Source organism: Streptomyces sp. NPDC002265 (assembly GCF_040296125.1).
GTDB lineage: Bacteria > Actinomycetota > Actinomycetes > Streptomycetales > Streptomycetaceae > Streptomyces.
Genome location: NZ_JBEOWS010000026.1, coordinates 1 through 50,469, shown reverse-complemented (window position 1 = coordinate 50,469; position 50,469 = coordinate 1). Strand labels below are relative to the sequence as shown.

The window sequence follows — 50,469 nt, the reverse complement described above, 5'->3', positions numbered from 1 at the left end:
ACACCCCCCCACCCCTCCACCCACCCCCCCACCCACCCCCCATCCTAGAGTACGCCGAGCCCGCGCCGCCCCCCCCCCCGACGTCTTCAGCCGCCCCACGACCCCTCCCCCTCACCGGGGAACCTCCCGCAACACCTCGTTATGTCGCAACTTTCCCATCGCGCGCATCAATTGATGCCTTCCGAGCCCTCCCAAAAACGTTCACGCTTCACCTAAACTCCGCACATCGCTGATCAGCGCCTTTCGTCCGTGACTGCTGATCAACACGCTTGAGGTCTTGGGGGGCCGGAGTCATGGCAGGAAAGAGGCGTGCCGAAATCGGCCGGAGACGGTTCATCCGGCTGGCCGGCGGCGGCGCCGCGGGGGTGGCGGTCGGGGGCGGCGGGGCCGTCACCGCGATGGCAACGGGAGTCTTCGAGTCACCCGCGCCCGTCGACCCGTTCGCCAACATGCCGCGGTCGATCGCACTGAGCCTGCCGTCCGGCTCGGGCGAGGAGACCATACCCGTGCCGGAACTGCCGGACCCGCTGGCGGGCGGCACCGTCAGCGCGCCGAGCGCGACCACTCGTATGCCGTACGCGATCGGCACGCCGACCGAGACGGACGTCCCGACCACGCTGCCGTTCGAGTTCCAGAAGGCCGGCTACCAGATCGTCCCCGACCTGCCGGAGGCCATGCGGCCGTGGCGCAACCGGCCCACGACCTGGGCCAATGTGAACCTCGCGTCCGGCGACTACCACCTGAACGCCGACGGCGTGTACATGAAGTACATGGCCGACGGGACGTCCTACGATCACCCCGTGGGCCAGATCCAGTTCGGCCTCGGCTGCATCGCCGCCTACCGCGTCGAGACCGACCCGGCCCGCAAGGCGGTGTTCCTCGATCGCGCCAGGGCACAGGCCGACCGGCTGATCTCCAAGCGGGTCGAGACCCGTGGCGCCTGGTACTTCCCGTACCCGTTCGATTTCACCCACGCCGAGCACAGCGGAGTCGTCTACAAGGCGCCCTGGTACTCCGGGATGGCTCAGGGTGAGGCGATCAGCCTGTTCGCCCAGCTCGCCGCTCTGGAGGACGGGCTCGACGCGGAGCAGCGGGCCCTGTACCGCACGGCCGCCGACGGCGCCTTCGCCTCGCTGCTGCGCGCCGACAACGCCAGCCCGTGGGTGGTGAACAAGGACAGGGCGGGATACCTCTGGATCCAGGAGTACCCGTTCAAGGCGGCCGGGACCGGCGACTACACGTACAACGGCATGATCTTCGCCCTGTTCGGCGTCTGGGACTACCACCAGCTGACCGGGAACGAGCTCGCCGCCCAGTTGTACGACGGCGCCTGCACGACGATCGCCCGGTACTTCAGCCTGGTGCGCAACCCGCGCTGGTTCTCGTACTACTGCCAGACGCATCGGATTCCGGCGAACACCTATCACCACCACCACATCACGCTCTGGCAGCAGTTGAACTGGCAGACGAACAGCTCGGTCTTCGCCCACCAGCTGGACATGCTCATCGAGGACGTCCCGCCGGGCGTGAAGTCCGGCTCGGTGATCGCCATAGCCGCCGGCACGCACACCCTGTACAAGCCGGACACCAAGCCCGACGGCAGCTGGACCAAGGCCAAGGCGGACAAGATCCTCGGCACCAAGAAGGTCACCTTCACGCGGGCCACCCAGGCACCGACCGACATGCGTCGGCGCATCCAGGGCGCGGGCGTCTGGTACCGGATCAGTGCCGGGGCGTACAAGGGCTACTGGATCGGGGAGGCGTACCCGAAGGTGTTCCTGCGCGGTGAACACGTCGGCGTCACCTACAAGGTGCCGCGCACGCTCACGGTCGCCGCGAACGCCTCCGCCGAGGCGATCAGCTTCGGCACCAACGGCCTGGCAGGCACACTCAAGACCCTGAAGTACGCGGCGTCGCACACCCTGCAGTTCGACCGCCGGGCGGTCGTGAACGGCCGGTCGATGGTGCGGATCACCTCGCCGGAGCTCGCCGGGTACTGGATCCCGGCCAACCAGGTGATCACCGACGGGCATTGAGCGGTCCTCGTCGTACGCCACGGAGCCGCCGTCCTCAAGTGAACGTGCGCGGCGGCCCGGACGGACCGCGGCCCGGGCACGCGTGTCGCGTGTCCGGGCCGTGCGGTTCGGCCGACGTCACGGCGGTGCGCGGGTCGGCTCCGGGTCAGGCGGACAGTGCCTGGTGAAGGGCTTCGAGGCCGTCGCGGTAGATGCCCGTGAACAGGTCCTCGGCCTCGGCGTCGGTGATGCCGTCGGGGGTGAAGCGGCCGGACCACTGGACCTCGGCGACGTCGTCCCGGCCGGCGACCGGGTGGACGCGGAGGGTGGAGAGGTATCCCGTGACCGGGAACGGAGCCTCCAGGATGGCGTAGCTGTAGTGACGCCCGGCCTCGTCGAAGGCGACCAGACGCTCGACGATGACATCGCCGTCCGGGTTGGTCAGGCGGCGGACCCGGCCGCCTTCGAGCGCGGTGCTCTCGGGGATGTAGGGGAGCCAGTCGGGGAGGGCGTCGAAACCGCCGATGAGGTCCCAGACCCGCTGGGGGGAGGCAGGGACGACGCGGGAGACGGAGGTGGAGGCCATGGTCTTCTTTCCTGGGGGCGGAGCGTGGGGGGCGGGGTCAGGCGTTGTTCGGGAGTGGGGCGGCCGGGCTGACCAGGCCTGCGGCGCGCAGTTCGGTCCAGAACGCGGCCGGCACGGTCTCGTTCAGGGCCGCGGTGTCCTCGGCGATGCGGCTGGGGCGGGTGGCGCCCGGGATGACGGCCGCGGCCGCCGGGTGGGCGAGGGAGAACTGCAGGGCGGCGGCCTTGATGCTCACGCCGTGCTTCTCGGCCAGGGCTTTCAGCGCGCCGACCCGCTCGACGATCTCGGCCGGGGCCTGCTGGTACTCGAAGTGAGTGCCGCCGGCGAGGACGCCGGAGCTGTAGGGGCCGCCGACGACCATGTCGACGCCCTGCTCCTGGGCCATGGGCAGCAGGCGCTGGAGGGCGTGCTCGTGGTCGAGGAGGGTGTAACGGCCCGCGAGGAGGAAGCCGTCGGGGCGGGGCTCGTCGAGGGCGAGCGTCAGCTCGATGGGCTCGGTGCGGTTGACGCCCAGGCCCCAGGCCTTGATGACGCCCTCGTCGCGCAGCCGGGTCAGGACGCGGAAGGCGCCGGTGCGGGCCTCCTCGAACTTCTGGAGCCACAGGTCGCCATGGAAGTCCTGGGCGATGTCGTGGACCCAGACGATGTCGAGGCGGTCGGTGCCGAGGCGCCGGAGGCTGTCCTCTACGGAGCGCTCGGTGGCCTCGGCGGTCCATTCGTGGACGATCTTGTTCGGGTTGCCGTGCTCGAACAGGCCGCCCTTCTCGCCGAGATCGCGAGTGGCGCTTTCGTGCTCGTCGAGGATGACGCGGCCGACCTTGCTGGACAGGACGTAGGAGTCGCGGGGCTTGGCCGACAGGACCTCGCCGAGGCGGGTCTCGGCGAGGCCGGCGCCGTAGAAGGGGGCGGTGTCGTAGAAGCGGATGCCGTGGTCCCAGGCCGCTTCGACGGTGGCGCGGGCCTCGTCGTCGGAGATCGCGCGGAACATGTTGCCGAGCGGGGCGGTGCCGAAGCCGAGACGGCCGGGAAGGATCTTCTTGAGCGACATGACGGTGCCTTTGCCTGTGTGGGGGTGGTGCGGTGCAGGGCGGGCGCGAGCTGGCATTTACATGCATACGCGCCTTACACGTGAAAACAATACTTGCATTCGCGGGCTATTGCAAACGACGGGTGTTTGCTGGGCGTGTCCACGCCTCCAGCGTGGGGGCATGTGGACCACGTCCCCCGCAAGCTCGTGCGGCACGTCCCCCGCATGACTCGTCGCAGCACTTCACGGCGCAGAACTCGTGCAGCACTTCGCGGCGAGGCAGACGGACGCAGAACGGGGCTCCGCTCCGGGGCGTCTGCCCGGAGTGGAGCCCCGCGGGGAGGGACGACGGGTCGGCTCAGTCGAGTTCGTCGGGGTGCGGGCCGGTGCGCAGACCGCGGTCGAGCGCGGCCACGGCGTACATCTCCTCGTCCGTGAGGGCGAAGTCGAGGACGTCGAAGTTCTCGCGGATCCGGGCCGGGGTCACCGACTTGGGGATGACGATGTTGCCGAGCTGGAGGTGCCAGCGCAGGACGACCTGGGCGGGCGACTTGCCGTGGCGGGCGGCCAGGTCGCCGACGGTGCGGTCGTCGAGGACGGCGCCCTGGGCCAGCGGGCTCCACGCCTCGGTCGCGATTCCGTGCTCGGCGTGGAAGGCGCGCAGCTCGGCCTGCTGAAGGCCGGGGTGCAGCTCGATCTGGTTGACGGCCGGGACCAGCGTGGAGTCGCCCATCAGCCGCAGCAGATGGCCGGGCTGGAAGTTGGAGACGCCGGCCGCGCGGATGCGTCCCTCCCCGGCGAGCCGTTCGAGGGCACGCCAGGAGTCCCGGTACAGGTCACGGGCGGGTGCCGGCCAGTGGATCAGGTACAGGTCCACATGGTCGAGGCCGAGCTTGGCGAGGCTCGCGTCGAAGGCGCGCAGGGTGGCGTCGTACCCCTGGTCGGCGTTCCACAGCTTCGTGGTGACGAACAGCTCGTCGCGGGGCAGCCCGGAGGCGGCCAGCGCGCGGCCGACACCGGCTTCGTTGCCGTAGACGGCGGCGATGTCGATACTGCGGTAGCCGGTTTCGAGGGCGGCGGTGACGGCGGCGGCGGTCGCGTCGTCGGGGACCTGGAAGACGCCGAAGCCGAGCTGGGGGATCTCGACGCCGTTGTTCAGGGTCACGGTGGGGACGGTGGCGGGTGCCATGGTGTGCGGTTCTTCCTTCACGGGTTGCGCGGGGTGAGGGTGTAGCGGACGGTCTGGGCGCTGATGAGGCCGTCGCGGAAGACGAAGGTGTCGACGCCGTCGGCGACCTGATGGGTGGCGCCGGTCGCGGACCACTCGAGGAACAGGACGTCCGCGGCGAAGCGGGGGGTCAGCTGCCACTCGGCGTCGGGAAGGTCGGCCAGCAGCCGGCCGATGCCCTCCTGGACGCCCCGGCGGCCGGTCAGCACGCCGTCGGGCGTCACGAAGACCGCGTCCTCGGTGTAATTGCGGCTGATCAGGTCGAGGTCGCCGGTGCCGAGGCGGGTGCCGTGGTCGGCGAAGACCTCCTGCGGGGTGCGGGTCATCGGGCGAGCTCCTCGAGTGCGGTGGTGGCGAAGGCGTGGTCCTGCTCGGGCGCGCCGCCGCCCACGCCCACGGCGCCGACGAGCCGGCCGTCGCGGTGGACGGGGATGCCGCCGGCGATGAACAGCAGCGGCCGGTCGAGCGCGGTCGGCAGGGAGTGGAAGGGTCCGTCGGGCTTGACGAGCTCGACCAGGTCGGCGGTCGGGGCGTCGAGCTGCAGGGCCGTGTACGCCTTGCGGGTGCTGGTCTCGCCGGAGATCAGGACCGCCCGGTCGTCGCGGCGGAAGGCGAGCAGGTGACCACCGGCGTCCAGGACGGTGACGCTGACGGCGACCCCTGCCGCCTCGGCGGCCCGGCGGGCGGCGTCGATCAGGATCTCGGCGTCGGCGGTCGTCAGCGGGGTGACGGTGACGGTGACGGGGGCGGTGGTGCTCATGGCGCTTCTCCTTGGTGATGTGCGGCGCTGGAAGGGGAGGGAGGTCGGTGAGGTCAGTGGTGTACGGGGGTACGGGCCGGGACGTCGCCGGTGGCGGCCGGTCCGGCCGCGGGGGCACGGCGCTCCAGGGCCGCGGACCACAGGGCCAGGCCCAGCGCGGCGGCGGCGAGGACGGCGCCGACCCAGTTCGGGGACGTGTAGCCGAAGCCTGCGGAGATCACGAGTCCCCCGAGCCAGGCGGCCAGCGCGTTGCCCAGGTTGAAGGCGCCGATGTTGACGGCGGAGGCCAGCGTGGGGGCGCCGTGCGCCTGGTCGAGCACCCGCTTCTGCAGCGGCGGCACGGTGGCGAAGCCGAGCGCACCGACGAGCAGGATGGCGAGCGCGGCCAGGATCTTGTCGTGCGCGAACACCGTGAACAGCGCCAGCACGACCGCGAGGCCGCCGAGCGTGACGTACAGCATCGGCATCAGGGCCCGGTCGGCGTACCGGCCGCCCAGCAGATTGCCGAGGAACATGCCGATACCGAAGAGGACCAGGAGCCAGGTGACGGAGCCGTCGGAGTAGCCGGCGACATGGGTCATCATCGGCGCGATGTAGGTGATCGCGGCGAAGACACCGCCGAAGCCGAGCACGGTCATCGCCATGGCGAACAGGACCTGCGGGTTGCGGAAGGCGGTGAGTTCCCGACGCAGGTGGGCGCCCTCGGGGCGGGGTGTCGCGGGTACGAGCTTGAGGATGCCGAGCAGTCCGATCACGCCGAGCGCGGCGACGATCGCGAAGGTGATGCGCCAGCCGACCGCCTGCCCGACGAAGGTGCCCAGCGGCACGCCCACGATGTTGGCGACCGTCAGACCGGTGAACATGGTGGCGATGGCGCCGGCCTTCTTGTCCGGGGCGACGAGGTCGGCGGCGACGACGGACCCGAGGCCGAAGAAGGAACCGTGGGCGAGCGAGGTGATCACGCGACCGGCCAGCATCATCCCGAAGCTGGGGGCGAGCGCGGACAGTATGTTGCCGAGCACGAACAGGCCCATCAGCAGCATGAGCATCCGCTTGCGGCTCACCTTGTTGCCGAGCACCGTCAGCAGCGGCGCGCCGACGACGACGCCGAGGGCGTAGCCGGTGACCAGCAGGCCCGCCGTGGGGATCGAGACGTCGTAGGTGGCGGCGATGTCGGGCAGCAGCCCCATGATCACGAATTCGGTGGTGCCGATTCCGAAGGCGCCGATGGCCAGGGCGAGGAGTGCGAGGGGCATGGTCTCGGCCTTCCAGATGTTGCTTGAGGGAGCTCTTTAGACGCTTAGACAATAGTTGCATGCGCGCTATAAGTGCAAGCGCGGCTAACCCTCGCACGGCATGACCGGCGTCTCGGAGGGAGCTCGCGGGCCGCACCCGGCGCACGAGTGCAGGCGGCAGCACCGGCGGGGCCGGGGCGCGACGCGCCGGGATACTTGCGTCCGCCCCCTATGGGCCCTGGCCGGTAATTTTTTTCGCGCCTATCCTGGACCCTGTCCCCCGGAAGGAGATACGGACCCATGACCGCCACAGACCCCGCCCTCACCGCCCTCGCCAGCGGATGGGGCGCGCTCTCCCTCCTGCACGGCAAGATCGAGACACGTATCGAGCGCGCTCTGCAGTCCGGGCACGAGCTCAGCGTCCGCGAGTACTCGCTCCTCGACGTGCTCAGCCGTCAGCACGACCGCGAGGGCGGACACCTCCAGATGAAGCAGGTCGCCGACGCCGTCGTGCTCAGCCAGAGCGCCACCACCCGCCTCGTCTCCCGGCTCGAGGACCGGGGCCTGCTGTCCCGGTACCTGTGCCCGACCGACCGCCGCGGCATCTACACCGACGTCACCGCGTCCGGCCTGGCGCTCCTCGAACAGGCCCGGCCGACCAACGACGCGGCCCTGCGGGAGGCGCTCGACGAGGCGGCGAAGAACCCGGAACTGGCCTCGCTCGTCGAAGCCGTCGAGGCCGCGGACGCCCCGGCGGCCCGCCCGTAACCGTCGGAACACGGGCGGGCCGACCTCGTTCCACCGCAGGGTGCCCGCAGCGCATCTCCCGGCATAGAGTCTCGGGGACCGGCCGGCCGAGGGCTCCGGAGATCCGGAGCGACCGGTCGACCGAATGCTCCGGAGATCCGGAGATCCGGAGATCCGGAGATCCGGCACGGGTCCGGCACGACTCGCCCCGGCGCCGCACCTGCTCGCCGGGCGATCGTCACGGGCCGAGTGCCGGTCTCGGCGTAGCCGGGTGGGGCTCCGCGCAATGTGGACCGAGGGGGAACCGCGTGGGCGTGCTGCGATTTCACTTCACCGCCGCCGACCTGGGCAGGACCCGTGTCGCAGCCCGTCCGGATCCGTTATGGGAACTGGTGCTGAGCGCGAATCTGCTCGGCAACCGCGAGGGCCGTGCGGTGTTCGACCGTTGGCGTGGCGATGCCCGCGCCCGGATACGGACCCTCCCGCCCTGGCTCGGCACCATGGTCCGCACCCTCGCGCCCCCGAGGGGTGACTTCCCGGATCTGCTCACCCCCCTCGCCGGCCAGGACGGCATCGAGGCAGGCCTGGACGCGGTCCTGTCGACACCGCGGGACCGTCTGACGCGCGAACTCACGGCGCTGGGTCCGTTGCCCCGATGGGCGGGTCCGCTCGTCCGGGGCGAGCGTGCGGGCCTGGCCCTGCTCGGCCAGGCCCTGGACGGTTACCACACGCACGTGCTCGGGCCGTACTGGCCGCGCGTCGAGGCACTGGTGGCCGCCGACCAGGCGCTGCGGGCCCGGGCGTTCATGCGGGGAGGTGTCGCCGCCGTGCTCGACAGCCTCCGGCCGTGCCTGCGCTGGCAGGATCCAGTGCTGGAGGCCGACTATCCGCAGGACCGAGACGTGCATCTCGACGGCCGCGGGCTGCTGCTGATCCCCTCCGCGTTCTGCTGGCGCCTGCCCGTCACCTGGATCGATCCCGAGCTGCCCCCTGTCGTGGTCTACCCCGTCCACCGCACCCCCCAGTGGTGGGGCACTCCGCAGGAGGGAACCGGCCGCGACGCTCTCGCCGCCCTGCTGGGCGCCACCCGGGCAGCCGTGCTGCGGGCGGCGGCCGCCGGTGACTCGTGCGGGGAACTGGCCCGTCGCGCCGGCAAGCCGGTCAGCATCACCAGCTACCACCTGAACGTGCTCTGCGAGGCCGGGCTGGCGACCTCGGTGCCGGACGGACCGCGCACCCTGTACACCGCGACCGGGCTGGGACTGCGCCTGCTGGAACACAACGGCACCTCCTGCACGCGCTCCGGCACGTACTGACCGGCCGCCCAACCTCCCCTGTGGGCAGGCCTTTCGCATCAGGATTGGACAGTGTTGTGACCCGCACTCCGCCCCGCGACGCTGGGCGCGTGCAGTTCCCGAGCGCGGAGAGACCGCGTACCTGCATCAACACGGGGAGAATCATGAACAGACGAAAGATGATCGCGGTCACCGCGGCGGCCTCCGCCGTGGCCGGGGTCCTGCTGCTCGCCCCCGCGTCACCCGCCTCGGCGGCCACATCCTGCTACGACAGTGCCAAGACCATCACCGGCACCGACGACAACTGGCACTGGCCCGCAGGTGACCCCAACTACCGCTACACGACGTCGTACTGCAACGACATCAACGTGAAGATCACCACGACGGTGAAGGTGCAGACCTGCTTCGAGCCGTCCAGCGGCGGCTACTACTGCAACAGCATGCGCACCGTCTACGCCAACACCTGGGGGCTCGCGGCCACGGACGTGAAGGACGGCACCAAGTTCTGGCTCGTCTTCAACACCTCTCAAGTCCGGGGCCTCGTCGCCTACTGACCCCAGGTGCCCTCGCGGCAGCCGAGGATGCCCGGCCGCGCTGCAGAGGCGGCCGGGCACCGCAGGACCGGACCCGGGTGAAACCGGCGTCGCCGGCGATGAATCCGGCTGCCGAACACGGTCTCAGCACTGCAACCGAGCGCTGGGAGTGGAGATGGGCAAGCTCAAGCAGGTGGCCGACGGCGTCTGGGTCCGGCAGAGCGAGTGGGTCTGGGCCAATTCCGTCGTGGTGCGCGGGGCGGACGGGCTGGTCCTGATCGATCCCGGCATCCACGGCGCCGAGTTGGACGGACTCGCCGATGATGTGGACCGCCTCGGCATCCCGGTGGTCGCCGGGTTCTGCACTCATCCCCACTGGGACCATCTGCTCTGGCATCCCCGGTTCGGCGACGTGCCGCGCTACGCCGCCCCGGCCGCCGCCCGGCTCGCCGGCCAAGCCCGGGAGCGGGCGCGGGCGATGGCGGCCGAGAGCGCGTCCGACGTCCCTCTCGACCTGGTCGCGCTCGTCACCCCGCTGCCCGCGGACGGCGGACCGGTGCCGGGCGAGATCATCGAACATCGGGCACACGCTGTCGGCCACACCGCGGTCCTCCTCGCGGACCGTGGCGTCCTGCTCGCCGGCGACATGCTCTCCGACGTCCTGATCCCGCTCCTCGACGTCCGCCAGGACGATCAGGTGGAGGCCTACGCGAAGGCGCTCGACCGGCTCGGCGAGGCCGCCCGGCACGTCGATGTCGTGATCCCCGGCCACGGGACCGTTGCCGAGGGGCCGGAGGTGGCGGCGCGCCTCGCAGCCGATCAGGCGTACGTCGACGCGCTGCGGCGGGCAGCGGAACCGGTCGACTCGCGGCTCGACCAGGACTGGCTCGTCGGCCCCCACCGGTCCAACCTGGAGCAGGCCCGGCTCTCGTCCGGATGAAGGATGAACGACGGACTCCGGCGTCATCGCCTCCTACACGGCCGCAAGGGCCGCCCGGGCCAGCCAGTTGTCGATCAGCCCTGCCAGGATCCCCGGCTGCTCGTGCGGAAGCGCGTGGCCGGCACCGTCCAGCACGGCCAGGGTGGCCCGCGGGTACCGGTCGAGCAGGTCCGCGGCCGCCACGTACCCGACGACGGAGTCCTGCCTGCCGGCCACGACGAGTGCCGGACCCTGGTACGCCCGCCCCTCGGTCGCCTCGAGTTCCCATCGCCCGCCGATCCGTTCCATGGCGGCCTCGTCGACCAGGGGGATCGCCGGGGCGACGAACCGCTCGTAGCGGTCGAGCATCGCCGGCGACTGGACCACGAAATAGCGGCGGAACTCCTCGGTGCCCAAATCGCCGGCCGCGACCACCGCGTGATGCGCCGGGATGTCCCGAACCCCGGTGAGCAGTGGACACACGAGGGCCAGCCCGGCGACCCGGTCGGGCCGTCGAGCTGCGATCCCCTGGGCGTAGTAGGCGCCGGCCGAGTGGCCGACGACGAGAAGGCCGTCCGCACCCGCGACCTCGTCGGCGAAGCCGAGCAGCACGTCGAGAACGTCCTCGGCGCTGCGCACAGACGCAGGTGCGGGGGTGCGCCCCATTCCGGGGAGGTCAGGATAGATCCGCCGGTAGCCGTCACGCGTGCCCAGAGCCGGTTCGAAGCAGGCAACGGCCTCGCGGTGGTCGACCCCCGCCCCGTGCAGCACCAGCACCGGCCTGCCCTCGCCGTACTCCACGTAGTGCACCGGCACGTCCCCTACCGCACGCTCCATCGAGCCAACCTATCAACACCTCTACGGTGCTCCGGTCCGTCGGCCCACCGCAGACCCGTGCTGGAGCACCGACGCCGCCCGGCACCCGGGCATGACCCGCTGACCTGGGAGAAGCCCGCCCGCTGAGCCCGGTGTCCTGGGCCGGGCGGTCGCATAGGGTCGGGCCATGACGTCGACCGGAACAGAGCCCCAAGAGTCCTACACCGCACCGCACTTCGCGACCTCCGCGCTCATCACGATCGATGTGCAGCGCGACTTCCTCTCCGAAGCCCCGTACGGGGTGCCGGGGACCACGGAGATCCTGCCCGCGCTGCGGCGGACCGTGTCCGCCTTCCGCGCTGCCGGGCGCCCTGTGGTGCACGTGGTGCGCTTGTACGAGGAGGGCGGGGGCAACGCCGATCTGGTGCGGCGCGGGCTGCTGGAGTCCGGGGTGCGGATCGCCGCGCCCGGCACTCCGGGCAGCGAGCCGGCCGACGGGCTCCTGCCGCAGGACGCGCCCGCCCTGGACCCGGCGCTGCTGCTGTCCGGGCGGCCTCAGCGGTTGGGGCCGTACGACCATGCGGTCTTCAAGCCGCGCTGGGGTGCCTTCTACCGCACCTGCCTGGAGGAGCTGCTGCGTGAACTCGGAGTCGACACGCTGGTGTTCGCCGGGTGCAACCTGCCCAACTGCCCGCGGGCCAGCATCGTGCAGGCGTCGGAACGGGACTTCCGGGTCGCGCTGGTGCGGGACGCGGTCTCCCGGGTGACGGACTCGGCCCTGACGGAACTCGCGGGCATCGGCGTCCGGATGCTCGACACCGCCGCACTCGAAGGGCTGCTGGCGGGGCACACCGCAGACGCGGGCTGACATCGATCGGCACGCCGGCCTTCAGGAGGTTGCCGCCTTGCGGGGCGGGGTGAACACGTAGAGGTCGAGAATGGCGGGGCAGGGGGCGACGCCGGGGCCGCCGGCCTGGATCCAGGCGGCGATGTCCTCGGTGGCATCGGGGTCGTTGACGAGCCCGAGCCAGACCGGGCGGGCTCCTGCGGCACGTGCGGCGGCGGAGGGCTGGACGACGACCACGTTGGCGTGTTCGCACACGCCGAGGCAGTCCGAGACGCGTACGGGTACCTCCTCGGCCAGGCGCGCGAGTTGGCGGTCGTGGTCCACGCCGGTGACCTTCGGGGTTCCGCAGCAGCAGTCCCGGCAGACGACGGCCCGGCACGGTACCGGTCCGGCCATGGCCCGCTCCGGGCCGGCTGCTTCATGGCGCTGTCGCGGCATCGCTCATCACGCTCCCCTTCGGGCGGGATCCAGTGCGGACGACCGAATGCAGGAAGCGGATCGCGGGGTGTCCCGGGTCGCGGGCGACCTCGGTGCGGAGAGGGGCGGGGTACGGAGCACGGGCATGCCTCTGGGGTCGGGGCTCGTACGCGGAGCCTGGCCTGCGGACGTCCCTCCGCGCCGCGGCGCGAAGGTGCCAGCAGGTCTTCGGACTCGGGTTCGTCCGGCCGGGGCGCCTTCCCGGTCTCCCAGTGGCGTCGTGCCCCGCCCGTCCCCCTCACCGCTGCGCGTCAGTTCCGGATTCGCACCGGATTCCCTGGCCTCGGGTGTGGCTCGACTGGCCCGCCGAGGCTATCAAGTCCGTCGTACGGTCGGGTCGTGCGGATGAGGATCCGGCCGGCCCTGCCTGGCCTGGCCAGGGGAAGAGGCGGACAACGCGCGTGCGGGAATGCCCGTCCTCGGCCCGCTGCAAACATCTCACCCACGTGCACCAGCTCACCATCCGAATGAGGCACGCAGCCCTCCGGACCCATGTCCGGCCCTCTAGGCTGGCGGGTGCAGCTGGTTCGCCCCGTCCGCCAGACGGGATGCGTCGCAAGAGGGAACCCGGTGGGAATCCGGGACTGCCCCGCAGCGGTGAACAGGAACGACCGCCGTCATACGCACTGGACCCGACGTACCGGGCCTGGGAAGCGACGGCCAGTAGGTGTCCTCCGGTCAGGAGGGCGTGCCCGTGAGTCCGAAGACCTGCCAACTGCCCGTGTGCGGACCACTCCGCGCGCGGACATCCCGGTGACCTCGTGGGCGGGTCGGCGTACATACCGAGCGGACGACCGCGCTGTGCCGCGCAAGGTCGCCTCCGCCCGGCTCCGTCACCCCTTCGCGCTCTCGTCCCGTCGCCGGGATCTCAGGGAATCGTCTCGCGAAGGAGATCTCCGTGACAGCGAAGTCCGCAGCCGCGGCAGCACGGGCCACCGTGTACGGCTACCCCCGCCAGGGTCAGGGCCGGGAACTGAAGAAGGCGATCGAGGGCTACTGGAAGGGCCGCGTCACCGCGGCCGCGCTCCAGGACACCGCCGCAGAACTGCGCCGTGCGAACTGGCGCCGGCTCGCCGACGCCGGCGTGCACGAGATCCCGACCGGCGACTTCTCGTACTACGACCACGTCCTGGACACCACCGTCATGGTCGGTGCGATCCCCGAGCGGCACCGGGCCGCCGTCGAGGCGGACGCACTCGACGGCTACTTCGCCATGGCCCGCGGCACCCAGGACGTCGCGCCGCTGGAGATGACCAAGTGGTTCGACACGAACTACCACTACCTGGTCCCCGAACTCGGCCCGGACACCGTGTTCGCCGCCGATACGGCCAAGCAGGTCGCCGAGCTGACGGAAGCCCTGGCGCTGGGCCTCACGGCCAGGCCCGTCGTGGTCGGCCCGGTCACCTACCTCCTGCTGGCCAAGCCTGCCCCGGGCGCACCCACCGACTTCGAGCCGCTCGCCCTCCTCGACCGGCTGCTCCCGGCGTACGCCGAGGTCCTCACCGACCTGCGCGCGGCCGGCGCCGAGTGGGTACAGCTCGACGAGCCCGCCCTGGTCCAGGACCGCACCCGGGCCGAACTCGACGCCGCCGCCCGCGCCTACCGCGACCTCGGCACGCTCACCGACCGGCCCAGGCTGCTGGTCGCCTCCTACTTCGACCGGCTCGGCGAGGCCCTGCCCGTCCTCGCCCAAGCCCCGGTGGACGGTCTGGCCCTGGACTTCACCGCGGCCGGCGCCGCCAACCTCGACGACCTCGCGGCGGTCGGCGGACTGCCGGGCAAGCGGCTGGTCGCCGGTGTCGTCGACGGCCGCAACATCTGGGTGAACGACCTGCAGAAGTCACTGTCCACCCTCGGCACGCTGCTGGGCCTGGCGGAGCGGGTCGACGTGGCGGCGTCCTGCTCCCTGCTGCACGTCCCGCTCGACGCCGCAGTGGAACGTGACATCGAGCCCCAGATCCTGCGCTGGCTCGCCTTCGCGAGACAGAAGACGGCCGAGATCGTCACGCTCGCCAAGGGCCTGGGCCAGGGCACCGACACCATCGCCGCCGAACTCTCCGCCAACCGCGCCGATCTGGCGTCCCGGGCGGTTTCGCCGATCACCAACAACCCCGTCGTCCGGGCCCGGACCCGGGCGATCACCGATGCCGACGCCCGCCGCTCGCAGGCCTACGGCGATCGCGCCGGCGCGCAGCGTACCCGTCTCGGGCTGCCGCTGCTGCCGACGACGACCATCGGCTCGTTCCCGCAGACCGCCGAACTGCGCACCGCCCGCGCCGACCTGCATGCCGGACGGATCGACACGGCCGGCTACGAAGAGCGCATCGAGGCGGAGATCGGCGAGGTGATCTCCTTCCAGGAGAAGGCGGGCCTCGACGTCCTGGTGCACGGCGAGGCCGAACGCACATGGTCCAGTACTTCGCCGAGCAGTTGACCGGCTGCCTCGCCACCCGGCACGGCTGGGTCCAGTCCTACGGCACCCGCTACGTCCGCCCGCCGATCCTGGCCGGCGACATCTCCCGCCCCGAGCCGATGACCGTGCGCTGGACGACGTACGCCCAGTCCCTGACCTCACGCCCGGTCAAGGGCATGCTCACCGGGCCGGTCACCATGCTCGCCTGGTCATTCGTCCGCGACGACCAGCCCCTCGCCGAGACCGCCCGGCAGGTCGCCCTCGCCCTGCGCGACGAGGTGGGCGACCTCGAGAGGGCCGGGACCTCGGTGATCCAGGTGGACGAGCCCGCCCTGCGCGAGACCCTGCCGCTGCGGGCCGCCGGCCACGCCGCGTATCTGGCCTGGGCCACGGAGGCGTTCCGGCTCACCACCGGTGGTGTACGCCCGGGCACCCAGATCCACACCCACATGTGCTACGCCGAGTTCGGCGACGTCGTCGAGGCCATCGACGACCTCGACGCCGACGTCATCAGCCTGGAGGCCGCCCGCTCCCACATGCAGGTCGCCCGTGAACTCGCCGCCCACGGCTACCCGCGCGAGGCCGGGCCCGGCGTCTACGACATCCACTCCCCCCGCGTGCCGAGCGCGCAGGAGGCCGCCGAACTGCTGCGGGCCGGTCTCCGGGCGATTCCCGCCGAGCGCCTGTGGGTCAACCCCGACTGCGGCCTGAAGACCCGCGGCTGGCCCGAGACCCGTGCCGCGCTGGAGAACATGGTCGCCGCAGCCCGCACGCTCCGTACGGAACTCCCCACGTCCTGACCGCAGACCCCGTCGGCCGGGGGAGGAAGGCATCCGCCGTTTCCCCCGGCCCTCGGGATTTTTTCCGTCAATCAATGTGACGGAAGATAAATCAGTCGCCTATTTCCGGTGGTCGAACATTCGCGCCATATTCCCCGAGCGACTTCCATGGGTATATCGTACGAGTCCGCTCAAAGATCTATTCCCGTTGGGGGCGGCATGGGGGATTATTCCTCATTCCTCGATCCGGCGCATTTCGATCCCTCGCAGTACGATCCCTCGTCCATCGACAGTCCCGTTCAGCCCGCCGACGTCACACCCCCTCTCGCCGACGGTCCGTCGGCGCAGGGCGACGGCTTCGACCTCCCGCACACCGCCCCGGACGACCACCCGCCGTACGACGCCCACCAGTTCCAGGAGCCCCACGACCACCAGCTCCGGTTCGGTGCCGGGGCCTGCTCCCACTGCGGGGGCACCGGACGGACGCGCTGGATCTCCTCCCAGACCGATGAGCCCTGCTGGTACTGCGACGGCTCCGGGGTGGCCCCTTGAGCGCCGAGACCAGCGGGTGATCCGGAATTGGAGCCCATAACCACCGGCACCGTCCTCGGCGTTCTCGCCCTGAGTCAGGCCGCCGGCCATGTGTTGAACTGGTACAAGGGCAAGCGCGACGGATCGTTCCAGGAACAACAGGAATTCCTCGCCGAAGTGCGTGAGAAAGAAGCGCGGCGTTCTCACGAGAATCTCCTCGCCAGGGACCGCGAACTCAGAAAGGACCGGAGGCAGGAGGCGGACACCGCCTACGAGCGGGCGCTGCACAGGGACCGGCAGATGGCCGAGCAGCGCGAGCAGGACGCGCGGGCCGCACATGAGCGCGCCCTGGAGCGGGACCGCATCCTCGCCGGCGCCCGCGCCCAGGAGGCGACCGTGGCACACCAGCGGTCCCTGGAGCGGGACCTCTATCTGACCAAGCTGCGCATCGAGGAGGCGGAACTGGCCTTCGAGTGGTCCCGGCAGCTCGCGGTGGTCCAGTCCCGGATACAGGTGGACACCCAGCAGGAGCTTCAGCGCCTGGCCCGCGAACAGGCGAACAGCCCTTTCGCGTACGACGTCGAGAAGGTGCGCGAGAAGGTCCTGGAGAAGACTGGCGGCGGCAACCGGCCGGTGCTGATCATCGCCCCGTTCCACTACGAGGACTCCGGGCAGCGCAACGGCGCCGCGGAGCCCGGTTCGGCGCTGGGCATCCGGCAGGCATGGCTCACCTCCGCCTGGTCGCTCGACGCCGAGCCCTTCGCCGGGCTGGTGACCCGTCCGCTGATCTGGCCCGACGCCGATGTGCAGACGATCCGGACCACTCTGCACGACCTGCCCGTGATCCTGGTCCAGGGGCAGGTGCAGGCGAACACCCGCCTGTGGCTCTCGCTGTCCGCGTGGAATCTCGGGGACACCAGCGGGACGAGGGTCGTCGACACCCACTTCCCGCCCATGCTTCTTCCGGGCGCCGAGGCGGGGGAACGGCCGTCGCCGCTGGAGCGCCTGGCCTTCGAGGACCACATCGCCGAACTCGTCACCCTGACGGCGGGCGCCCACGCCGAGTGGTTCCACATTCTCAAGAGCGGCCGTGCGCCCCGGCTGCACAATCTGCTGCCCGCCGGCCGGGACTCCGACCGCCGGGTGCTGGCCGCCAACAGCGCGGCACTGTACGAGGTGTGCGCCGAGCGAGGCATCGTCAGTCCGGAGCGGGCCAGGCTGACCCAGGCCGTGGTGCTGGCGGAGGGAGGACATGAGACGCGTGCCGTCGACGTGCTGCGCTCGAGCCTCGCCCTCCTGGGCAGTACGACGGCCAAGGGGGCCCGGGACCCGGAACTGGCCGATCTGCTCAGCAGGCTGGTCCGTCTCGTCGAGGAGCGGGCCGATCCCGGGGCGAAGCGGCTCTTCGCCACGGCACTGGACGAACTGCGCGAGCAGGCTCTGCTGCACCGATTCGGCTGGGGGGATCTGGATTGAGCGGCAAACACCGGGTGGTGGCGGCGATCGACTTCGGCACTCACGGCACGGGCTTCGCCTGGGCCGTGGTGAACGAGATCAATCGCGACATGACTCAGCGTGAGGTGTTCTTCTTCGACCAGTGGTCCCAGGAACTCGCCTACGCCAAGAACCTCTCCGCCCTCCTGCTGGACCGGGACGGGAACCTGGAGGAGTGGGGTTACGCGGCCGAGGAGCTCTGGCACACCGAGGGCTCCGCGACCGGCCGTCGCTACGTCAGCGGCTACAAGATGGCGCTCCAGCGGAATCTGAGCCATGAGGCCAGGGCGCGTGTCGGCGGCGGGGACGGTGTGGTCTCCGAGACCGCGGACGACGTGCAGGACCTGATCCGGATGTGCCTGCGGCAGGTCTACCGCAAGGCCGTCGACCTCATCGAGCGAGGCGGGATCTACAAGGAGGACGACATCCGGTGGTGCGTCACCGTCCCCGCCATCTGGGACAGTTACACCGCCGACCTGATGTACCAGACGGCCTGCCAGGCGGGACTGCCCGACGACAGGGAACGCCTGATACTGTCGCTGGAGCCCGAGGCGGCCGCCCTGTACTGCATCGTCAAGGGCGAGCAGGCACTGCAGCGCCCCGGGCAGATCTTCATGGTGGTCGACGCGGGAGGCGGGACCGTCGACATCACCTCCTACCGGGTGGAGAACGGCCGCAAGCTCAGCCAGCTGGCCACGGCGAACGGGAGCAAGGCCGGATCGAACTACCTCAACCGCTACTTCGTGACCGAGGTCCTGTGCGACCGCTTCGGTTCGTCGTTCATCGAGAAGGTCTCCGAGCATCACGCAACGGACCTGTACGAGCTCGTACGCAAATGGGAGGGCCTGAAGCGGGCGGTGACCGGGACGGGCGCCAAGCCGCTCATGCTGCCCCTGACGGCGCAGATGTACGCGCTGGTGTCCCAGGACCCGTCGGCGCTGGCCCGGTTCGAGGAGCGGCAGGGCGGTGTGGTCACGGCCATCGTCATCTCCGCCGACGAGGTCCGCACGGTCTTCGAGAAGGTGGTCGCGACCGTCGTCGACGAGGTCCGCGAGCAGACGGCACGGATGCGCACGAACGGCGGCTCCGACGGCGGGGAGATCGCCATTCTCGTCGGGGGATTCGCCGAGTCCCCGTATCTCCAGGAACGCCTCACCGCTCACTTCACCGAACAGAAGATGCGGTTGCACATTCCCCCGCGGCCTTCGGCGGCCGTGATGGCCGGCGCCACGCACTTCGCGTACGACCCCTCCGTCATCCGGGCCAGAAGGGCGCCGCTCACCTACGGTGTGGCGACCTCGATGAGCTTCCGGGAGAAGGTCGATCCGAAGGCCAAGCGCCTCACGGACGAGGACGGAAGGGTCCTGTGCACCGACCGGTTCGACATGTTCGTGTGCAACGGGGATCCGGTCGACACCGACTCCTACGAGCGGCGCATCTATGTCCCGGTCCATTCGGAGCAGACCGGGCTGGAAATCCAGATCTACGCCACTCGGGACACCGAGCCGGAGTACACCACCCAGGCGGGCGTGGACCATATGGCATCGCTGTCGATCAGCCTGGCGAAGTCGATGCATCTGCCCAGGGACGAGCGGGCGGTCGAGGTCAGGATGTTCTTCGGTGAGTCGCGGGTCCGCGTGGAGGCCAAGAACATGGAATCCGGCGAGAGCACGACTGCCGAGATCAAGTGGAAGCCGACGTGGTGAACCGGATGTTGCGGTTCTTCGGGCTGGGCGGAGAAAGGGAAACTGCGTTGGAAGCGGTACGGGTTCCGGGTCCCGACGGCAAGCCGATGGTGGTGCCACTGGACGACTGGGCACCCCAGGTCGCCCACGGCCTCAAGAAACTCACCGGTCGCATCGACGAACTGACCCGTCACATCGACGACCTGACGCGTCGCAACGACGCGTCGATCCTGGAGAAGAAGAGGCTCGCCGACACGGTCGAACAGCAGCGGGCCGACCTGGCCTCCGCCCACGACCGGATCACCCGGCTGGAGAGCAACCTCGAGGACTGTGCCGCGGCCGCTTCCGAACTCCAGCGGGCGTTTGCCGACATCGACGAGAGGTTCACCAACATCGCGGGCGGTATCGCGGCGGCCACCCACCCCGGCCGGCTCACCGAGGACGAATACGGTCACCATGACCTGGGCAAGCGCTACGGCGACTTCGTCCAGCAACACGTCATGCCGCTGGCGCTGCAGTCCTCGTCGGGTGTCCACCTCAGCCCGTACGACCAGGCTCAAGTGGTCGCGGAAATCTGCCTGTTGCTGTTCGGGGACGCCGAGCCGGAAGCGGCGTACATCGCCGACGTACTGACCCGCCGCCGACTGCTCGTCGACCCTCGCGCCCTGCAGGACATGCGCGACCAGGCTCACTCGATCAGGACCGAGGCGCGGCAACTCGGGCGCAGCCAGCGCTGGGTCTTCGACGTACCCGACGACCGGTTCGACGCGAAGCGGCAGCAGCAGTTCGTGGGTTCGGCCATGGGGCACGAGCACGAGCTCGCCGTGACTCTGGTGGTGGCCCCGTCCTACGTGGTCGGCGACGGCACGTCGATCGCGCCGCAGCAGGTGTTCACCGTACGACGCGACGCGGCCACCACGCAGTGACCCGTCCCGACAGTCCGACAAGGGCAGGACACCCCCTGCTTCTCACCCCCTGCCCCCATACTGCGGCCTCCCGGAGTGGAAGAGCGGCCCGGCGTGATCACGTACAGCATTGACGACACGATCGGTTCGGCGCGCCCGCATTCGGGGTGGTCGCGATGAGCCACGGCCCTCCTGCGGATGCCGAGGGGAGTCCGGCCGACGCGCGGGCGTTGATGGTCGCCGGGCTGGAGCGGAATGACGAGCTGCGGCCCGGGCCGGTGCGCGACGCTCTGCTGGCGCTGCCCCGCGAGGTGCTGATGCCGCAGGCGTACGTACGGCGCAGCGCTCCGGGTGAGGAGCCGCCGCGGTGGGACCTGTTGGACTGGTCGGTGCCCCAGGACCGCCGCGAACTGCTCGGGCTGCTCTACGGCGGGGCGAGTGTGCTCGTCCAGCACGACGGGGAGCCGCTGCTGGGCCGGGTGCGCGGGACACGGTCGGGGGCATCGATGACGTCGATGTCCACTGTGGTGGGCCTGACCGCCTCGTTGTTGCAGGAGTTGGATCTGCGGGCCGGTCAGCGGGTGCTGGACGTCGGGACGGGCGCGGGGGTGACCGCCGCGGTGGCCTGTCGGATCTGTGGTGACCAGGAGGTGGTCACACTCGACCGGGACCGGCACCTCACCGACGCGGCCGCCGTCCGGCTGGCCGGGATCGGCTTCCGGCCGGACGTGGTGTGCGGGTCCGGGGACGAGGGGTGTCCCGCGCGGGCGCCGTTCGACCGGATCTTCGTGTCGTACGCGGTGCAGCGCGTACCGACGGCGCTCGTCGAGCAGCTTGCCCCCGGGGGCAGGCTGCTGGCGCACGTCACCAGCGCGTCCCCCTCGTGGCCCGCCCTCGCCGTCGTCGAGCGCACCGCCGACGGGCAGGTCACTGCGGAGCTGCGAGCCGTGGAGTTCGCCCACCGTGCGGGTCACGGCATGCAACGGATCTGGCTGGATGCGGAGTTCAGGCAGCGCATCGCCGGTGAGCAGGGCACCTGGACCCAGCGCAGCATGCTGGCGCCGCCCGCGGACACCGACCGCGGCCTGTGGTTGGCAGCGGACCACCTCCTCGGCGGGCTGGTGCGCGACTTCGGTGCCGAGCACCTCCGCGTCGGCGCCCCCGGCTGCGGGTCGTGGCTGCGGGTGGAGCCCGTGGGGCGCTCCCGCTGGGACGTCACCGTGCACGGTCCGCGCGACATCTGGAACGAACTCCAGGACCTGACCGTCCGGTGGCGGGCGGCAGGCGGCCCCGGCAGCTACGGTCTCCTCTTCGAGCCGGACGGCCGTCAGCGGGCCGTTTCGGCGTGCGGCCGTCTGTCCTGGCACATTCCCGGACCCCGCCCACTCGACGAGGGAGCATCCGCGTGACCCGTCCAGCCGAGTCCCTCCTGGAGCTGCGCGCAGCCAGGGAAGAACTGCACGCGCCGTTCGGGAATGGGGCCCGGGCGGTGTCCGACGAGCTCGCGGCCGACGGACCGCTTCCGGAGGACGCCGTGTCCCCGGTCCGGCGTCCGGGTGGTGGACGATGAGTGGCGGGCCGCGGCACACCGAACCGGTGGACGTCCATCTGATCCTGCGCCGGGAGAGCGCCGCAGGGCCGGAGGTGCTGCTGTCGCGGCGGGCCGGCCAGGTCTACGCCGCCGGCCTGTGGCACCTGCCGTCGGGTCATCTGGACGGTCCGCACGAGGACGTCGTCGCCGCCCTGGTGCGCGAGGCGCGGGAGGAGACCGGTGTCGTCGTCGATCCGGCCGATGTACGGGCCGCCGTGACCGTGCACCACCGCAGCCCCGGAGGATCCTCCCGCACCGGCTACTTCTTCGAGGTCCGGCGGTGGCAGGGCACGGCCCGGATCGCGGAGCCGGACGTCTGCGACGCCATGGACTGGGCGCCCCTGGACGCCCTTCCTGCCGGAATGGTGGCGTACTGCCGGGCCGGCCTGGATGCCTACCGCGCCGGCGCACGTCTCGCCGTGCACTTCCAGCTGCCCGGGGACGCCATCGCCTTCGACTCCGGCACCGACCGCCTGCGCATCGTCCCGGACGTGACCGACCGGTCGTACGCCGGCCGTCCCGACGCCGCGGTCGTGCAGTCCGCTCGCAGGATGACGTGACGCGGGCCCACTGATCGAGCGGACGCCGGTCGACCAGGTGAAGGCGCCGGCTTCGGGCGACATCGCGCGTGGGCCGGGAGATCCTCCCGTCGGGAGTGGGATGATCTTGTCGTCTCCGGTACGCCTGTCGACGCCACGCGCACCGGACCCCCGGTGACCGACGAGGAGGACGAAGGATCGATGACGCTGAACGTGGGCCAACGGGTGCGGTTGGCGATGGATCTGCGGCTGTCCGGGTCGGTGACTCCGGCCGGGGAGCTCCCGGAGGAGACGGGCGCCTTTGCCGCGTCCGTGGCCCTGGCGGCAGGCGTCGAGGGCACGGTCGAACAGGTGGTCGAGCATCACAGACAGCAGAGCCAGGAGGTCCGCGAGTACCTGCGCCTCAAGTCGCTCCGGGACGACTTCGGCCACCAGATGCCACCGGCGAGCAGAGAGCAACTGGAGGAGCAGGTGAGGGCCTTGGAAGAGCATTGGGTCGCCTACCAGCGACAGATGCTCCGCGTCACGGTCCGCGTCCGGCTCGACAACGGCTTCGTCCTGGACGACGCCCCCGAGGAGGCATTCACCTCCGCCTGACCTGGCGTCGGCGGCTCGCTTTCCGTGTGCACGGCTGCCGATGGGACGAGTTGACCGTCGGCGGCGGGACCGCGGCGGGTGCCGAAGACTTCCGGGCGAAGCGGTGCGGCGTGAACGGCTGGACCACCAAGGTGGCCGCCATCATGGTGGCGGTGAGCACTCCGGCGCCCGACGGTCCGGCGCCGGAGCGGACGGCGTACGCGGGCATCGCACTGAGCAGCAGATTGAAGCCCGCGAAGCCGCCGAATGCGGCGATCAGAGCGCCACCGACCGCTGCCCGGCGCCGTCCGGTGGACGGCGCCGGGTCGGGACCGGCAGACGCGGACGACTCCGCCGAGGCGATCACCACAGCCGGGCCGTACCCACTGGCCGGACGGCGTCCGCGATCACGGTGGCGATCACCGCGTCGGACCTCGCCCCGCCCGGACACCCGCGTCCTTGCTGTCGTACCACCGTCGTGTCAGGAGTTGTCGAGCGGCAGTCCGGGCGGGTTCACCTCGGACTTGGCGACGGCCTCGTTGGAGAGGTTCCAGGCGGCCAGCCACTTGGCGTACTGACCGTTCTCGATCAGGTAGTTGATCGCGTCGGCGATCGGCTTGGCGAGGCCGCTGCCTTTCTTCGAAGTCGCCGCGATCAGGCCCTGGAGCGACGCGCCGGCGCCTGAGAACGTGCCCGCGTTGGCCGTGGGCGAGGGCGTCTTCGCCGTCTGGGTGATGTGGTAGGAGATGGTCGGGTTGGGGCCGAAGTGCGCGTCGATCCTGCCGCTGCTGAGCGCCTGGTAGACCCCGTTGTTGTCCGGGTAGTGCTTGATGGTGAGCGTCTTGCCCTCGCTCTGCAGCTTCCTCTGCCACTCGATGAGGATCCGCTCCTGGTTGGTGCCCGACCCGACCTCGACCGTCTTGCCCGCCAGGTTCCGGTAGTTGCCGTCGAACCTCCACTTGCTGGACTTCAGCACCTCGAACGCGAGGTTGTCCTGCCGGTAGGAGGCGAACTCGTACTTCCTCTTGCGTTCCTCGGTGTCGGTGACGTTGGAGAAGGCCACGTCCACCTTGCCGCTGTCGACGCCGATGAAGAGGTTTTCCCAGGTGAAGTTCTGGCTCTGCGGCTCAAGACCCAGGACCGCGGCGACCAGCCGACCGATGTCGGTCTCGGAGCCGGTGAGGGTCTTCTGGTCGTCACCCACGTAGTCGAGCGGGGCGGAGCCGGAGGGCAGGGCGCCATGGCCGATCACCAGCTTGCCGCTCTTGCGGACGGCCGCAGGCAGCTCGGCGCTGATCGACTTGACCTCGGACACCTTGAGGGTGACCTCCTTGGCGGCGCCGTGCGAGAGCTGACCGATGGTCACACTCCCTGAGCCGACGTCGTCCGTCTTGGTGGCGGCGGCGCTGTCCCCACCGCAGGCGGTGAGCCCGGTGGCGAGAGTGGCGACAGCAGTCGCCGCCGTGATGCCGCGAATCAGGCTGCGTCGGGTGACGTGGGTAGACATGGCCGTTCCTTGTCGCTCGGGAGGAAGTGGTGGCGTGGGGGGGAAGGAAATCGTCGGCGCGCCGTGGGGACGCAGGGGGAAGACGCTGGTCCGGACGACCTTGCTCAGGACGCACACGGTCCAGCTCAGGACGCACACGGTCCAGCTCAGGACGTACGCGATTCAGCTCAGGACATGCGTGGTCCAGCTCAGGACGTACGTGATCCACTCGTCCAGGCGGGTGCGAAGACCGGCCGGCAGGCGACACCGGCACGGCCGAGGAGCCCACGGCGGCCGACCACCGGCATACGACCGGTGGGTCCACCCTCCGCGTCACATCGACGAGCGCTGCTTCAACCGGCTGGAAAGGCTTCGCGGTATCGCCCTCAGCTACGGCCGGACCGCGACCTCATCCGGTGCGGCGGTCGGACTCTCGCCGTTCCCGCTCCGGTCAGGCTCCGTTCGACGACAGAGCCCAGGTCGCAAGCCGTGGGACGAAGATCAGCAACAGATCTCGTCGAACTGGTCGGCGCGGCGGCTCACCCAGAACGGGTCGAGCAGCACCATGTGTGCCGTGCCAGTGGTTTCCATGGCCGGATAAAAGCACACCACCCGCCGGGGCGTCCACCATGTGTCCACTGGACGGACCGAAGCGCACCGCCGAACTCCCCCAGCAGGCCTACAGGAACACGCACCAGCGGCCCGCACGCGCTCGCGCTGTGGACCGCCTGCTCATCGCGGACGAGCCCACCTCGACATGACCGCGATCCGGCGTCATCTGCGGGAGACTGTGGGGTGCCTACTTCCAGATCGCTTGCAGCCGCCAACGACATACGTACATATCTCATTGACCAGTTGAATCTCGTGCTACGACGTCCTGGAATGTACGGGAGGGAGTCGGAGGTGGCCTTGCGTATGGTGATGGATCACTTGCTGTTCGTGGAATGCCACCCCAAGGCACTGGCCGAGCAGCAGCGGGTCTGGGAAGAGCGTGGCGCCTGGACCAGCACCGGCGTCGCGGGTGTGTTCCGCAATCTGATTCCGGAGCGCTACTACGAATACGGGATTGCCTCGGTGTACGCCGAGTTCGCGCACAGCCGCGGCTGGCTCAAGCCGGACCGCGTACTGGATCACGACGAATACGCATCACTGCAAGGTGCGGTCCGTCAGTGGGCGGAACAGGACCGCGTGTGGACGGACGTCGTCAACGAGTTCGGTACCCCGTCCATACTGTTCGGCGGCAGGAACCCCTACTTCGGCAAGACCCTCGGCTACCTGACCGAGAACCCGGAGGAACCGATGGTGTCCTTCCACCTCTGGAACGGCAGTGCGCCGGGAGCCGAGCCATCATGGCCACCAGAGCACGAAGAGCCCCTTCTGCTTGCCGTGCGATTCGGCACGGGCCCGTTCCGCCAGACTCTCACTTTCACCCCGGAGGGCCGCCAACGGCGCCCTGAAGCATAAGAGTTGAGAACATCGGACGTTCAGCGCTGTCCTGAACGGCCCGCAGGTAAACACACGCACGAGGCGTGGGAGTTCAACCCCGGATACCCGGAGAGGCATCCGCCAGCCTTGAGAGCCTCGATGCGGATCGGACGACTGGCGGTATCGGGCATCAATGTCGCTAGAAACCGGATGCACCCCAGCGTCGACCCGCTCCGGATCGAAGGGCGGCCGCAGGCCGGCCCGTTCTGGGTGTGCGATTCCTGAACTGCCGTACGTCGTCCGACGCTTCGTCAACTCACTGCGAGCTTCATCCCGCCTTGTGATGACTCGCCGCGTGGTGTCGCTCGCTCTGGCCTTCGGTGCAGCACAGTGGCCCGGTGTCTCATCGCCCGTTGACCTTTCTGCTCCTGGCACTGCTGAGTGTCACTGGCTGCACCACCGTGACCTCCGATACCGAGCCGGTCGTTCGCCGCCCAGGCGTACGTGCCTCGCTCGCGGCCAACAACGCAGCCTCACCGACACCCGCGGCCGCACCAGCGCCAGCGCCCGCGCCCGTGTTGCAGCCCGCACCCCGCTCCACTCTGTTGAAGACCGATCCGCAGCAGCCGCGGCATACGGGCAAGGCCGACACAGATCCCCGACAGCGGACGACAGAGCCGGCACAAGGCACGCCTCGTGCACTCCCGCCGGCGCGTGTGGCGCCGCACCCGCCGGCCCGCCCGCACCACCGGGCACCGACGCAGGCACACCCGCGTGCAAAGGACCACCACCGCCCGGCTCCACAAGCCCCGCGCGTCCGCCCGCAGCCCTGGCCCCGCCAGATGCGCCAGCTGTGCCGCCGGGCGAAGGGCGTCACCTCCTCCGGCATCGCGACCCTGTGCCGTCAGACCTGGGGATAGCGCGCCTGCCTGCCGGGCCGACCCGTCCGGTCGGCGTCGCTCGTCACGTTGCTCGGCCTGGTTCGACCTCGGTCAGCAGATCCCGTCGCCCCATCCGAAGGTGATCCTGTACGCGCGCAGGAGTGCGTGCCGGCCACCGTCCCCGTCGGCGTAGACCCATGCGAGGGCCGCGGAGAACCAGAGCAGAACGGCTCCGCTGACGATGCCCAGGGCCACCAGTTTGCCGAGCCAGCCGAGTAGAACCAGGGCGATGACCGTGATGGCAGCGCCGATGTGAGCTCCTCGCAGATCGAGTGGCGCAGCCTTGCGGGCCGCTCTGCGTGCGGCCCGCTCCGCCGCCAAGCGCTGCTCTCGAACAGACTGCGGTTCGTTCTCGTCGAAGTTCAACTCAGCCCCCTGGAACCGACGTTACATCGACATGGGTCGTACCGACCGCTGCCCGTCCGGCAAGCCCGACCGCCTTCCATGTACCGCGCCACGAACATCCTTGCCTCCAAGCCGTGGTCAGTCCGTTTCGAGCCTTGACGGTATTGGTCTGGTCCAATAGCGTCTGCCCCGCACAGAACCCCACATGGCTCAACAGCACTGATCAGCAACAGAGTTGACGATGAATCCGCCGGTTCGGGGACGAGAGCCCGGCCGCCCGCTGTGGGCCTGCCTGTCGATGGCAGCCCTGGTGCCGGTCTTCGCTCCGTTCGTCGTCATCCAGATCCACAAGGGCGCGTGCACTGCTCACCGTTGATGGCGATCACCAGAAGCGGCGGCACAGCGAACAGACGCGATCACGCCTTTTCTTCGGAGGCCAGACCTATGCAATCACCCCCCGCACGGGCACCGCGCAGCGCGTGGAAGAGAGCGCTCTCACTGATTCCGGTCGTCGTGATGACGGTGGCGGCCACCGTCACCACGACCCTCGACGCCCAGGCGGCAGTGCCCCCCACGCCGTCGGGCTTCACGCTCACCTGGAGCGACGACTTCAACGGTGCGTCCGGCACCGGGATCGACCAGAGCCTGTGGAAGTACGACACCGGGCCGGGCAGCAATTTCGGCACCGGTGAGATCGAGACGATGACCAGCAGCACCTCGAACGTCTACTACGACGGTCAGGGTCATCTGGTGCTCCAGGCACTGCACTCGGGTTCCGACGCGCGCAGCGGCTGGACCTCCGGGCGCGTGGAGACCCAGTCGGCGGGCTTCGGCGCCCCGGCCGGCGGCGTCGTACGCATCGAGTCCGTCCTCCAGCAGCCGAACGTCACCACCGCCAACGGGGCGGGTTACTGGCCCGCGTTCTGGATGCTCGGCGCGCCGCTGCGCGACGGTGTGACCTGGCCGAAGTCCGGCGAGATCGACATCATGGAGGACATCAACGGCCGCAGCTCCGTCTTCAGCACCCTGCACTGCGGGGTGAACCCGGGCGGGCCGTGCAACGAGTCGACCGGCATAGGCTCGGGTGAACGCGCCTGTTCGGGCTGCCAGACCGGCTTCCACGACTACGCGGCGGAGATCGACCGCTCGGTGTCGCCGGAGCAGATCAGGTTCTACCTCGACGGGAACAACTTCTTCACCGTCAACGCCAACCAGGTGGACGCGACGACCTGGGCCGACGCGGTCGACCACCCCTTCTTCATCATCTACGACCTGGCGATCGGCGGCGGCTTCCCCGACGCCTTCGGCGGCGGCCCGAACTCGGCCACGATCTCCGGCGGCAAGCTGGTCGTCGACTCGGTGGCCGTCTACAACAAGGCGCCCGGCTCCGGAGGCGGTGGCGGCGGCGGTTCGGTGACCGGCCAGACGATCACCGGACCTGGCGGCAAGTGTGTCGACGTGGCAGGTGACGACACCGGCGGCGACGGCACCGCGGTCCAGCTGTGGGACTGCCAGTCGGCGGCCAAGGACCAGCACTGGACCTGGAGCGGTCAGACCCTCCAGACGCTCGGCAAGTGCCTGGACATCGCCGGCGGCAACAGCGCCGCGGGGACGAAGCTGCAACTCGCCACGTGCAACAGCGGCGGCTACCAGTCCTGGGTGCGACAGACCGACGGCTCGCTGCGCAATCCGACCAGCGGCCGGTGCATCGACTCGCCGTCGGGTGCCACGGCCAACGGCACCCGCCTCCAGATCTGGGACTGCAACAGCTCCGGCGCCCAGCAGTTCGCCATCGGTACCCCGATCTACGGACCTGGCGGCAAGTGCGTGGACGTGGCCGGTGACGACACCGGCGGCGACGGCACCGCGGTCCAGCTGTGGGACTGCCAGCAGGCCACCTCGCTCGACCAGAAGTGGACCTGGAGCGGCCAGACCCTGCGCACGCTGGGCAAGTGCCTGGACATCGCAGGCGGCGTCAACGCGAACGGCACAAAGCTCCAGCTGGCGACCTGCAACGGCGGCGGCTACCAGAACTGGGTCGCCAACGCCGACGGCTCGATGTCCAACCCGACCACCGGCCGGTGCATCGACTCACCGTCGGGTGCCACGGCCAACGGCACCCGCCTCCAGATCTGGGACTGCAACAGCTCCGGCGCCCAGAAATTCGCCCTGGCGTGAGCAAGGACCGCCCTGCGTGAACTGACGCCGGGTGCCTCGAGGGGCCGCACCTCAGTGGGTGCGGCCCTTCGACGTGTCACCGGTGCGCTGGCGATCCGGTGATCCGGTGAAGCCTTGTCCTGGCCTGAGTCCGCGGGGATCATGATCGCGTGCAGCGCCAGAAGAAGCTCCGTGAACTGCTCGAACGCACCGGCCTCACGGTCGTCGAGGAGGTACGCCCGAGCAGCCTGTTCCCGCCCGAGGCCGGCTGGCGCATCGCACGGGGAATCGCGGCGCCGGACGGCGCGGCCCGGGATTCCCTCGATGCCGCGTGGTGGCGCCGACTTGCCGATGGAAGCGGCGAGTTCCTGGTGGCCGTCCTCGGACACCGGATCGGCGGCAACGAGTCCTGGTGGACCCGGGTCCGCCACACGGGCGACGGTGTGCCGGAGCTGACCGGCGACCCCGGGTTCGTGGCGCACTCCCTCGACGGGCAGGTGCTGCTGGCGGAGATCCCCGGCACCGAAAAGCCCCGAGTGACAGCCCTCGACCGGCTGCCGGAACGGCTGGAGGAGACCGCGACGGCCGCCGCCCAGGAGACGGAGGCCGAGCGCGCCGAGGTGTGGGCGGCCGTTCCCGGCCGTCCGGCGTGGCCCCTGCACTGGGCGGAGGGATTGGGGTCCAATCCGGCCGCGCCCGACGAGCTGCTGATCCGGCTGCTGGATGTGACGGACGGCTTCCTGCACGGCTGCGACCGGCCGGCCGTCCTCGACGCCGCCGTGGCGCACCCCGATCCGCAGGTGCGGGCGAGGCCGGCCGACACCTTCCGGCCCGAGCTGACCTCCGATCAGTGGATACGCATGGTCCGCGCCGAACCGTCACCGGGTCGGCGCGTGCTCTGGGCGGAGCGTGCCCACGCCCGGGGCGCCGAACTTCCCGGGGACCTGTACGACGAGCTCCTCGCCGGCCCGTCCCGCGCCCAGGCCGCCGAACTCCCCGGGCTGCCCGTACACCACCTTCCCGGCCTCGTGGCCGACGCCGATCCCCAGGTGCGGGCGGCTGCCTGCGCCCGATGGGAAGACCTTGCCGCTCTCCTGCGGGCGCGGCTGCTCGCCGACTCCGACGACTCGGTGCGCACGGCGGCGCTCCTCGCCCACCACATCACCGTCCCCATGCCTCGCGAGGTCCTCGCCGCGCTGCCCGGGCGGCGGCGAGCACTCGAACGGTGCCGTTTCGAGGCCGAGTTGGAGGCGGAGCTGGTTCGCGACGAGGACACGGAGGTACGCCGGGCGCTGGCCCGCAACCCAGGCCTCGGCGCACACGGCGTCGCCGTCCTGGCCGAAGACCCGCACAACGACGTCCGGTCCGCGGTGGCGGTGCGCCCCGATCTCACCGAGGAGCAACGCGCCACGATTCGCCACGACTTCGACCCGAGGTCGATGTCACACACCTTGTCCTGGGTCGAGGACCTGCACGGCGACGCCGACGCGATGCGCCGCCTCGCCGCGTCGTCCCATCCCCTCGTCCGCCGCAGCGTGGCCCGCGCCCGGCATCTCCCACCGGACGTCGTGGAACGACTGGCGCGGGACGAGGACCGGGTGGTCTGCCTGTTCCTCGCCGAATCGTGCGACGACGCGCCGGCCGACATGCTGCTGAAGGTCTGGCGCTGGTGGGACGGCAGCCTCAGTCACCCCGGCCGCCCCCGCAGCCATCCCAACTTCCCCCGCGCGGGCCTGCTGCGCTACGCCGACGACCCCAGCGGGCGGATGCGCCGCCTGGCGCTGGACGATCCGCAGTCCACCCCGGCCGACGTCGCGCGCCTCGCCCGGGACCCCGAGACCGAGGTGCGCCACCGCGCGGCCCAGGACCCCCGGCTGTCACCCGCCGACGCGGTACGGCTGGTCGACGACCCGGCGGCCCACATACGTGCGGCCGCCGCGCGCCATCCACGGCTGCCGGCCCGCGTCCTGGCCGGGCTGCTGCACGACCGCGACACGACGTGCGAGGCGGTCACCAACCCGGCGATCCCGGTTCCCGTCCTGCACCGCATCCTGGACGCGGCGGCGGCAGCCGTCGCCGCCCGGAAGCAACCCCGCTCGTAGTCCGGGCCCGGAGCGCCACCGGGATGCATGCCGTACAGGCTCGCTCTGTTGGACCGGTCCGGTGCGAACTCTCGGTCAGCTTCACGACGTTGCTTCTGCCCAGCGATGGAGGGTCCCGCTCGCGTTGTCGTAGGTGAGCCAGGTGCCGTCTCCGAGCGGGCACGCGTAACCGTCCACACGGCCGGTGGGATACGTGATCGCACCCCGTATCCGCAGGGTTCGGGCGTCCAGCAACCAGTGGCAGGCCATGTCCGGGTCCTCGTCGGAGTCGACCGTCGAAGCGATGACGGTGTCGGCGTCGACGAAGCCGCAGCCGTAGTCCCAGCACAACGGGTCCTCTTCGTCCGACGGCTCGGGCGCACCCTCGGCGAGGACGGTGCCGTCCAGGGCGTGCAGTCTCAGGTCCGTCCCGTAGTGCTCGAGCGTAAGAAAACCCGGATGACCGGGATGGACGTCCATCAGAATGCGGTCCAGGGTCTCGTTGAGGTCCCAGCCAATCAGCTTCTCGCCGTCCCAGCGCGCCCAGTGGAGCATGATGCCGTCCTGGCCCATGCCGATGCAGAGCCCCATGTGAAGGCCGTCCGGGTGGGATATGTGGTGTGAACCGGAGGCCGCGCTGTCCAGCGGCAGCCGGGCAAGTTCCCGTCCGTCGCGGGCGTCGAGAACGACCCAGCACTCCTGCCAGTCCTGCTCCTCCGGTTCCAGCACGACATGCGCCCAGACGAGCCGGCCGTCGTCGGAGACCCGGCAGGATCCGTGCTCGAGCCCGCTGCACACCTCCTGCTCGTCCCCCGTGTGCGCGTGGCCGAGCAAGGGCCCCCAGCAGCCGTGCCGGTACTCCCACAGCAGCTCGCCTCCCGGGCCGACCGCCCGCACCGCGCGCTGGCCGGAGAACACGGCGAACGTGGCGTCCGGACTCACCGAGTGCACGCCACGGTCCCACCCCGGCCAGGGAAGGGGGAAGACGGTGGTCGGGGCCAGCTCCCCGGCGAAGACGTCGTGCAGATCGTAGACCTCCAGTTCATGCCCGTTCTGGAGGAGGGCGCGGCACGGCGCGTGCGTGCGGTTCTCGAGGCCGAAGCCGTTGACCAGTGCGGCCCCGCCGTGGAGCTTCACCGAGTCGTGCAGTTGTGCGGTGATCGACATGAGCCGAAGGTAGCGGCCCGCACTGACAGCGCTACGGGCGAGGCCCTGCCCGTCCCTCGCAAGACCGCGGTTCTTGGCGAAAGGATCAGCGGGGCTGCAGCGCCAGGTGATACTCACCCTGTGGTGTGGTTCGAACAAGCCCGGGCAGTGGCACGGAGGTCACCTGAATGTTCCCCGCACGGCTGCGTGCCGGTGCTCCGCTGGTTCTGGCGGTTCTCGCCCTGTCCGGCTGCTCCTCCCACTGGGGCTGCACGGACACGACCGCGGAGCGCGGCAAGGCCGGTGTCAGGGTGCAGATCGAGGACGTGTACGAGCGCCCTGTCGGAGTGACCGCCGAGGTCGTCGACTGGCGCCTTGAGCCCCACCCGCAGGTGCCCTCCGAAGGCGACCAGGTGCACTTCCGCTTCCGCTTCTACGGCGCCGACGAGAGTTCCGGCCCCGGCGTGGATGCCTGCGCGGTCGACAAGAAGCGCATGGCGCTGGGATGTCGGACGGTCTACTCGTCCGAGGCGTTCGGGCCGGGCGGCGACCCCACGGGCGACGAGTGGCTCGCCGTCGAGCACCCTGAGCGGGTTGCCGGAGTGTTGTTGATACCCAACGACCAGTCCTACGACCGACGAACCTGCGAGCAGGACATCAAGGACGGCGGCGGCCCGCATCCTCCGAAGCCGGCCGGCCGAGGAGACCTGTTGTGAGCCATCGTCGGGCCCCTTCGGCAAGCGGCCGGCATCCGAGTCCCACTGCCGTCTTCAGCCCAGCGGAATGACAGGCCTGCTGGGCGAGGGCGTTCAAACGCTTTGCCCGACCCATCGGATCCCGCCTATCGTCCGACGACCGGAGTGGGCGTCATCCATCGAGAACGGCGCGTGAGGCGTAGGGGGTATTCGTCGTGGGCGTCTTCGTCAGGATCAGGGGCTGGCTGGAGTGCGATGATCAGCAGCTCGCCCAGGTCGCACGGATCGTCGAGGCGGACGATCCCAATGCGACGTACAGCGGAGGCTGGGCTTTCCCCCCGAGGCAGTACAACTTCACCAACTGGGCTTTCTACGGCGCCGAGATGCGCGCTGTGGCCGTCGACGATTTCCTGGAGCAACTGCGGCGCATCGCGCGGATCCCGGCATCCGACGACGACAACGACCTGATCAACGGCCTGTTCCTCGTCAGCCACGAGGTCGACGGCATGAGCGAGTGGCAGGTCCGCGACGGCAAGGTGGCGATCCGATCGGCGAGTGAGATGTATCGCTACCTCGACGAATAGGTCGACCGAGGCCGGTGCGTTGTCGGTACCTCCATCTAGGGTGCGAGCCATGTCGTTCGCCCTGCCTGATGGTCTGCCTCCCGGTCGGTTCGTGACCTGTGGTCCCGAACTCGTATGGGTCTCCGACGAGTTCCCTGATGACGTGGAAAGGCTGTGGCCTCGGCTGCTGAGCGAGCAACCAGTACACGGTCTGGTCCCGCTCCTGTGCCGGCCCGGCGCCCTGGGAAGTCCGCTCGCCCTGGATCACATTGATGCCATCCGCCTGGAGGAGGAGCTGGCCACGGACTTCGCCGAGTACCGGCGCAGGAGGCTGCCCTTCTGGACCGACCCGACGCCCGAATCGGTGCCTGAGGGAATCGAGCCATGGCCGCATGATCCGGGGCCGCCGTTCGAACAGTGGCCGGGACTGGCACCGCAGGTGCCGGCAGTGTCCGCACCTCCGACTTCGGAGGAGGCTGCCGCGACACGCCTGCTCGACCGGCTCATGGAGACGGGTCCGTTCGGCCTGGAGGAGTGCTGCTTGGTGCTCGTCCCGGCCCGTCGAAGCAGCGACGCCCTGGCATTGATCGGCTGGTCCGCCGAGGCACCACTTCCGCTGCTCTGTGCACTCCTGCGGAGCTGGGAGGACCGCTTCGGTGCGCAGGTCGTCGCGGCCGTCGGCAGCGAGCTGCACGTATCGGTCGCGAGACCTCCCGCGGAAGCAGAGCACGCGAACTTGCTGGCCCTGGAACACGTGTTGTCGACCGCGGACAACATCGTCGACGACCCGCCCACGCCGTTCCCCGAGTACGCTGCGCGGCTCGTGGGGCGGACTTCCTGGTCGTTCTGGTGGGACTAGGCATGTCAGCCATGCAGTCTCGTTGCGCGAACGGAAACCTGTTGGCCCCTGCCGAGGCGCCGCCGGTGCGGTCGGTCCGTGTGCGCCTACGCCTTCCTCCACTACAAGCTGCACTACGTGTGCGTGTCGTGCCGGATCAGCTTCAAACGGCATCCGAGCGAGGCCGGGCACGCATGCCCGCGCTGCGCGGGGACGCTGCTGTGCGCCGGCCATGACTTCGCGGCACCTCGGCGCAGCAACCGGAAGGCTTGGTCGGTGGTGGCGGTGGTGCTGGCCGCGGGGCTGCGGTACGAGGGCTTCGAGCCGTGCGGTTGCGGGCGCGAGCCGAAGTTCCGCCCCCGTACACGTGCCCAGGTCCGCGCACGCCGCGTCATCGCCGCGCGGACCGGCACCCCGCTCGCGGAACTGCTCGGCCGGGCCGACCCGCTGGAACAGACTCGCTGACCCGACGACGGCGAATGCGTCGCCGCTACGGGACGTCCGGACCGAGTACCCGAAACTCTGGGCATTACTACGACTAGCCTGACTGGCAGGCGAGCCGATTCGTGTTCGGGATCGCTTCGATACGCGCTTCCCTGGCTAGGCCGTTGCCCGCCGGACACGGTAGTTCCAGCGGGCAAGTGACCGGAGGACTGTCTCTGCCCCGATGGGGTTGGCGCTGTGAACGAAGACCACTCCGATCTGGAAGGGGCGTCCGTCGAAGGCGGCTTCTTCCAAGACGGTCACCACCGGCAGGATGGTGTCCTCGCCCCCGAGATCGTGGTCGAGCCATAGCTCGTCGATGAAACAGTCGCGATGCTCTTCCAGGAGCTGAATGCCTTCGCGGCTGGTGCGGGCGATGCGCGTGGCCCAGGGAAGCGGTCGGAGATCGTCTATGCCGAGGACGACGGGCACGGGCGCGGCGGAGGCGTCTTTCACTCGATCATTGTCACCTGCGTCCGCCGACTTGGCCCCTGCGCGTCGGCGGAACAAGCCGCCGGGGGTGCGTCACTCCCCCCGGTCGGCGTCGGTGTCGTCCGGTGCTGGCGCGCTGGTGTCAGTCCTGGCGTGTCACGGCCGGAGTTACGGCTGTCGTGAACGGCAGTACCAGGCGGGAGGGGTGTGCCGCGTCGCGGTAGATCTTGTGGGTGACGGGGCGGCCCACCGGCAGGTGGAAGGAGTCCGGCGGGAGGAGGGAGTTGTGCGCGTCGGCCAGGGGTTCGTCGTTGGACAGCTCCATCACCAGGCGGTGACCGGGAAGGAAGGTGGCGGCGTGCGGGTAGAGGCGCAGGACGTACTCCTCGACCTTGCCGGGTTCGACCGGCACCGCTCGGGTGTGCGGGTGGTACGGGTCGCCCTCGGTGGTGCGCTCCTCGTCGAGTTCGCGGTGGGACGCCTTGAGGTAGCCGGTGGTGATCAACTGCCGCCTGCCGCCGGGGGCTTCGTCCCACAGGCGCAGGATGAAGTTGGTGTCGTCCTGGTCGATCTCGGCGAACAGGTGTGCCGCGCCGGTTCCGATCAGCTCGGTGGGCTCCTCGAAGGGCTCGGTGCTCCAGGTGAGAACCTCGACCTTGTCGGTGACCGTGAGCGGGGCCTGGTAGAAGCCGTCGGGGGCGGCGTGTCCGGTGCCCATGTGCTCGGGCTCGTAGGAGAGTTTGCGTCGCGGGCGCAGGTAGAGCGACTTGTGGGTGGTCGGCTTCGGCGGCCACTGGGCCGCGGTGACCACTTCGCGTGAGCCTTCCACGAACACGCTCACGGCGGGCTCGTCCATGATCCCGTTGTCGACGCCCTTGAGCCAGTACTCGTACCAGCGGAACATCTTGTCGTGCTCCTCGATCCATGGGCGCGACTGCATCGGGGGGTAGGAGCCGATGTCGAGCTTCTTGGGGCCCTTGAGGACGTCGAACAGCTCGATGTGACCGTCGACCGTCCAGCCGCGGCCCTGGTCGATCTGGAGGTAGACCGGGATGTCGATGTTCCGGGCCAGGTTGACGGGGTTGCGTTCCTCGTACCAGTCGCCGTCGAGCGGGTTCATGACGATGTCGAACCAGAACTCGCGGTTCTTGGGGTACTTGAGGACGTGGACGAGGTTGGGCCAGGCCGCCACGTCGGGGTCGTCGAGCCGTTCGTCGACGAGCTTCCTCAGTGCCTCGGGGCTGTGGACCTCCTGCATACGGGACTTGACGTTCGTGTGGGCGATGCCGGAGTCGCCGCCGCGGCCCTCGCGGGCGGCGCGCGGCATGAACCACATGACGCCGCCGTGGTACGTCGTCTCGTAGAAGTCGAAGTGACCGCCACTGACGAAGATGGCCTTGAGGTGCGGGGGGCGTTCGGCTGCGGCCAGGACCTGCATGGAGCCGAAGTAGGAGATGCCGATCATGCCGATGTTGCCGTCGCACCAGGGCTGTGCGGCGACCCATTCGATCAGGTCGTAGAGGTCCTGTCCCTGGGGGACGCCGCCGGCGTTGTAGTTGCCGATCATGACGCCGCCGGAGTCGCCCGTGCCGCGCATGTCGCCGATGACGTGGACGTATCCCTCGCGGACGACGCGGGCGATGTCACCGGCCTCGATGCAGCCGTCCCACATCGGGCTGGGGCGGCGCTGCGGGGGCGTGGTCAGGGCGAGGGCCTGGAGCTCCTTGCCGTAGGCGCTCATCGCGATCAGCGCCGGGCGGGGGGTGTCGTCGGTGCCGTGGTAGGCGTCCGCGGCGAGTTCGACGCCGTCGCGCATGGGGACCCGCAGGTCCTTGCGGACGGTGATGGTCTGCTCGCCCGCGCGGATGGTGTGGAGGTCGGTCATGGTGTGGTGCTCCTGTACTGCGCGGTCGGGTGGTGCTGCGCGCGGTAACCGTGCAGCGAGGTGAAGAAGGGCGAGGGTTCGAGGGCCGGGTCGCCGGTATAGCCGAGCGCGTCGGCGACCGGGGCGAAGGGCGAGTACGGGGAGTCGCTCTCGCGCAGGCCGGCCTCCAGGCAGCGGCAGGCGGCCTCGGCGACCCGGCCTTCGGCGGCGAGGCTCTGGGTGATGGCCTCCCGGGCCTGTGTCTCGTCGAGTTCGACTCCGTACGGGGTGCCGTCGTCTCGGCGGTACGGGTGCCCGAGATACAGGTGCCGTGGGCGGATCTCGTCCCGGAGGTGTTCCAGTCCGGCCCGGTAGGCGGCCGGGTCGGTGTAACCGGGGAAGCCGTTGGCGGCTCCGTGGACCTGTACGGCGTCGCCGACGAAGACGGAGCGCAGGCCGTCGACGACGTAGGCGACGGATCCGGGTGTGTGCCCGGGGACGGCGTGCACCGAGACGGTGACGTCGCCGCCGAGGGAGAGCGTCTCGCCGCCCCTGACGAGCAGGGTGGGTTCCATCTCCCCGGAGATGACGGCGTGCGTGGCCGCGGCCACCTTCGCCTCGCCCTCGGGGTCACGCAGGTAGCGGCCGCGTCCGGCGCTGTACTCGGCCACGTGCGCCCGGCGGGAGCGGAGCATCGGTGCGTCCGCCTCGTGGATCACCACCTGCGCGCGTCGGCCGGTGAGTTCCCACAGGGCGTGCGCCCCGCCGATGTGGTCGATGTGCCCGTGCGTCAGCAGGATCCAGCGCACGTCCTCGATGCGCCGCCCGATCGCCTCCAGGGCCGGGGCCATGCCTTCCGCGGGGGAGGTCGCGATCCCGGTGTCGACGATCGCCGGTTCGGGCGCGTCGATGAAGAAGCTGTACAGACCGAACCTCCCCCACGGCGAGACCAGGGGGTGGACGGTGACGTCGTGTGTCATGGTCACCTTTCCGAACTTCTTTGACGGCGGCCGGTGTTCAGTGACGGGTGAGGAAGTCGCGGGTCTCGGCGAAGACCTGGTGGAACTCGGGAATCCAGGAGAAGTGCTGGACGAAGCCGTGGCCGGCGCCCTGGTAGCGGCTCATCGTGGTCGGCACGCCGGCGTCCTGGAGGCGTCGGCCGTACAGCTCGCCCTCGTCGCGCATCGGGTCGAACTCGGCGGTGACGACCAGGGCCGGCGGCAGCCCGTGCAGGTCCTCCCGCTTGATCGGGGACACCAGCGGGTCGGCCGGGTCGGCGCCGCTGTCGAAATAGAAGGCGTTGAACGGCTTGAGGCCGGCCGTCTCCAGGCCGTACCCGACGGCGTTCTCGCGCAGTGAGGGGTAGCGGTCCTCGTCGAAGTCCAGGTCGAGGGAGGGGTAGTAGAGGATCTGGTGGGTGATGCTGTCGAAGCCTTCGTCGTGGGCCCTGGCCGCCACGGCGGCGGCGAAGGTCGCGCCGGAGCTGTCGCCGGCCACGCCGAGGGTGGTGCCGTCCCAGCCGAGGTCCGCGCCGTGCTCGGCGGCCCACCGGGTGACGGCGAGGCAGTCGTCGAGACCGGCCGGGAAGGCGGCCTCGGGCGCCCGGCGGTAGCCGACGGAGACCACCTTCAGGCCCGTCTCCTTCGCCAGGGAGCGGGCGAGGTGGTCGTGAGTGTCCAGGCTGCCGAGGAAGAAGGCGCCGCCGTGGAAGTGGACCAGCAGGCCGTGGTGGTCCGCGGCGGTGGGTGTGTAGACGCGTACCGGCACGTCACCGGACGTGGTGTGCGCGGTCAGGTCCCGCACCGCGTGCAGCGGCAGCCGGTCCGCGACGGCGGGTACGTGCGCCTCCTCCGCGGCGCGCAGCGCGGCCGGGTCGAGCGGGCCCTCGGGCGCGGGCGGGAGGGTCGCGAGGAACTTCGCGATCTCGGGGTGCAGCGGCATGACCTACTCCTTCGTCGCGGCGGCCGCGGGCTTCTGGCCGGGGAAGACGTCGTCGATCTCGTCCTCGGACCAGCCCTGGCGCGAGATGGCCTGGAGCCGGTCGGTCACCGGCTTGCGGGTGGCCTGGTACAGGGCGAGGGCTTCCTTCACGGAACCTGCCTGCCGCAGGGCGTCGGCGAGCGCGCCGGCGTCCTCGATGGCCGAGTTGGCGCCCTGGCCCTGGTGGTGCAGCATCGAGTGGGCGGCGTCGCCGACGAGGACGACGGAGTCCGAGTGCCAGGTGTCGACCGGGTCGATGTCGTAGACGGCGCGGATGTTCACGGCGTCCATGGCGAGGCCGCGCGTGATGGCCAGCAGGCGCTCGTCGAAGCCCTCGACGGTGCGCAGCATGTCGTCCTTGGTGACCTGGGGCGTCCAGGTGCCGTCCGGGCACAGGGCGGTGATGTCGAAGGACACCTGGTCGCGGTGGCGCAGCGGCAGCAGGTAGACCTTGGTGCCGCGGCCGATGTACATGCGCAGGTTGTCGTCGGTGACCATGCCGTGGGCGTCGTCGGTGGAGATGACGGCGCGGTAGGCGTGCTCGCCGGAGAACACCGGGTCCCGGTCGCTGAACAGCTGCTGCCGTACGACGGACTTGATGCCGTCGGCGCCCACGACGAGGTCCGCCTCGACGGTGGTGCCGTCCGCGAAGGTCAGGACGGAGCTGTCGCCCTTGTCCTCGACGCTCCGGAGGCGGTGGCCGAGGCGCACCATGCCCTCGGGCAGCACGCCGAGCAGTGCCTCGATGAAGTCCCCGCGGTGGATCAGATGGGTGTGGGTCTGCTCGCCCTCGGCGGGCCACGCCTCCTTCATCATCGGGTCGCCGGTGGCGGTGAGGATCTCGAAGTACTCGCTGGGCGAGCTGACTTCGGCGATCGCGTCGAAGATCCCCCACTGGCGGAAGCGGTTCATGGTGGCGGGGCGCAGCCCGATGCCGGCGCCGACCTCACGGATCCGGTTGGCCTGCTCGTAGACGGTGACGTCCGCGCCTAGCAGGCTGAGGGCCTTGGCCGCCGCCGCGCCGCCGTATCCCGCGCCGACGATCGCGATCTTCAGTTTGTTCAGGTCCGAGGACTGCATGGCGGATCTCGCTTACTTCTGGATGGTGAGGAAGTCGGCGGGGTTGCCGACGAAGATCTTCTGGATGGCGGACTCGTCGAGTCCGGCGGCGCGCAGGTCCGGGAGCAGGTCGTCGAAGAGGTAGTTGACGGTGTGCCCCTTGACGCCGGGCCAGCCCAGGGGGGAGCAGTTGGCGTCGGCGGAGGCGAGGACCTGCCCGATGCGGCGGCCGTTGTCGATGAACCGCAGGAAGTGGTCCAGGCGTTCCTTGCGCGGGCGGGCCCAGAACGGCGGGTCGGGCAGCTCGGTCTCGTAGCCGAAGGTGTCGAAGCCGATGCGGCCGCCCTGCTCGGCGATCCACACATCGCGTGTCTTGTCGGCGTTGACCCCGTCGTCGACGTGACCGAACAGCACCCGGTCCAGCGGCAGTTGCTCCTCCTCGAAGATCGCGACGGCGTTCTCGGCGTCGACGGCGAGGTGGGTGAGGATCGGTACGCCGGTGCGCAGCGCGGCGCGGGCGGCGGCACGGTAGATGCGCTTGTCCAGGTCGGTCATGCGGCCGCCACGGCTGACGCCGACCTTGATGACGCCGGCGAGGCTGCCGGTGCCGCCGATGCCGACGGTGATCTCGTGGACGAACTGCCGTGTCAGGTAGTCGACATCGGCGCGGGCGAAGTGCGGCAGGGCCGTGTCGCCGCCGACGAATCCGGTGCAGGCGACGATGTGGACGCCGGTCTTCGCGGACAGCGACTTGTAGTAGTCGACGTCACGGCCGTTGCAGATGCCGGTCGCGTCGACGAAGGTGCCGCCGCCCAGCTCGTGGAAGCGGCGCAGTTTCGGAACGGTCTCCTCGTACCGCTGCTCGGGGGTCTTCCACCACTGCGTGTCCAGCTCGGAGCCGGGCATGCCGTAGCCGATGTGTTCGTGGATCGCCACGAAGCCCAGCTCCTCGGCGGGGACCGGCCCCAGGACGGTGTTCACTCGCGACACAGCACTCACCTTCGGGAAAAGTTCTTGATGGTCGTTCGGGCCGGCGCGTTCACCGCGTCGCGAGCAGGTCGCGGGGGTTGGCCTCGAGGATGCGCCGTATGTCGTCGTCGCCGATGCCGTGCTCCTTGAGCAGGGGCACGAAGGCGGTCAGGACGTGGCTGTACGGCAGGTCGTTGGCGGGGTGTCCCTCGGCCACTCCGGTCACGCCGACGGAGAGCAGGATGCGGTCGGTGTGTCCGGCGCGCACGAGGTCGGCGACCAGGGCGGCGCGCTCGGCGTCGGTCAGGTGCTCTTCGTCCTCGGTGCCGACGTGGTCGAGGGCGACGTGGGCGCCCCGGGCGGCGATGCGTTGCGGGGCGTCGGCGGCGACGGCCGCCCTGCGGTCGAGGCCGCCGACGGCGACCCGGTCGGCCGGCAGCTTCTCGTCGAGGACGACGTCGAGTTCCCGTACGGCGTCGGCGCCGTGGCGGAAGGAGAGCGGCGTACCGGTCGCGAGGGCGGTGCGGGCCGCCCCGCGCAGCAGGCTCTCGTCGGTCGCGGTCATGCCCGCGCGGGTGACTGCTGTGGTGACCAGTCCGGCGGGGCCGCGGCGCTCCACGCGCGGGACCACCATGCCCTCGGTGATCTCCTGGGTGAAGAGGCCGGCGAACTTCTCGGCGGGCCAGGGGGTCGGCGGGTTGGTCTGCGGGGTGAGGAAGTAGCCGCCGAGCAGTTCCTCGGGGCCCTGGCCGGTCGAGGCGACGATGTGCACACCGGTCGTACGGGACAGGGCCTCGTAGAGGCGGACGTCGCGGCCGTGGAACATGCCGGTGCTGTCGACGATGGTGCCGCCGCCGTGGGCGCGGAAGTCCCGCAGTTTGCCGGCGAGCGTCTCGAAGATCTCGGCGCGGTCGAGGGTGATGTCGAAGGCGTGTTCCGCGCCCGGCAGCACCGACAGCAGCGCTTCGTGGACCGAGACGACGCCCAACTCCCCGGCCGGCACCGGGCCCAGGACGGTGTTGACGGTGTTGCTGTTCACGCTCATGACTGCCTCACGTCTGCGGTGCGGGTGCGGCGGTGCACCCGGTGGCTGCCGTCACGCTAACCATTCGCTTTACATGACGTCAACGAAGCGAACATCACGAATATATTTTGCTCGTGTAGTTGCGTGAAGACGGGAGATCGGAGCACGGAAGGCCCCCTCGCCGAGACCGGCATGCACGACGCGCATGCGTAGCTATACAAATCATTCATTTGATGAATGCGACGTGCGCCACTTTGACTGAGGACATGAGCACACCGCCCACCTCCGACGTCGACCTGTTCGCCGACGACGTCCTCCTCGACCCCCACCCCGTCCACGCACGGCTGCGGGAGCTCGGTCCCGTGATCCACCTGCCGAAGAACGACGTCTACGCCCTGACGCGGTACGACGTGATCCGCGAGGCCCTCGCCGACTGGGAGTCGTTCTCCTCGGCCTCGATCGCGTTCAACCCGGCCGCCAACCAGGCCCTGACCGGCACCTCGCTGGCCTCCGACCCGCCGGTGCACACCCGGCTGCGCGCCACCCTCACCGAGAACCTCTCACCCCGCGCCCTGCGTGGACTCAAGGGCCGCATCGAGGCGAAGGCCGACGCCTTGGTCGCCGAACTCGTCGAGCAGGGCTCCTTCGAAGCCGTCGACGCCCTCGCCCGCGTCTTCCCGCTGGAGGTCGTCGCCGACCTCATCGGCTTCACCGGCCGTGTGCGCGAGAACATGCTGCGCTGGGGCCAGGCCGCCATGCAGGTCATCGGCCCGATGAACCAGCGCACGGCCGAGAGCTTCCCCATCGCCGGCGAGCTGTACGCCTGGTGCTCCGAGGTCACCGCCGACGATCTGGCCGAGGGCTCCGTCGGCCGTGCGATCTTCGACGCCGAGGCCCGCGGAGCCATCCCCGCGGGCACCGTCGGCCACATCATCCACCAGTACCTCGGCGCCGGCGTCGACACGACCGTCGCCGCCATCGGCAACCTCGTCGCCCTCTTCGCCGCACACCCCGACCAGCTCGACCAGGTCCGCGCCGAACCCGCCCTGATACCCGCGGCGTTCAACGAGGCGCTGCGCTACTGGCCCCCCGTCAACGTCTGGGGTCGCATCACCACCCGTGACGTCGAGATCGAGGGCGCCGTCGTCCCGCAGGGCGCGCAGATCGCGGTGCTGCTCGGCGCGGGCAACCGCGACCCCCGGCACTACGACGACCCCGACGCCTTCCTGGTCGGACGCAACCCCGTCGACCACCTGTCCTTCGGCTACGGCCCGCACGGCTGCGCGGGCCAGGGGCTCGCCCGCCTGGAGGCCCACGCCGTGATCGAGGCGCTGTCCCGGCGCGTCGAGCGCCTCGTCGTCGGACCCGAGGTCCGCGTCCCGAACAACATCACCCGGAGCATCGAGCAGCTCCCCGTCCTGGAGGTGATCCCCGCATGAGGATCGTTCTCGACCGCCCCCGCTGCGAAGGCCACGGCCTGTGCGAAGAAGCCGCACCGCAGCTCATGCACCTCGACGACGAGGGCGAACTGGTGCTGGACCGCGAGGAGGTCGACGGGAGCGACTCCGCGCTCGCGCAGGCCGCCGCGCGGGTGTGCCCGGTCGCCGCGCTGAGGATCGTATGAACACGGCAGCCCTGAAACGTGTCGTGGTCGTGGGCAACGGCATCGCCGGGCTCACCGCCGCCCACACGCTGCGCGAGGCCGGATTCGGCGGCGAGCTGACCGTCGTCGGCGACGAGCCCCACCCCGCCTACAGCCGGCCCGCCCTGTCGAAGGCACTGCTCCTCGACGGCGACGACCTCACCTCGCACACCCTGCCCCCGGCCTCGCACGGGGCGAGCGAACTGCTCGGCGTGCGCGCGACCGGGCTCGACCCCGAGCGGCGGCTGGTCACGCTCGCCGACGGCACCGCCCTGCCGTACGACGGTGTCGTCCTCGCCACCGGCTCCCGGGCGCGACGGCTGTCCGGGCTGCCCGACGAGGTCACCCTGCGCGGACTCGACGACGCGCTGGCACTGCGCCGCCGCCTGGCGGAGCGTCCCCGCGTCCTCGTCGTCGGCGGCGGACCGCTCGGCATGGAGATCGCCTCGGGGTGCCTGGCCGCCGGCTGCGACGTCACCCTCGTCTCGCAGGGGCCGCCGCTGGCCGCCCAGCTCGGTCCGCACCTCGCCCGCGTCTTCCTCACCGCCGCCCGCGAGCGGGGGCTCACCGTGGTCCAGGGCGGTCCGGCCCGGGTCGAGGGACGGCCCGGCGACGCCCGCGTCACACTCGACGACGGCACGGTGCTGCGCGCGGAGGTCCTGCTCACCGCGGTCGGTGACGTGCCGAACACCGAATGGCTCGCCGGCACCGGGCTCGTCGTGAACGGCGCGGTCCCGGTGGACACACGCGGCCTCGCCCGTCCCGGCATCGCCGCCGTCGGGGACCTCGCGGCCATCCCCACGGCACAGGGCCCACGCCGGGTCCCGCTGTGGAGCAGCGCCGTCGACCAGGCGAAGGCCGCCGCGCGGGCGCTCGTCCACGGCGCCGACGCCCCGCCGCTCGCGTTCCAGCCGTACTTCTGGACCGAGCAGTTCGGGCGGACCCTCAAGGCGGTCGGGCACCTCCCGGCGGCCGGGGAACCGGAGTACGCGGCCGGGGAACCCGGCGACGGCCCGGCCCTGATGACCTGGCGGCAGGGCGACGGCAGCACCACGGCCGTCGCCCTCGACCACCGCATCCCCGTCCCCCGGCTGCGCCGCCTGACCCGGGCGCCCGCATAGGGTGAGCGCCATGAGCAGCGAGGAAGGCACCACGGCGTCGGGACTGGACCGGCTGGCGTCGGTCAATCTCAACCTGCTGGTGCCTCTGCTCGCGCTGCTGGAGGAACGGTCGGTGACCAGGGCGGCGGAGCGGGTCGGGCTGTCGCAGCCGGCCATGAGCCACGCGCTGACCCGGATGCGGCGCCTGCTCGGTGACGACCTCGTCGTACGGCAGGGCAGCGGCGTCACGCTCACCCCGCGGGCCCTGGAGCTGATCGCGCCACTGCGCGGCACGCTGCAACAGGCGGCGCGGATCGTCGACTTCCCCTCCTTCGACCCCGCCACGGACGAACGGGTCATCACCGTCGCCATGACGAACAGCACGGCGTTCGTCGTCGGCCCCCGGCTGACCCGGCTCGTCGCCGAGCGCGCGCCGCACGCCACGCTTCGGGTACGGACGATCACCGTGCCGACCGAGGCCACCTTCACCGAAGGGGGCGTCGACGTCGTCCTGGTCTCCGAGGGGCACTCCTCGCCGTACCCGCGCGAGCGGCTCTACGACGACCGGTGCGTGGTGGTGGCCGGGCCGGACACCCCGCCGCAGGCCGGCGCGCTCGAACTGCTCAGCACCGAACCGCACGTCGTCGTCGACACCGACCGGCGGGTCTTCCCGTACTCGGTGCTGGAGGACGAAGGCATCCCCTACCGCGTCGGGCTGTGGATCTCCGACTTCCTGCTGGTGCCGTTCCACGTGGCCCGCGCCGGCGGTGTCGCGCTGCTGCGGTACCGGGTCGCCGCCACCATGCGCACACTCGCCGACCTGCGGATCGAGGAGTTCCCGTTTCCACTGCCCGGCCTCGGCATCGACATGGTGTGGAACCCGCACCTGAACGACCGCCACTTCGTCGCCTGGCTGCGGACCCTGCTGTACGACGCCGCGGCCGAGCGGTGAGCCGACCGCTCGCGCCGGTGGCGGTCAGCCCAGGAGCCGCACCCAGCTGTCGCTGAGCTCGTCGAGCATCTGCTCGCGGGTGATCTTCCAGTCGGCGTCGCCCCAGTGCTGGGCGATGTAGTCCAGTTCGGCCATCGCCAGCACGCCCCGGAAGCGGCGCTGGTGGGGGGCGAAACGCCCGGCCGCCGTCAGGCCGTCCTCGATGTCGCTGATGGCCTCCTCCAGCCACCGTTCCACCAGGTCGCGCAGCTCGGGATCGACCGCCGCGGCGTCCCGGCCCACCCGGATGATCGGCCGGATCTCCGGCCAACTGTCGGCGGTGCGCCGCAGCCAGGCACCGATCGCCTCCGGCGTGCCCGCCGCCACGGTCGCGACCAGGTCCTGCGCCGTCGAACCGTGCTCGGGCGAACGTACGCGCTGGAGCGCCTCGTTGAGCCGCTCGTCGATGAGCGCCTTCATCAGATCACTGCGGGAGGGGAAGTAGGCGTAGAAGGTCACCCGGGTGGTGCCCGCGGCGGTCGCGATGTCGTCGACCTTGGTGGCGGCGTACCCCTTGGTGGTGAACAGTTCGAGCCCGGACTCCAGCAGCAGGCGGCGCGTCATCTGCTTCTGCGCCTGTCGAAGGTTCGCCATGCCTGGATCCTAGCGCGTCTGCGCATACCGTCCGTACGCGCCGGCCTGCGCACGCACGCGCCGCATGGATCGCTGTCGGACTGTAAAGCGGCGGCGGTTCCGCCGATCGCGCTGGATCGGCCTGTGCGACTCTTCAGCCGGCCGCGCGCGATCGACGGCCGGCGTCGCTCACGCCGCCGTGCCCTGGGCGGCCGGCCGCGGGGGTGCGGAGGACAGCGGGACCGGCTCGAACATGGGCGGTTCCTGGTCCGGGGTCAGCGCGGTCGGGCCGTACAGCCAGTCCACGAAGGAGTAGTCGGCGGTGGCGCGGGCGCGCAGCAGGGCGTTGCGCTGCTCGCGAGGGACGCCGTCGAGGTGCCACAGCTCGCCCCACGCGCGGGAGGTGGTCACCACACGGCGGCAGTGCTCGGGGCGCACGGCCTCGTACGCGGCGAGGGCGGTGTCCCAGTCCGGGGTGCCGTCGGCGGTGCGATGGCGGGCGACGTGCTCACCGAGCACCCAGCCGTCCTCGATGGCCATGATCGCGCCCTGCGCGATGTACTGGAGCGGCGGGTGCGCGGAGTCGCCGAGCAGGGCGATCCGGCCGTGCACCCAGTTCATGATCGGGTCGCGGTCGAACATCCGCCACCACTTCTCCCGCCACATGAACGGCAGGCCGTCGCGTACGAAGTCGCAGGTGCCGGCGAAGGCTGCGTCGAGCTCGTCCGGGGTGCCCCAGTCCTCCCGGCCGGCCAGCGCCTTGGGCGACTCGAAGACCGCGACCTGGTTGAGCATCTCGCCACCGCGCAGGCCGTAGTGGACGAAGTGGCAGCCGGGACCGACGTACACCGCGACCTCGCCGAGGTCCACGGACTTCACCCGCTCCAGCTCGGCGGGGACGGTGCCGCGGTAGGCGACGTAGGCGGAGGAGACGGGCCGGTCGTCGACGAGCAGCCTGCGGGCGACGGAGTGCAGACCGTCGGCCGCGATCACCACACCGGCCTCGTGCGTCCGGCCGGAGGCCAGGGTCACCCGGGCGCCGGCGGCGGTGTTCTCGTACGAGGTCACCTGCGCGTCGTTGATCAGCTCGACCCCTGCTCGCCCGCAGGCGCGCAGCAGCAGGCCGTGCAGGTCGCTGCGGTGGATGACCAGGTACGGGAAGCCGTAGCGCCGCTCCAGGTCCCGCAGGTCGAGCCGGGTCAGTTCGTCGCCGTCGACGGCGTCGCGCATGACCATCGTGTCCGGGACGACGCCGAGGCTCTTGGCCTCCTGGAGAAGACCGTAGTCGTCGAGGATGCGGGTGCAGTTGGGGGCGAGCTGGATGCCGGCGCCGACCTCGCCGAAGGCGGGGGCGCTCTCCAGCAGGCGGACGGAAAGGCCCTGGCGGGTCAGCGAGAACGCCGCGGCCAGGCCGCCGATACCGCCGCCGACGACGATCACATCAGGATGGGACATGGAACTCACTCCTCAGAGCCACGGGCCGAGCTCGAGGGCGTCGGCAAGGGTGTGGGGGCGGCCGGCCAGCCAGGCGGCGACCTCGGGCAGCGGGCCGTCGGGCAGCGCGGTCAGTTGCCGCTTGGCGCGGATCTCCTCGACCAGTGCGGCCAGGAAGCCTTCCGGCAGGTCGGCGAAGGTGACGGCGCCGGTACGCAGGTCGACGGCGTGCACGCACACCTCGCGGGCGCGCATCCACGGCAGCTCGGTGGCGGGGACGCTGCGGCCCTGGGCGGTGACGACCCGGTGCCGCCACTGCCCGTCGGTGAGCCGGTCCAGTCCCTGCGCGAGGCGCTCTGCGGAACCGGTCAGCCAGGCGCGCAGCTCGCCGGCCGACAGGGCGGGGCCGCGGGCGATACCGGCGGCGCGCTCCTCGGCGGACGCGTACATCGGCGTCCGCTCGCCGGTGGCCGCCCAGTGCACGAGGTTGCCCAGGGCGTCGGCGTTGGCCGCGACGTGCGCGGCGAGGTGCTTCCGGGTCCAGCCCGGCAGCAGGCTGGGGGCCGAGAAGCCGTCCTCGTCGAGGCCTGCGACGGCGTCGAGCATCAGCTCGGTTCCGGTACGGGCCCAGGCGCGCGCGTCGGCGGGGGTGCGCGGGGCGGTCGTCGTGCCTCGGCCGTCCTGCGTGGCGGGGGCCGGGGTACGACCGCCGCGTGGGGCGGTGGTCATGCCTCGACGACCCTGTTGGTGCAGGCGCCCAGGCCGGTGATCTCGGTGACCACGGTCTGGCCGGGGAGCAGGAAGACCTTGGGGTCGCGGGCGTTGCCGACACCGGCGGGTGTGCCGGTGGCGATGATGTCGCCGGGGCGCAGGGTGATGACCGTGGAGATGTACCGGACCAGGAAGACCGGGTCGAACAGCAGCGTGCCGGTGTCGTCCTGCTGCATGACGCGGCCGTCGACGGTCGTCGTCACCTGGAGAGCGGGGCGGGTTCCGCCGACCTCGTCGGGGGTGACGATGTAGGGGCCGACCGGGGTGGTGGCCTCCCAGATCTTGCCCTGGGTCCACTCGATGGTGCGGAACTGCCAGTCGCGCACCGAGATGTCGTTCATGACGGTGAAGCCGGCGATGGCGTCGGCCGCCTGCTGCTCGTCGGCGCGGCGCACCTGCTTGCCGATGACGACGGCGAGTTCGACCTCCCAGTCGAGCGCGTCGGTCTCGGCGGGCTTGACGAGGTCGTCGTTCGCACCGAGCAGGGTGTCGGCGAACTTGGGGAAGAGCGTCGGATGCGTGGGCAGGTCCCGGCCCATCTCCTTGATGTGGTCGGTGTAGTTGTGGCCGACGCAGACGACCTTGGAGGGATTGGGTACGACCGGCGCGAAATCGGCGCCGTCGACCGGGTAAGTGGCCCCGGACGCGGCGGTCTTGGCCTGCGCCTGCGCCTGCCAGTCCGGCTGGGCGAACAGCTCGCCGAGGTCGGAGTGGCCGAGGTCGACGAGGACGTCGCCGTCGAGGCGGACCGCCCGGGTGCCGTCGGCGGTGCGGAGGGTGGCGAGCTTCATGATCAGGCGTCCTTCTGGGTGCGGTCGAGCTTGAGCGCCTCGAGGACGGGCGCGTCGGAGAAACGGAACAGGTCGAGGCCCGCGGAGTCGGAGTCGGTGCGGCCTGCCTCGGACCTGGCGGAGAACGGCTCCCAGGACGGGACGACGAACAGGTCGCCACGCGTCACCGACCAGGACCTCTCGCCGACGGTGACGGTGCCGGAACCGTCGAAGACCTGGTAGACGGAGGAGCCGGTCTCGCGCACCGGCGCGGTCTCGGCGCCCCGGGCCACGCGGTGGAACTCGGCGCGGAGGGTCGGCAGGACGTCGGAGCCGTCGTGCGGGTTGGTGTAGCGCACCGCGGCGTGGCCGGGCTCGACCGTGCCGCCGAAGCCCTCCTTCTCCAGCAGGAGCTGGTCACGCAGGGCCGCGTCGGTGTACTCCCACTTGTAGGACAGCAGGGGGCTGCCCGGGGCGGCCGGGGCGGCCGCCAGCGGGCGCAGACCCGGGTGGCCCCACAGCCGCTCGGAGCGGGACCGTCGCGGTGTGGTGCGCTCGGCCTCGGTGATCTCGTCGCGGCCGAACTCGAAGAACTGCGCCTCGGTGACGTACTGGAACGGGATGTCCAGGCCGTCGATCCACGCCATGGGCTCGCTGGTGGCGTTGTGGTGGGCGTGCCAGTTCCAGCCGGCCTGCGGCAGG

The 50,469-nt window shown here is 70.6% G+C and carries 49 protein-coding genes, 1 pseudogene and 2 riboswitches; of the genes and pseudogenes, 26 read left to right on the top strand and 24 right to left on the bottom strand.

Going from position 1 to position 50,469, the window contains the following annotated elements; all coding sequences use genetic code 11:
* Window positions 1–293: 293 nt before the first annotated feature.
* Window positions 294–2,036 carry a D-glucuronyl C5-epimerase family protein gene (locus ABT085_RS07550; RefSeq protein ID WP_351603217.1) on the top strand — a complete coding sequence of 581 codons (1,743 nt, stop codon included), beginning with the start codon at window positions 294–296 and terminating at the stop codon, window positions 2,034–2,036.
* Window positions 2,037–2,181: 145 nt separating this feature from the next.
* Here ABT085_RS07550 and ABT085_RS07545 read toward each other — a convergent pair whose 3' ends face one another.
* The 6 genes from ABT085_RS07545 to ABT085_RS07520 all read right to left on the bottom strand — a co-directional run bounded on the left by ABT085_RS07545 (window position 2,182) and on the right by ABT085_RS07520 (window position 6,872).
* Entirely contained in the window at window positions 2,182–2,601 is a 420-nt protein-coding gene (locus ABT085_RS07545; RefSeq protein WP_351603215.1) for an SRPBCC family protein, read from the bottom strand.
* Window positions 2,602–2,638: 37 nt separating this feature from the next.
* Window positions 2,639–3,649: an aldo/keto reductase gene (locus ABT085_RS07540; protein ID WP_351603213.1), complete on the bottom strand. Its 1,011-nt coding sequence runs from the start codon at window positions 3,647–3,649 to the stop codon at window positions 2,639–2,641.
* A gap of 337 nt (window positions 3,650–3,986) precedes the next feature.
* Window positions 3,987–4,817, bottom strand: a complete 831-nt coding sequence (locus tag ABT085_RS07535) for an aldo/keto reductase (RefSeq protein ID WP_351603211.1) — start codon at window positions 4,815–4,817, stop codon at window positions 3,987–3,989.
* A 17-nt stretch (window positions 4,818–4,834) separates the two neighbouring features.
* Window positions 4,835–5,182 carry a nuclear transport factor 2 family protein gene (locus ABT085_RS07530; RefSeq protein ID WP_351603209.1) on the bottom strand — a complete coding sequence of 116 codons (348 nt, stop codon included), beginning with the start codon at window positions 5,180–5,182 and terminating at the stop codon, window positions 4,835–4,837.
* Window positions 5,179–5,616 carry a GlcG/HbpS family heme-binding protein gene (locus tag ABT085_RS07525; protein WP_351603207.1) on the bottom strand — a complete coding sequence of 146 codons (438 nt, stop codon included), beginning with the start codon at window positions 5,614–5,616 and terminating at the stop codon, window positions 5,179–5,181. Before ABT085_RS07525 ends, ABT085_RS07530 begins: the two co-directional genes overlap by 4 nt.
* Window positions 5,617–5,669: 53 nt before the next feature.
* The gene (locus tag ABT085_RS07520) at window positions 5,670–6,872 is read right to left on the bottom strand and encodes an MFS transporter (protein ID WP_351603205.1); all 1,203 of its coding nucleotides are present in this window, start codon (window positions 6,870–6,872) and stop codon (window positions 5,670–5,672) included.
* 279 nt (window positions 6,873–7,151) lie between these two features.
* Between ABT085_RS07520 and ABT085_RS07515 the strand changes: the two genes are divergently transcribed.
* From ABT085_RS07515 to ABT085_RS07500, 4 genes are all read left to right on the top strand, one after another.
* Window positions 7,152–7,619 (top strand): MarR family winged helix-turn-helix transcriptional regulator, encoded by a 468-nt coding sequence (locus ABT085_RS07515; RefSeq protein ID WP_351603203.1) that lies wholly within the window; start codon window positions 7,152–7,154, stop codon window positions 7,617–7,619.
* A gap of 293 nt (window positions 7,620–7,912) precedes the next feature.
* Window positions 7,913–8,914: an ArsR/SmtB family transcription factor gene (locus ABT085_RS07510; protein ID WP_351603201.1), complete on the top strand. Its 1,002-nt coding sequence runs from the start codon at window positions 7,913–7,915 to the stop codon at window positions 8,912–8,914.
* 143 nt (window positions 8,915–9,057) lie between these two features.
* The gene (locus ABT085_RS07505; RefSeq protein WP_351603199.1) at window positions 9,058–9,447 is read left to right on the top strand and encodes a hypothetical protein; all 390 of its coding nucleotides are present in this window, start codon (window positions 9,058–9,060) and stop codon (window positions 9,445–9,447) included.
* Between the two features lie 154 nt (window positions 9,448–9,601).
* Window positions 9,602–10,366: an MBL fold metallo-hydrolase gene (locus ABT085_RS07500; protein ID WP_351603197.1), complete on the top strand. Its 765-nt coding sequence runs from the start codon at window positions 9,602–9,604 to the stop codon at window positions 10,364–10,366.
* Window positions 10,367–10,399: 33 nt separating this feature from the next.
* Here ABT085_RS07500 and ABT085_RS07495 read toward each other — a convergent pair whose 3' ends face one another.
* Complete coding sequence (locus ABT085_RS07495; RefSeq protein WP_351603195.1) at window positions 10,400–11,182, bottom strand: alpha/beta fold hydrolase; 783 nt, start codon at window positions 11,180–11,182, stop codon at window positions 10,400–10,402.
* A 166-nt stretch (window positions 11,183–11,348) separates the two neighbouring features.
* Between ABT085_RS07495 and ABT085_RS07490 the strand changes: the two genes are divergently transcribed.
* Window positions 11,349–12,029, top strand: a complete 681-nt coding sequence (locus ABT085_RS07490) for a cysteine hydrolase family protein (protein ID WP_351603193.1) — start codon at window positions 11,349–11,351, stop codon at window positions 12,027–12,029.
* 21 nt (window positions 12,030–12,050) lie between these two features.
* On the opposite strand, the gene ABT085_RS07485 is transcribed toward ABT085_RS07490, so the two are convergent.
* On the bottom strand, window positions 12,051–12,404 hold the full coding sequence (locus ABT085_RS07485; RefSeq protein WP_351603191.1) for a (2Fe-2S) ferredoxin domain-containing protein: 354 nt from the start codon (window positions 12,402–12,404) through the stop codon (window positions 12,051–12,053).
* Window positions 12,405–12,627: 223 nt separating this feature from the next.
* Window positions 12,628–12,803: riboswitch (cobalamin riboswitch) on the bottom strand.
* A gap of 188 nt (window positions 12,804–12,991) precedes the next feature.
* A riboswitch (cobalamin riboswitch) is annotated at window positions 12,992–13,215 on the top strand.
* 168 nt (window positions 13,216–13,383) lie between these two features.
* On the opposite strand from ABT085_RS07485, the pseudogene metE reads away from it, so the two are divergent.
* From metE to ABT085_RS07440, 9 genes and pseudogenes are all read left to right on the top strand, one after another.
* Window positions 13,384–15,698 (top strand): annotated as a pseudogene (gene metE / locus ABT085_RS07480) (5-methyltetrahydropteroyltriglutamate--homocysteine S-methyltransferase).
* Window positions 15,699–15,896: 198 nt separating this feature from the next.
* The gene (locus tag ABT085_RS07475) at window positions 15,897–16,229 is read left to right on the top strand and encodes a hypothetical protein (RefSeq protein ID WP_351603189.1); all 333 of its coding nucleotides are present in this window, start codon (window positions 15,897–15,899) and stop codon (window positions 16,227–16,229) included.
* A 27-nt stretch (window positions 16,230–16,256) separates the two neighbouring features.
* Window positions 16,257–17,684 carry a hypothetical protein gene (locus ABT085_RS07470; RefSeq protein ID WP_351603187.1) on the top strand — a complete coding sequence of 476 codons (1,428 nt, stop codon included), beginning with the start codon at window positions 16,257–16,259 and terminating at the stop codon, window positions 17,682–17,684.
* Window positions 17,681–19,408: an Hsp70 family protein gene (locus tag ABT085_RS07465; RefSeq protein ID WP_351603185.1), complete on the top strand. Its 1,728-nt coding sequence runs from the start codon at window positions 17,681–17,683 to the stop codon at window positions 19,406–19,408. The genes ABT085_RS07470 and ABT085_RS07465 overlap by 4 nt, the downstream gene beginning before the upstream one ends.
* Window positions 19,409–19,455: 47 nt before the next feature.
* Complete coding sequence (locus ABT085_RS07460) at window positions 19,456–20,313, top strand: hypothetical protein (protein WP_351603183.1); 858 nt, start codon at window positions 19,456–19,458, stop codon at window positions 20,311–20,313.
* 155 nt (window positions 20,314–20,468) lie between these two features.
* The gene (locus tag ABT085_RS07455) at window positions 20,469–21,701 is read left to right on the top strand and encodes a protein-L-isoaspartate O-methyltransferase family protein (RefSeq protein ID WP_351603181.1); all 1,233 of its coding nucleotides are present in this window, start codon (window positions 20,469–20,471) and stop codon (window positions 21,699–21,701) included.
* The gene (locus ABT085_RS07450) at window positions 21,698–21,862 is read left to right on the top strand and encodes a hypothetical protein (RefSeq protein ID WP_351603179.1); all 165 of its coding nucleotides are present in this window, start codon (window positions 21,698–21,700) and stop codon (window positions 21,860–21,862) included. Before ABT085_RS07455 ends, ABT085_RS07450 begins: the two co-directional genes overlap by 4 nt.
* Entirely contained in the window at window positions 21,859–22,443 is a 585-nt protein-coding gene (locus ABT085_RS07445; protein WP_351603177.1) for an NUDIX hydrolase, read from the top strand. Before ABT085_RS07450 ends, ABT085_RS07445 begins: the two co-directional genes overlap by 4 nt.
* A 180-nt stretch (window positions 22,444–22,623) precedes the next feature.
* The gene (locus tag ABT085_RS07440; protein WP_351603175.1) at window positions 22,624–23,019 is read left to right on the top strand and encodes a hypothetical protein; all 396 of its coding nucleotides are present in this window, start codon (window positions 22,624–22,626) and stop codon (window positions 23,017–23,019) included.
* Here the strand turns inward: ABT085_RS07440 and ABT085_RS07435 are convergent.
* Together ABT085_RS07435 and ABT085_RS07430 are read right to left on the bottom strand one after the other, a co-directional pair.
* Window positions 23,006–23,368 carry a hypothetical protein gene (locus ABT085_RS07435; RefSeq protein WP_351603173.1) on the bottom strand — a complete coding sequence of 121 codons (363 nt, stop codon included), beginning with the start codon at window positions 23,366–23,368 and terminating at the stop codon, window positions 23,006–23,008. The two genes, ABT085_RS07440 and ABT085_RS07435, sit on opposite strands and share 14 nt — an antisense overlap.
* A 111-nt stretch (window positions 23,369–23,479) precedes the next feature.
* Complete coding sequence (locus ABT085_RS07430) at window positions 23,480–24,505, bottom strand: transporter substrate-binding domain-containing protein (RefSeq protein WP_351603171.1); 1,026 nt, start codon at window positions 24,503–24,505, stop codon at window positions 23,480–23,482.
* Between the two features lie 882 nt (window positions 24,506–25,387).
* On the opposite strand from ABT085_RS07430, the gene ABT085_RS07425 reads away from it, so the two are divergent.
* A complete protein-coding gene (locus ABT085_RS07425) occupies window positions 25,388–25,948 on the top strand; it encodes a hypothetical protein (protein WP_351603169.1) in 561 nt (186 codons plus the stop codon).
* A 953-nt stretch (window positions 25,949–26,901) separates the two neighbouring features.
* Here ABT085_RS07425 and ABT085_RS07420 read toward each other — a convergent pair.
* Complete coding sequence (locus ABT085_RS07420) at window positions 26,902–27,216, bottom strand: hypothetical protein (RefSeq protein ID WP_351603167.1); 315 nt, start codon at window positions 27,214–27,216, stop codon at window positions 26,902–26,904.
* 495 nt (window positions 27,217–27,711) lie between these two features.
* On the opposite strand from ABT085_RS07420, the gene ABT085_RS07415 reads away from it, so the two are divergent.
* Together ABT085_RS07415 and ABT085_RS07410 are read left to right on the top strand one after the other, a co-directional pair.
* On the top strand, window positions 27,712–29,373 hold the full coding sequence (locus tag ABT085_RS07415) for a ricin-type beta-trefoil lectin domain protein (RefSeq protein ID WP_351603165.1): 1,662 nt from the start codon (window positions 27,712–27,714) through the stop codon (window positions 29,371–29,373).
* A 149-nt stretch (window positions 29,374–29,522) separates the two neighbouring features.
* Window positions 29,523–31,454: a hypothetical protein gene (locus ABT085_RS07410; RefSeq protein ID WP_351603163.1), complete on the top strand. Its 1,932-nt coding sequence runs from the start codon at window positions 29,523–29,525 to the stop codon at window positions 31,452–31,454.
* A gap of 81 nt (window positions 31,455–31,535) precedes the next feature.
* On the opposite strand, the gene ABT085_RS07405 is transcribed toward ABT085_RS07410, so the two are convergent.
* Window positions 31,536–32,600 carry a hypothetical protein gene (locus tag ABT085_RS07405; protein ID WP_351603161.1) on the bottom strand — a complete coding sequence of 355 codons (1,065 nt, stop codon included), beginning with the start codon at window positions 32,598–32,600 and terminating at the stop codon, window positions 31,536–31,538.
* A 167-nt stretch (window positions 32,601–32,767) separates the two neighbouring features.
* Between ABT085_RS07405 and ABT085_RS07400 the strand changes: the two genes are divergently transcribed.
* The 4 genes from ABT085_RS07400 (at window position 32,768) to ABT085_RS07385 (ending at window position 35,140) form a co-directional block, all read left to right on the top strand.
* On the top strand, window positions 32,768–33,295 hold the full coding sequence (locus ABT085_RS07400; protein WP_351603159.1) for a hypothetical protein: 528 nt from the start codon (window positions 32,768–32,770) through the stop codon (window positions 33,293–33,295).
* Window positions 33,296–33,489: 194 nt separating this feature from the next.
* A complete protein-coding gene (locus tag ABT085_RS07395; RefSeq protein ID WP_351603157.1) occupies window positions 33,490–33,858 on the top strand; it encodes a hypothetical protein in 369 nt (122 codons plus the stop codon).
* A gap of 49 nt (window positions 33,859–33,907) precedes the next feature.
* Complete coding sequence (locus ABT085_RS07390) at window positions 33,908–34,696, top strand: DUF4253 domain-containing protein (RefSeq protein WP_351603155.1); 789 nt, start codon at window positions 33,908–33,910, stop codon at window positions 34,694–34,696.
* A gap of 78 nt (window positions 34,697–34,774) precedes the next feature.
* Window positions 34,775–35,140: a hypothetical protein gene (locus ABT085_RS07385; protein WP_351603153.1), complete on the top strand. Its 366-nt coding sequence runs from the start codon at window positions 34,775–34,777 to the stop codon at window positions 35,138–35,140.
* 135 nt (window positions 35,141–35,275) lie between these two features.
* On the opposite strand, the gene ABT085_RS07380 is transcribed toward ABT085_RS07385, so the two are convergent.
* The 7 genes from ABT085_RS07380 to ABT085_RS07350 all read right to left on the bottom strand — a co-directional run bounded on the left by ABT085_RS07380 (window position 35,276) and on the right by ABT085_RS07350 (window position 42,507).
* Window positions 35,276–35,614 carry a cyclic-phosphate processing receiver domain-containing protein gene (locus ABT085_RS07380; RefSeq protein WP_351603151.1) on the bottom strand — a complete coding sequence of 113 codons (339 nt, stop codon included), beginning with the start codon at window positions 35,612–35,614 and terminating at the stop codon, window positions 35,276–35,278.
* A 118-nt stretch (window positions 35,615–35,732) separates the two neighbouring features.
* Window positions 35,733–37,475 carry a CocE/NonD family hydrolase gene (locus tag ABT085_RS07375; RefSeq protein ID WP_351603149.1) on the bottom strand — a complete coding sequence of 581 codons (1,743 nt, stop codon included), beginning with the start codon at window positions 37,473–37,475 and terminating at the stop codon, window positions 35,733–35,735.
* Window positions 37,472–38,434, bottom strand: a complete 963-nt coding sequence (locus ABT085_RS07370) for an MBL fold metallo-hydrolase (protein ID WP_351603221.1) — start codon at window positions 38,432–38,434, stop codon at window positions 37,472–37,474. Before ABT085_RS07370 ends, ABT085_RS07375 begins: the two co-directional genes overlap by 4 nt.
* A gap of 37 nt (window positions 38,435–38,471) precedes the next feature.
* Window positions 38,472–39,395 carry an alpha/beta hydrolase gene (locus ABT085_RS07365; protein WP_351603147.1) on the bottom strand — a complete coding sequence of 308 codons (924 nt, stop codon included), beginning with the start codon at window positions 39,393–39,395 and terminating at the stop codon, window positions 38,472–38,474.
* A gap of 3 nt (window positions 39,396–39,398) precedes the next feature.
* Window positions 39,399–40,514 carry an FAD-dependent oxidoreductase gene (locus ABT085_RS07360; RefSeq protein ID WP_351603145.1) on the bottom strand — a complete coding sequence of 372 codons (1,116 nt, stop codon included), beginning with the start codon at window positions 40,512–40,514 and terminating at the stop codon, window positions 39,399–39,401.
* 12 nt (window positions 40,515–40,526) lie between these two features.
* Complete coding sequence (locus tag ABT085_RS07355) at window positions 40,527–41,483, bottom strand: phosphotriesterase family protein (RefSeq protein ID WP_351603143.1); 957 nt, start codon at window positions 41,481–41,483, stop codon at window positions 40,527–40,529.
* A gap of 49 nt (window positions 41,484–41,532) precedes the next feature.
* Window positions 41,533–42,507: a phosphotriesterase family protein gene (locus ABT085_RS07350; RefSeq protein WP_351603141.1), complete on the bottom strand. Its 975-nt coding sequence runs from the start codon at window positions 42,505–42,507 to the stop codon at window positions 41,533–41,535.
* Window positions 42,508–42,752: 245 nt separating this feature from the next.
* Between ABT085_RS07350 and ABT085_RS07345 the strand changes: the two genes are divergently transcribed.
* The 4 genes from ABT085_RS07345 to ABT085_RS07330 are packed head-to-tail and all read left to right on the top strand — an operon-like array spanning window position 42,753 to window position 46,180.
* The gene (locus ABT085_RS07345) at window positions 42,753–43,925 is read left to right on the top strand and encodes a cytochrome P450 (protein WP_351603139.1); all 1,173 of its coding nucleotides are present in this window, start codon (window positions 42,753–42,755) and stop codon (window positions 43,923–43,925) included.
* The gene (locus ABT085_RS07340; protein ID WP_351603137.1) at window positions 43,922–44,110 is read left to right on the top strand and encodes a ferredoxin; all 189 of its coding nucleotides are present in this window, start codon (window positions 43,922–43,924) and stop codon (window positions 44,108–44,110) included. The genes ABT085_RS07345 and ABT085_RS07340 overlap by 4 nt, the downstream gene beginning before the upstream one ends.
* Window positions 44,107–45,249, top strand: coding sequence for an NAD(P)/FAD-dependent oxidoreductase (locus tag ABT085_RS07335; protein WP_351603135.1), 1,143 nt, complete (start codon window positions 44,107–44,109; stop codon window positions 45,247–45,249). The genes ABT085_RS07340 and ABT085_RS07335 overlap by 4 nt, the downstream gene beginning before the upstream one ends.
* 10 nt (window positions 45,250–45,259) lie before the next feature.
* Window positions 45,260–46,180, top strand: coding sequence for a LysR family transcriptional regulator (locus tag ABT085_RS07330; protein ID WP_351603133.1), 921 nt, complete (start codon window positions 45,260–45,262; stop codon window positions 46,178–46,180).
* A gap of 24 nt (window positions 46,181–46,204) precedes the next feature.
* Here the strand turns inward: ABT085_RS07330 and ABT085_RS07325 are convergent, their stop codons facing one another.
* The 5 genes from ABT085_RS07325 to ABT085_RS07305 form a co-directional block, all read right to left on the bottom strand.
* A complete protein-coding gene (locus ABT085_RS07325; RefSeq protein WP_351603131.1) occupies window positions 46,205–46,813 on the bottom strand; it encodes a TetR/AcrR family transcriptional regulator in 609 nt (202 codons plus the stop codon).
* 168 nt (window positions 46,814–46,981) lie between these two features.
* Window positions 46,982–48,232: an FAD-dependent monooxygenase gene (locus ABT085_RS07320; protein WP_502982671.1), complete on the bottom strand. Its 1,251-nt coding sequence runs from the start codon at window positions 48,230–48,232 to the stop codon at window positions 46,982–46,984.
* Between the two features lie 27 nt (window positions 48,233–48,259).
* A complete protein-coding gene (locus ABT085_RS07315) occupies window positions 48,260–48,832 on the bottom strand; it encodes a maleylpyruvate isomerase N-terminal domain-containing protein (protein WP_351603219.1) in 573 nt (190 codons plus the stop codon).
* 119 nt (window positions 48,833–48,951) lie between these two features.
* Window positions 48,952–49,788, bottom strand: a complete 837-nt coding sequence (locus tag ABT085_RS07310) for a fumarylacetoacetate hydrolase family protein (RefSeq protein ID WP_351603126.1) — start codon at window positions 49,786–49,788, stop codon at window positions 48,952–48,954.
* A 2-nt stretch (window positions 49,789–49,790) separates the two neighbouring features.
* Window positions 49,791–50,469 (bottom strand): cupin domain-containing protein (locus ABT085_RS07305; RefSeq protein WP_502982668.1); only part of this gene is annotated, 679 nt, incomplete at its 5' end.

Excerpts from the sequence above, each read along its gene's own strand:
- ABT085_RS07550 (WP_351603217.1), top strand. The coding sequence starts at position 294 with ATGGCAGGAAAGAGGCGTGCCGAAATCGGCCGGAGACGGTTCATCCGG.
- ABT085_RS07545 (WP_351603215.1), bottom strand. The coding sequence starts at position 2,601 with ATGGCCTCCACCTCCGTCTCCCGCGTCGTCCCTGCCTCCCCCCAGCGG.
- ABT085_RS07540 (WP_351603213.1), bottom strand. The coding sequence starts at position 3,649 with ATGTCGCTCAAGAAGATCCTTCCCGGCCGTCTCGGCTTCGGCACCGCC.
- ABT085_RS07535 (WP_351603211.1), bottom strand. The coding sequence starts at position 4,817 with ATGGCACCCGCCACCGTCCCCACCGTGACCCTGAACAACGGCGTCGAG.
- ABT085_RS07530 (WP_351603209.1), bottom strand. The coding sequence starts at position 5,182 with ATGACCCGCACCCCGCAGGAGGTCTTCGCCGACCACGGCACCCGCCTC.
- ABT085_RS07525 (WP_351603207.1), bottom strand. The coding sequence starts at position 5,616 with ATGAGCACCACCGCCCCCGTCACCGTCACCGTCACCCCGCTGACGACC.
- ABT085_RS07520 (WP_351603205.1), bottom strand. The coding sequence starts at position 6,872 with ATGCCCCTCGCACTCCTCGCCCTGGCCATCGGCGCCTTCGGAATCGGC.
- ABT085_RS07515 (WP_351603203.1), top strand. The coding sequence starts at position 7,152 with ATGACCGCCACAGACCCCGCCCTCACCGCCCTCGCCAGCGGATGGGGC.
- ABT085_RS07505 (WP_351603199.1), top strand. The coding sequence starts at position 9,058 with ATGAACAGACGAAAGATGATCGCGGTCACCGCGGCGGCCTCCGCCGTG.
- ABT085_RS07500 (WP_351603197.1), top strand. The coding sequence starts at position 9,602 with ATGGGCAAGCTCAAGCAGGTGGCCGACGGCGTCTGGGTCCGGCAGAGC.
- ABT085_RS07495 (WP_351603195.1), bottom strand. The coding sequence starts at position 11,182 with ATGGAGCGTGCGGTAGGGGACGTGCCGGTGCACTACGTGGAGTACGGC.
- ABT085_RS07490 (WP_351603193.1), top strand. The coding sequence starts at position 11,349 with ATGACGTCGACCGGAACAGAGCCCCAAGAGTCCTACACCGCACCGCAC.
- ABT085_RS07485 (WP_351603191.1), bottom strand. The coding sequence starts at position 12,404 with ATGGCCGGACCGGTACCGTGCCGGGCCGTCGTCTGCCGGGACTGCTGC.
- ABT085_RS07475 (WP_351603189.1), top strand. The coding sequence starts at position 15,897 with ATGGGGGATTATTCCTCATTCCTCGATCCGGCGCATTTCGATCCCTCG.
- ABT085_RS07455 (WP_351603181.1), top strand. The coding sequence starts at position 20,469 with ATGAGCCACGGCCCTCCTGCGGATGCCGAGGGGAGTCCGGCCGACGCG.
- ABT085_RS07445 (WP_351603177.1), top strand. The coding sequence starts at position 21,859 with ATGAGTGGCGGGCCGCGGCACACCGAACCGGTGGACGTCCATCTGATC.
- ABT085_RS07440 (WP_351603175.1), top strand. The coding sequence starts at position 22,624 with ATGACGCTGAACGTGGGCCAACGGGTGCGGTTGGCGATGGATCTGCGG.
- ABT085_RS07430 (WP_351603171.1), bottom strand. The coding sequence starts at position 24,505 with ATGTCTACCCACGTCACCCGACGCAGCCTGATTCGCGGCATCACGGCG.
- ABT085_RS07415 (WP_351603165.1), top strand. The coding sequence starts at position 27,712 with ATGACGGTGGCGGCCACCGTCACCACGACCCTCGACGCCCAGGCGGCA.
- ABT085_RS07405 (WP_351603161.1), bottom strand. The coding sequence starts at position 32,600 with ATGTCGATCACCGCACAACTGCACGACTCGGTGAAGCTCCACGGCGGG.
- ABT085_RS07400 (WP_351603159.1), top strand. The coding sequence starts at position 32,768 with ATGTTCCCCGCACGGCTGCGTGCCGGTGCTCCGCTGGTTCTGGCGGTT.
- ABT085_RS07390 (WP_351603155.1), top strand. The coding sequence starts at position 33,908 with ATGTCGTTCGCCCTGCCTGATGGTCTGCCTCCCGGTCGGTTCGTGACC.
- ABT085_RS07375 (WP_351603149.1), bottom strand. The coding sequence starts at position 37,475 with ATGACCGACCTCCACACCATCCGCGCGGGCGAGCAGACCATCACCGTC.
- ABT085_RS07370 (WP_351603221.1), bottom strand. The coding sequence starts at position 38,434 with ATGACACACGACGTCACCGTCCACCCCCTGGTCTCGCCGTGGGGGAGG.
- ABT085_RS07365 (WP_351603147.1), bottom strand. The coding sequence starts at position 39,395 with ATGCCGCTGCACCCCGAGATCGCGAAGTTCCTCGCGACCCTCCCGCCC.
- ABT085_RS07360 (WP_351603145.1), bottom strand. The coding sequence starts at position 40,514 with ATGCAGTCCTCGGACCTGAACAAACTGAAGATCGCGATCGTCGGCGCG.
- ABT085_RS07350 (WP_351603141.1), bottom strand. The coding sequence starts at position 42,507 with ATGAGCGTGAACAGCAACACCGTCAACACCGTCCTGGGCCCGGTGCCG.
- ABT085_RS07345 (WP_351603139.1), top strand. The coding sequence starts at position 42,753 with ATGAGCACACCGCCCACCTCCGACGTCGACCTGTTCGCCGACGACGTC.
- ABT085_RS07340 (WP_351603137.1), top strand. The coding sequence starts at position 43,922 with ATGAGGATCGTTCTCGACCGCCCCCGCTGCGAAGGCCACGGCCTGTGC.
- ABT085_RS07335 (WP_351603135.1), top strand. The coding sequence starts at position 44,107 with ATGAACACGGCAGCCCTGAAACGTGTCGTGGTCGTGGGCAACGGCATC.
- ABT085_RS07330 (WP_351603133.1), top strand. The coding sequence starts at position 45,260 with ATGAGCAGCGAGGAAGGCACCACGGCGTCGGGACTGGACCGGCTGGCG.
- ABT085_RS07325 (WP_351603131.1), bottom strand. The coding sequence starts at position 46,813 with ATGGCGAACCTTCGACAGGCGCAGAAGCAGATGACGCGCCGCCTGCTG.
- ABT085_RS07315 (WP_351603219.1), bottom strand. The coding sequence starts at position 48,832 with ATGCTCGACGCCGTCGCAGGCCTCGACGAGGACGGCTTCTCGGCCCCC.
- ABT085_RS07310 (WP_351603126.1), bottom strand. The coding sequence starts at position 49,788 with ATGAAGCTCGCCACCCTCCGCACCGCCGACGGCACCCGGGCGGTCCGC.